This is a genomic window from Pseudomonas sp. HR1 (assembly GCF_030175875.1).
In the GTDB taxonomy this organism is placed as follows: Bacteria; Pseudomonadota; Gammaproteobacteria; order Pseudomonadales; family Pseudomonadaceae; genus Chryseomonas; species Chryseomonas oryzihabitans.
The window spans coordinates 112,533-169,131 of record NZ_JASNRF010000005.1 but is presented as its reverse complement, the minus strand read 5'-3'; the positions used below and the strand labels follow the sequence as shown (position 1 = coordinate 169,131).

Below are 56,599 nucleotides of genomic sequence, written 5' to 3'. Positions count from 1 at the left end.
CTTCTCAACGCGACGCGGAGTCTCCCATGTCCGACCTTACCGAACTGGTGCTCGCCAGCCACAACGCCGGCAAGCTCAAGGAACTCCAGGCCATGCTCGGCGACCGGGTGCGGGTGCGCTCGGTGGGTGAATTCAGCCAGGTGGAGCCCGAGGAAACCGGGCTGTCCTTTGTCGAGAACGCCATCCTCAAGGCACGCAACGCGGCGCGGCTGTCCGGTCTGCCGGCCCTGGCCGACGATTCGGGCCTGGCGGTGGACGCCCTCGGCGGCGCCCCCGGTATCTATTCCGCGCGCTACGCCGACGGCCAGGGCGATGCGGCCAACAACGCCAAGCTGCTCGAGGCCTTGAAAGAGGTGCCCGACGCCGAGCGCACTGGCCAATTCGTCTGCGTGCTGGCGCTGGTGCGTCACGCCGACGATCCGCTACCGGTCCTCTGCGAAGGCCTCTGGCCCGGGCGCATCCTGCATGCCGCCCAGGGCGAGCATGGCTTCGGCTACGATCCGCTGTTCCAGCCCGATGGCGAAGCGGTCTCCGCAGCCGAACTGGCGCCGGCGGAAAAGAACCAGCGCAGCCATCGCGCCCGCGCCATGGCCCAGCTCAAGCAACGGCTCGGCCTGTGACCCAGGTGTTCGCCCTGCCGCCACTGGCGCTCTACATCCACATCCCCTGGTGCGTGCGCAAGTGCCCCTATTGCGACTTCAACTCGCATGCGGCCGGTCCGACCCTGCCGGAAGCGGAGTACGTCGACGCCTTGCTGGCGGATCTGGACAGGGACCTGGTCCACGTCCATGGCCGCCCGCTGACCTCGATCTTCTTTGGCGGCGGCACGCCCAGCCTGTTTTCCGCCGAGGCCCTGGGGCGCCTGCTGGACGGCGTGGCCCGGCGCCTGAGCTTCGCGCCGGACATCGAGATCACCCTGGAAGCCAACCCCGGCACCTTCGAGCAGGCCAAGTTCGTCGCCTATCGCGGCCTGGGCATCAATCGGCTGTCGATCGGCATCCAGAGTTTCCAGGACGCCAAGCTCAAGGCCCTGGGGCGTATCCACGGGCGCGAGGAAGCCATCCGCGCCGCCGACCGGGCGCGCGCCGCCGGTTTCGACAACTTCAACCTGGACCTCATGCACGGCCTGCCCGAGCAAAGCGTGGCCGATGCCCTCGGTGATCTGGAGCAGGCCATCGCCCTGGCGCCCACGCACCTGTCCTGGTACCAGCTGACCATGGAGCCCAACACGGTGTTCTGGAGCCAGCCGCCGGAGCTGCCCGAAGACGACACCCTCTGGGACATCCAGGAAGCCGGCCAGGCGCGGCTGGCGGCCGCCGGCTACGGGCAATACGAGACCTCCGCCTATGCCCAGCCCGGGCGCCAGGCGCGGCACAATCTCAACTACTGGGGCTTCGGCGACTTCCTCGGCATCGGTGCCGGCGCCCACGCCAAGCTCAGCGCGCCGGACGGTACCCTGCTGCGCACCTGGAAGACCCGCCTGCCCAAGGACTACCTGGATCCGGCCAAGGCCTTCCAGGCCGGCGCGAAAGCTCTGGAGCCGGCCGATCTGCCCTTCGATTTCATGATGAACGCCCTGCGCCTGATCGACGGGGTGCCCGCCGCCTGGTATCCGCAGCGGACCGGCCAGTCACTGGACAGCCTGGCGCCGGCGCTGGCCGCGGCGCGCCGCGCCGGCCTGCTGGCCGAGGACGAGGAGCGCCTGCGCCCCACCGCCCGCGGCCAGCTGTTCCTGAACGACCTCTTGCAATCCTTTCTGCCTGACTGACGAGGAGCTCTGCCTTGGACTTCGTACTCGACCATATCGCCGACCTCTCCCGCTGGAGTCGCAGTCACCTGGACGAGGTGGCCCTGGCGGTCACCGCCACCCTGCTGGTGCTGTTCGGCAGCCAGGTCAACGCCTTCATCCAGGCGCGCCTGGGCAGCCTGCCGACCGCCGTCCGGGTCCCGGCCTTCGCCCTGGCCTGCCTGGCCATCTATGGCGCCGCCATGACCTTCCTGACCCCCTGGGTGGTCAAGGGCCTGGCGCAGTTCAACAACTACGCCCTGGCCCCGGTGCTGCTGATCGGCGTCTGTCTGCTGGGCGTGCTGGCCGAGCGGCGCGGCTAGCGGTCGGCGGCGCGGATAGCGTCCAGCAGGCACTCCAGGGATTGCGGGCGCCCCAGCAGGAAGCCCTGGAAGGTGTCCACGCCCAGGTCCTTGAGCAATTCGAACTGGGCCTGGGTTTCCACCCCTTCGGCGACGATCTGCATGTCCAGTGCGCGGCACAGGCTGACGATGCCGGCCAGCAACTGCCGGGATCTGTCGTCGGCGTCCACCGCCAGCAGAAAGCTGCGGTCGATCTTGATGGTGTCGAAGGGCAAGCGGTGCAGATAGCCCAGCGACGAATAGCCGGTGCCGAAGTCATCCATCGCCACCCGAAAGCCCTGCTCGCGCAACAGGGCCAGGCGCCGCTCCGGGGTGCCCTTCTGCAGGAACACCGACTCGGTCACCTCCAGCTCCAGGGCCCTGGGCGCGATAGCGAATTCGGCGCAGGCCGCCGCCAGGACTTCGACCAGTTCATCATCGGCCACCTGCAGCGGCGAGATGTTGACCGCCACCGGGATCTGCAGGCCGGCGTCCTGCAGGGCCCGGGCGCAACCGGCCGCGCGGCGGATGGCCAGGCGCCCGAGGGCCGAGGCCATGCCGTTCTGCTCGGCCAGGGCGACGAAGACATTGGGCGGCACGGCGCCGACGCCCGGACAATTCCAGCGCGCCAGCAACTCGGCGCTGATCATGCGCTGACGGGCATCGAACTTGGGCTGCAGCACAAAGGTGATCAGCTCGGCCTCGATGGCGCCATGCAGATGGGCCAGCAGGGTCACCTTGCTGCGCGCCTCGCTGGTCAGCTGCGGATCGTAGCAGCGCACCCGGCTCTTGCCGGCCGCCTTGGCCGCGTACATGGCGGCATCGGCGTTGCGCAACAGGGTCTCCACATCCAGCCCCTCTTCGGGCGCCAGACTCAGGCCGATGCTGGCCGATACGCGGATATCGTGGCCGGCGATGCATTGCTGGCGCCCCACCGCCTGCACCAGCTGCTCGGCCACCTGGCGGGCCTGGTCACGATCGCTCACGTCCAGCAGCGCAACGAATTCATCGCCACCCCAGCGCGCCAGTACCTCGCCGGCGCCCAGCACCTGGCGCAACTCCCGCACCAGGGCACAGAGCAACTCGTCACCGGCCGCATGGCCCAGGGAGTCGTTGACCTCCTTGAAGCCATCGACATCGATGAACAGCACCGCCAGGTTGCCGGTCTCCTCCAGCTTCTGCAGGCGCGTCTCGAAAGCCTGGTAGAAGGAGGTCCGGTTGGGCAGCTGGGTCAGGGCATCGCTCAGGGCCATGCGTTCCAGGGCCTGCTCGGCGCGCTTGCGCTCGGTGATGTCCCTCAGGCTGGCGACCACATAGCCTTCGCGATCCGCCTCGCCGGCAAAGCGACTCAGGCTGATCTCCACCGGCGTGACGCGCTTGGCGGAGACGTGGAACTGGGCTTCGCACAGGGCATAGCCGTCGCGCTCGAAGGTGCGGATAGCCGCCTCGGGCAACTTGATGTAGTGCGACAGGTACTGGCCGCTGACACTGCGCTCCGCGCTGAGCATCAGGGCGCGCAGGGCGTCATTGGCTTCGATGATCTGACCGCTTTCGGTCAGCACGGCCATGGCGTCGCGGCAGAGGGCGAAGGCCGAGGCGATGAGGTGCAGCGAGCGTTCGGTGCGCTGCCGGGCGCTGCGTTCGACTTCGAGCCAACGCCGTACGGCGTGCAATTCGGCCGCCGGCGAGTCGGGGCGTACCAGGTCCGTCATCGGATCCGGCCTGCACGAAGGGCGGCGCGGAGCCGGTTGGCTTTCTCGGGAAGGGCTGACATCCAGATGTCTCTGTGAATTCGACTGCAACCGCCATCACAGCAGGGCAATTGGCCATCATGCCAATTGCCCTTCGGCAGCTCAAGCTCGATTCGTCAGAGATACACGGTCAGCTCTGGCGTTCGAACTTGAGATCCCAGACCCCATGCCCCAGGCGTTCGCCACGGCGCTCGAACTTGGTGATGGGTCTTTCCTCGGGGCGCGGCACATAGCCCGAGGCGTCGCCGAGATTACGGTAACCCGGGGCGGCGTTCATGATCTCGAGCATGTGTTCGGCATAGGCCTGCCAATCGGTGGCCATGTGCAGCACCCCGCCGACCTTGAGCTTCTGCCTGACCAGCTCGGCGAAGGCCGGCTGGACGATCCGCCGCTTGTGGTGGCGGCTCTTGTGCCAGGGATCGGGAAAGAACAGCAGCACCCGGTCCAGGCTGGCATCGGCCACGCACTGGCGCAGCACCTCCAGGGCATCGCAGCTGTAGACCCGCAGATTGGTCAGTCCCTGGGTCATGGCACCGTTGAGCAGCGCTCCCACGCCCGGGCGATGCACCTCGACGCCGATGAAATCCTGCTCCGGCGCAGCAGCGGCCATTTCCAGGGTGGAATGGCCCATGCCGAAGCCGATCTCGAAGGTGCGCGGCGCCTGGCGCCCGAACACCTGGTCGAAATCCCGCAGGCCGTCGGTCAGCTCCAGACCGAAGCGCGGCCAACCCTGGTCGAGACCGCGTTGCTGGCCTTCAGTCATGCGGCCGGCGCGCATCACGAAGCTCTTGATGGTGCGCCGGGGGCGGTCGGGGGTCTGGTCGTCTTGATGATCGGTCATGGCGTTATCGATAGTGGGAAAAAGAGACGCCCGGCAGAGGCCGGGCGCGTGACGGAGGGCGCCAGGTCCTAGTTGACCAGGCCATCCAGCGGCGAAGACGCCGTGGCATAGAGCTTGCGCGGCATGCGCCCGGCCAGATAGGCCAGGCGACCGGCGACGATGGCGTGCTTCATGGCTTCGGCCATCAGCACCGGCTCGCGGGCATGGGCGATGGCGCTGTTCATCAGCACCGCTTCGCAGCCCAGCTCCATGGCGATGGTGGCGTCGGAGGCGGTACCCACCCCGGCATCCACCAGCACCGGCACCTTGGCCTCTTCGAGGATGATGCGCAGGTTGTAGGGATTGCAGATGCCCAGACCCGAGCCGATCAGACCGGCCAGCGGCATGACGGCGATGCAGCCGATGGCTTCCAGCTGGCGGGCGACGATGGGGTCGTCGCTGGTGTAGACCATGACGTCGAAGCCGTCGGCGACCAGGGTTTCGGCGGCCTTGAGGGTCTCGATGACATTGGGGAACAGGGTCTTCTGGTCGGCCAGAACTTCCAGCTTGACCAGGTTGTGGCCGTCGAGCAGCTCACGCGCCAGGCGGCAGGTGCGCACCGCTTCCACCGCGTCGTAGCAGCCGGCGGTGTTGGGCAGGATGGTGTAGCGCTCGGGCGAGATCACGTCGAGCAGGTTGGGCTCGCCGGGCGTCTGGCCGATGTTGGTGCGGCGCACCGCCACGGTGACGATCTCGGCGCCGGAGGCCTCGATGGCCACGCGGGTCTCTTCGAGGTCACGATACTTGCCGGTACCGACCAGCAGGCGCGAGGCATAGGTACGCCCGGCCAGGGTGAAGGGAGTGTCTTTCATCTGGATTCCTCTTTCGCGGCTAGCCGCCGCCGATGGCGTGGACCACTTCCAGCCGGTCGCCGTCCGCCAGGGCGGTGGTGGCGTGCTGGCTGCGCGGCACGATGTCGAGGTTGCGTTCCACCGCCACTCGCCGTCCGGTCAGGTCGAGACGCACGAGCAGGTCGGCGACGGTGGCACCGTCCGGCAATTCAAGGGATTCGCCGTTCAACAGGATCTGCATGGCAAAGGCATCGTCACGGGGTGAGCCGGCATTCTACGCCGGTCGGGCGTTCATTGCAGCGGCGCCGGGCCGGGAACGACGGCCAGTGCGCGCTCAGAGGCTGCTCAGACGCCAGGCGAGGATGGCCAGGCAGGCCCAGCCGGCGAGAAAGCACAGGCCGCCGAAGGGAGTGATGATGCCCAGCCGCGAGAAGCCGGTCAGCGTCAGCAGATAGAGGCTGCCGGAAAACAGCAGGATGCCGGCGATGAAGAAGCCACCGGCCCAGGCCACCAGGCGCCCCTGGAAGTGCAGCGACAGCAGGGCGATGCCAAACAGCGCCAGGGCGTGGATGAGCTGATAGAGCACGCCGGTCTGGAACACCGCGAGGTAGTCGGCGGTGAGCCGGCCCTTGAGTCCGTGGGCGGCGAAGGCGCCGAGTCCGACACCGGTGAAGCCGGCCAGGGCCGCGAACAGCAGGAAGAGACGCAACATGGGTTTTACCGGGCGATGGGAGAGAAGCGCTGGTTATAATGGCCCGCTAACCGCCAAAGACCAAGCCGATGCTGCTCACCCTCCTCCGCCGTCTCCTGCGTATCGCCCTCTGGTTCGCCGCCCTCAGCGCCGCCCTGGTGCTGATCCTGCGCTGGGTCCCGCCGCCGGGCAGCATGCTGATGGTGGAGCGCAAGGTCGAATCCTGGATCGACGGCAAGCCCATCGATCTGCAGCGCGACTGGCGGCCCTGGAAGGAACTGCCGGACGATCTCAAGATGGCGGTGATCGCCGGTGAAGACCAGCACTTCGCCGAGCACTGGGGCTTCGACATGGCGGCGATCCGCCAGGCCTTCAGCCACAACGAAGCCGGCGGCTCCCTGCGCGGCGCCAGCACCATCAGCCAGCAGACCGCCAAGAATCTCTTTCTCTGGAGCGGCCGCAGCTATCTACGCAAGGCCTTCGAAGCCTGGTTCACCGTGCTGCTGGAAACCTTCTGGTCCAAGCAGCGCATTCTCGAGGTCTATCTCAACAGCGTGGAATGGGACGACGGCGTGTTCGGCGCCGAGGCCGCGGCCCGCCACCATTTCGGCATAGGTGCGCCCTATCTCTCCGACCGCCAGGCCAGTCTGCTGGCCGCGGTGCTGCCCAATCCTCGCGAATGGAGCCCGAGCCGCCCCAGCGCCTACGTCGCCGAACGCGCCGCCTGGATCCGCCAGCAGGAACGCCAGCTGGGCGGCAGCGACTACCTGCGACGGATGACCGGGCAGTAGGGTGGAAAACGGCGCAGCCTTTTCCACGGGATACCCGACGCACTGCCTACAGGACGCTAACGCTAACGCGTGGAAAACACTGCGCGGTTTTCCACCCTACCCGCGTTTGATCGCGGCCATGGGCCGCTCCTACGGACTACCGGCATTTCTAGCAGCGGCCGCATGGAGAGCACCTATGTCGCCGAACCTGCCGCCTGGGTTCGCCAGTTTGGCAGCAGCAACTATCTGCAGCGGGTGACCGGGCAGTAGCGTGGAAAACGCTGCACGGTTTTCCACGCTACCGACTCAATCGCAGCCATGTGCCGCTCCTACAGAATATCCGGCTGCTGTAGGAGCGGCCCATGGCCGCGATAGCGCTGGACCGGCCTGTACTTTGGGTCACAACAGGCGACTTCGCAGGCAAAAAAAACCGCACCCCAGGGTGCGGTTCTTCGAGCAGAGCCCGGATCAGGCGGCGATGTTGCCCTTGAGCTTGTTCATCGCGTTCTTCTCCAGCTGACGGATACGTTCCGCCGAGACGTTGTACTTGGCCGCCAGCTCATGCAGCGTCGCCTTTTCCTCGGCCAGCCAGCGCTGGTAGAGGATGTCGCGGCTGCGGTCGTCCAGGCGCTCCAGAGCCTCGTGCAGATTGGCCGTGGAACTGTCGGTCCAGTCGGCTTCTTCCAGCTGACGCGCCGGATCGTAACGGCTGTCTTCCAGGTACTGGGCCGGCGACTGATAGGCCGCGTCGTCATCGGCATCGCTGGCCGGGTCGAAGGCCATGTCATGGCCGGTCAGACGGCTTTCCATCTCACGCACTTCCCGGGGCTCGACACCCAGGGTTTCGGCCACGCGATGGACCTCGTCGTTGTTCAGCCAGGCCAGTCGCTTCTTCTGGCTGCGCAGGTTGAAGAACAGCTTGCGCTGCGCCTTGGTCGTGGCGACCTTGACGATCCGCCAGTTGCGCAGGATGAATTCGTGGATTTCGGCCTTGATCCAGTGCACGGCAAAGGACACCAGGCGTACGCCCATTTCGGGATTGAAGCGCTTCACGGCCTTCATCAGGCCGACGTTGCCTTCCTGGATCAGGTCGGCCTGGGCCAGACCATAGCCGGAATAGCTCTTGGCGATATGCACCACGAAACGCAGATGCGCGAGCACCAACTGCCGGGCGGCCTCGACGTCTTCCTTGTAGAAGAGGCGCTCGGCCAGTTCACGCTCCCGCTCCGGAGTGAGCAGCGGAATGCTGTTCACCGAATGCACATAGGCTTCCAGGCTGGCGCCGGGAACCAATGTAGGAACAGGTTGCAACGAAGTGGTCATGCGAATCCTCCGATTCACTAAGCACTGGGCAGTCTAACACTGATTTTTTGGACAGCGCCAGACTAGCCGAGGTTCCCTTAACCCCAGCTGAAAACCACCGTGAAAGCCATGTGCCATAAGGGGATTAGACCGTTTCCGGAGGTGTCGGAAACGGCCGTTCGTCAGCGCGGGGCGAGTTCGCGCAAATGACGGGCAACCGCCAGCCAGGCGCCGATGTAGCCGAGCAGCACGGCGCCGATCAGCAGCTGCAGCCCGTCCTCGAGGGCGACGCTGCCCAGGGCGAAATCGCTGCCGTAGAGGCCGGCCAGATCCAGCACCGCGGCGTTCAGCCAGTTCAGGCCGAACACCAGCAGGGCCCAGGCGGCGATGCCGGCGCCCAGGCCGAACAGCGCCCCCATGTAGAGGAAGGGCCGACGCACGTAGCCGTCGGTACCGCCCACCAGCTTGACCACCTCGATCTCGGTGCGGCGATTCTCGATGGCCAGGCGAATGGTGTTCCCGATCACCAGCAGCAGGGCGATCACCAGCACCACGGTCAGGCCGAAGACGAAGCGCTCGCCGAGCTTGAGGATGGCGGTGAGGCGCTCGACCCACTGCATGTCCAGCTGCACCTGCTGCACGCCGTTCATCTCGGCCAGCTGGCTGCGCAGCATGTCGAGGCGACTCTTGTCGATTTCCTTGGGGGTCACGGCGATCACGCCGGGCAGCGGATTCTGCGGCAATTCGCGCAGCGCCTCACCGAGGCCGGCGTCCTGTTGCAATTCCTTCAGGGCGTCGTCCGGGCTGATCCAGCGTGCCTCGGCCACATCGGGCAGGACCTTGATCTGGCTCATCAGCACCTCGGCCTGGTCCTGACCGGTGCGCAGGTCGAGGAACACCGAGATCTGCGCCGCACGCTGCCAGGAGCCACCCAGGCGCTCGACGTTCTTCAGCAGCAGCGACACGCCCATGGGCAGCGCCAGGGCGATGCCCATCACCAGACAGGTGAGGAAGGTGCCTATGGGCTGCTGCACCATGCGCCTGAGGCTGTCCCTCAGACCGGTGCGGTGGGCTTCGAGGTAGGCATGCAGCGGGCTGCGCCAGTCGCTCTTGGGTTTCTTCGGGGCCTGGCGCTGCGGACGCTGGGGCTTGCCGCCCTGTTCCTGGCCACGGGGCAGTTCGGTGGCGCTCATGGCTGGCTCTCCTCTTCGTCGCCGATCAGGCGGCCGCGCTGCAGGGTCAGCATGCGATGGTGCAGCCGGGCGATGAGGGCATGGTCGTGACTGGCGATCAGCACCGTGGTGCCGAGGCTGTTGATGTCCTCGAAGACGCCCATGATCTCCGAGGCCAGGCGCGGATCGAGGTTGCCGGTGGGTTCGTCGGCGAGCAGCAGGGCCGGCCGATGCACCACGGCGCGGGCGATGCCGACCCGCTGCTGCTGGCCGGTGGAGAGCTCGGCCGGATAGTCGTCGAGCTTGTCCTTGAGGCTGACCCGCTCCAGCGCCGCGGCCACGCGCTTGGCGATCTCGGGCTTGGACAGGCCGAGGATCTGCAGCGGCAGGGCGACGTTGTCGAACACGGTGCGGTCATAGAGCAGCTGGTGGTTCTGGAAGACCACGCCGATCTGCCGGCGCAGGAAGGGAATCTGCGCATTGGTAATGCGCGAGATGTCCTGGCCGGCCAGGGTCAGCTTGCCGCCGGTGGGCCTTTCCATGGCCAGGATCAGCCGCATCAGGGTGCTCTTGCCGGCGCCGGAATGCCCGGTGACGAAGAGGATCTCGCCGCGTTCGGCACGGAAGCTCAGTTCCTGCAGGCCGACGTGACCGTTGGGATAGCGCTTGGAGACGCGGTCGAACTGGATCATGAGACGCCCCGCTCCGCGAACAGGGCCTGGACGAAGGGCCGCGCCTCGAAGGGCCGCAGGTCGTCGATACTCTCGCCGACGCCGACATAGCGGATCGGCAGGGCGCTCTGCTTGGCCAGGGCGAAGATCACCCCGCCCTTGGCGGTGCCGTCGAGCTTGGTCAGCGCCAGGCCGGTCAGGGGCACCGCGTTGTGGAATTGCTTGGCCTGGTTGAGGGCGTTCTGGCCGGTACCGGCGTCCAGCACCAGCAGGGTCTCGTGGGGCGCCGCCTCGTCCAGCTTGCCGATCACTCGGCGCACCTTGCGCAGCTCTTCCATGAGGTTGTCCTTGGTGTGCAGCCGGCCGGCAGTGTCAGCGATCAGCACATCGATGCCGCGGGCCTTGGCCGCCTGGACGGCGTCGAAGATCACCGAGGCGGAATCGGCGCCGGTGTGCTGGGCGATCACCGGGATGCGGTTGCGCTCGCCCCAGACCTGCAGCTGCTCGACCGCTGCGGCACGGAAGGTGTCGCCGGCCGCCAGCATGACCTTCTTGCCTTCGTTCTGCAGCCGCTTGGCCAGCTTGCCGATGGTGGTGGTCTTGCCGGCGCCGTTCACGCCGACAACCAGGATGACATAGGGCTTGTGCGAGGTATCGATCACCAGGGGCTGTTCCACCGGCAGCAGCATCTCGGTGAGCTCCTGCTGCAGCGCCTGATAGAGCGCCTCGCTGTCGGCCAGCTGCTTGCGCGCCACCTTCTGGGTCAGGTTGCGCATGATGACGCCGGTGGCCTCGACGCCGACGTCGGCGGTCAGCAGGCGGGTCTCCAGCTCTTCGAGCAGGTCGTCGTCGATGGCTTTCTTGCCGAGGAACAGACTGGCCATACCTTCGCCGAGACTGGCGCTGGTCTTGGACAGGCCCTGGCGCAAGCGGGCGAAGAAGCCCAGCTTGGCCGGTTCGGCCGGGGTGGCGGCGACAGCGGGTGGAGCGGGTTCGGGTTCGGGCGCAACCACCTCGGGCTCAGGACGGACCGGGGCGACGGGCGCAACGGGTACGACCGGGGCGGGAGCAGGCTCAGGCACCGGCATAACCGGAGGCAGCGGCGCGACCGGCACAGCCACTGGTTCGGGCTCGGGCTCCGGCTCGGGCGCCCTAGCCGGCTCGACCTCGACCGGAGGCACGATGGGATCGGCCACCAGCGGCTCGACCAGCGCCGTGAGCGCCACCGGCGACGGCGCCTCCTCTTCGGCGACCGGCACCGGGGTCAGCGAGGGAATCGCCTCCGGCGGTTCGGGCACCGGCTCCGGGTGCTGCACCGGCTCGCTGGCCAGCGGCTCGGGCAGGCGCTCCTCGGCTTCAGGCGCGGGGGCTTCGGCAGGCGTCTCTACGGGTTCGGCAGTCTTCTTGCGGAACCAGCCGAACAGGCCTTTCTTCTCCGTGGGGGGAGACTTCTTGTCGTCGGATCCAAACATGCGGGGCTCTGTATCGAACGGACGAACCGGCTGCGGGAGCTCCGCCAGGCGGGGCTCGACCGTCAGGCATGGCCGTCGGGAAAAGGGATGCGTATCCTAGCAGCCTGCCGGGCGGAAGACCTCCCCGTCGGCGAAAAACGCGCGACCGTCCCCAGGACGCAGCCGCTTCGTCCCCTACCGCGCTACAAGGCCTGCTCTCGCGATGCCCGCCTCCCGCTCCCGTCGGACCGCCCTGGTCGTCCTGCTCAGCCTGCTCCCCGCCTTCGCCCTGGCCACGGCCAGCCGGCAGAACACCGAGGAATTCACCCTCGACAACGGCCTCAAGCTGGTGGTCCGCGAAGATCACCGGGCGCCGGTCGCCGTGGTGCAACTCTGGTACCGCGTGGGTTCGAGCCTGGAGGCGCCCGGGGCGACCGGCCTGTCCCATGCTCTGGAACACCTGATGTTCAAGGGCAGCCGCAAGCTCGGTGCCGGCGAGGCCTCGCACCTGCTGCGCGACCTGGGCGCCGAGGAAAACGCCTTCACCACCGACGACTACACCGTCTATTACCAGCTGCTCGCCCGCGATCGCCTGCCCGTGGCCCTGGAGCTGGAAGCCGATCGCATGCAGCACCTGCGCCTGGAACCGGACGAAGTCAGCCGCGAGCTGGAAGTCATCAAGGAAGAGCGCCGGCTGCGCACCGATGACCGGCCCGAGGCGCTGTCCTTCGAGCGCTTCAAGGCCGCCGCCTACCCGGCCAGCGGCTACCGCAACCCCACTATCGGCTGGCCCCAGGACCTGCAGCGCCTCGGCGTGGACGACCTGCGTCGCTGGTACCAGACCTGGTACGCACCCAACAACGCCACCCTGGTGGTGGTCGGCGATGTCGAACCCCAGGCAATCCGCGCCGAGGTGCAGCGCTGGTTCGGCGGCATTCCCCGCAGCGACCTGCCCGCGCCGCGGCGGCCGCTGGAACTGCCGGCGCCGGGCGAGCGGCGCCTGGCCCTGCAGGCCCGCGAACTGCCCAGCCTGCTGATGGGCTTCAACGTGCCCAGCCTGGCCACCGCTGCCCAGCCGCGCGATGCCTATGCGCTGCAATTGCTGGCCGCCCTGCTCAGCGGCGGTTCGGGGGCGCGCCTGCCCAGCCGTCTCGAACGCGGCGCGGAAGTGGCCAGCAGCGTGCGCGCCGCCTATGGCGCCTACACCCGTGGCGACAGCCTCTTCCTGCTCAGCGGCACCCCCAACACCCCGCGCGGCAAGACCCTCGACCAGCTGGAAGCGGCCTTCTGGGCGCAACTGGAGCTGCTCAAGCGCGAGCCGCCCAGCACCGAGGAACTGGCCCGCGTCCGCGCCCTGCTGGTGGCCGGGCTGGTCTATGGCCGCGACTCCATCACTGCCCAGGCCAGCAGCATCGGCCAGCTGGAAAGCGTCGGCCTCGGCTGGCGCCAGGGGGATCGGCTGCTCGACGAACTGGGCCGGGTCACCCCCGACGACCTGCGCCGGGTGGCCCGCACCTACTTCATCCGCGAGCGCCTGACCCTGGCCCAGCTCGAGCCCGCAGCCACCGCGGAGAATCGTCCATGAAGCCGCTGCTCTGGCTGTCGCTGTGCCTGCTCGCGGGCTGCCAGTCCCCTACCCCGGTCGGCGATCTGGCGCGCGCCTATCCGGCTGTAGACAGTCTCAAGACGCTCAAGGACGCGCCGCCCCTGGGGCGCCAGCTGGACATCCAGCGCTGGCGCACCGCCGAGGGCGCCCAGGTGCTGTTCGTGCCGGCGCCGGAATTGCCGATGTTCGACGTGCGCCTGATCTTTGCCGCCGGCAGCAGCCAGGATGGCGCCACCCCGGGCCTGGCCATGCTGACCAACGGCCTGCTCAACGAAGGCACCCCGGGACGCGATGCCGGCGCCATCGCCGATGGCTTCGAGCGCCTGGGCGCCGACTTCAGCAACGGCGCCTATCGTGACCAGGCGGTGGCCGGCCTGCGCACCCTCGCCGATCCGGCCCACAGCGAACCGGCCCTGGCGCTGCTGGCCGACGTGGTAGGTCGCCCGACCTTTCCCGCCGAGGCCATCCAGCGCATCCGCGACCAGCTGCTGACGCTGATCGCCGCCAGCCGTCGCGAACCGGCGAACCTGGCGGGTGAGGCGCTGCAGGAACGTCTCTACGGCAACCACCCCTATGCCCATTCGCCGCGGGGCACGGCCGCTGGCCTGGCCCGCCTGGACGCGGCCAGCCTCCGGGCCTTCCATGCCCGCGCCTATGCCGCCGGCAATGCCGTGATCGCCCTTACCGGCGATCTGGATCGGACCCGCGCCGAGCAGATCGCCGCCCAGCTGTCGCGCGCCCTGCCCCGCGGTCCGGCCCTGCCGCCGCTGCCCGTGCCGGCTCCCGCCGCGCCGGCGCGGGTGCAACTGGAGGTCCCGGCCCAGCAGACCCGCCTGCTGCTCGGTCAGCTCGGCATCACCCGCCGCGATCCCGACTATGCCGCCCTCTTCGTCGGCAACCAGATCCTCGGCGGTGGCGGTTTCGGCAGTCGCCTGATGACCGAATTGCGCGAACGCCGCGGCCTCACCTACGGTGTCAGCTCGGGCTTCACCCCCATGCGTCAGCCGGGTCCCTTCACCATCGGCCTGCAGACCCGCGCCGAACTGGGCGATGCCACCCTGGCGCTGGTCCGCGACCTGCTGCGCGACTACCTGGCCCAGGGTCCCACCCAGGCCGAACTGGACCGCGCCAAGCGACAGATCGAAGGCAGCTTCCCGCTGGCCAACGCCAGCAACGGCGCCATCGTCGCCCAGCTGGGCAACATCGGCTTCTACGACCTGCCCAGCAGCTACCTGGACGACTTCCTTCAGCAAGTCCGCCGCCTGACGGTGGAACAGGTGCATGCGGCCCTGCAGCGCCACCTCGATCCCGAGCGCTTCGTCGTGGTCAGCGCCGGCCCGCGGGTCGCCCAGCAGCCGCTGCCGCCCCCCCGCCCTCTTCCCAACCTGCCGCCCAGCGGCGTTCCGGAGCACTAGCATGGCCCAGAAGACCGCCAACCAACTGCGCATCATCGGTGGCGAATGGCGCAGCCGGCGCTTCGTCTTTCCCGATGCCCTGGGCCTGAGGCCCACCCCGGACCGGGTCCGCGAGACCCTGTTCAACTGGCTGGCCGCCGTCACCCCAGGCGCGCGGGTGCTGGACCCCTTCGCCGGCAGCGGCGCGCTGCTGCTGGAAGCCCTCTCCCGCGGCGCCGGCCAGGCGCTGGCCTTCGACCTCAATGCCCAGGCCGCCACTGCCCTGCGCGGCCATCTGCAGACCCTGGGCTGTGCCCAGGCCGAGGTGCGCCAGACCGACGCCCTGCAGGCCCTGGTTAAGCCGGCGGAAGCGCCCTTCGACCTGGTGTTTCTCGATCCGCCCTTTGGCAAAAACCTGCTGGAACCGGCCTGCGCGGCCCTGGAAGCCCAGGGCTGGCTGGCTGCGGACGCCTGGATCTACACTGAGAGCGAGACCCAGCCCTCGCGCCTGACGCTGCCCGCGACCTGGCAACTGCACCGCGAGAAGAAGACCGGCAACGTCCACTACGCCCTCTGGCACCGCCAGGCGTGACCAGCACGCCCTTCAAGCCGGCGCGCTGGCTGCCCGGCCCGCACCTGCAGACCCTCTGGGGCTCACTGTGGCGCCGCCTGCCGCCCATCACCCGGCCGCGGGAACGACTGTGGCTGGAGGACGGCGACTTCCTCGATCTGGACTGGTACAACGCCGAGGATCCGCGGGCACCACTGGTGCTGATCGCCCACGGCCTGACCGGCAGCTCCGGCTCCCACTATGTGCTCGGCCTGCAATTCGCCCTGGCCGCCCGCGGCTGGGCCAGCGTCGGCCTCAACTGGCGCGGCTGCTCCGGCGAACCCAACCGCCTGCCACGTGGCTATCACTCCGGCGTCAGCGAAGACCTGGCCGCGGTGGTGCGCCACCTGCAAACCAGTCGTCCGGACGCGCTACTGTATGGCGTGGGCTTTTCCTTGGGCGGTAACGTGCTGCTCAAGTACCTGGGCGAGCGGGGCGAGCACAGCGGCCTGCAGGCGGCCGCTGCGGTCTCGGTACCCTTTCGCCTGGACCTCTGCGCCGATCGCATCGGCATCGGCTTCTCGCGCATCTATCAGCGGCACTTCATCCGCGAACTGGCGCGCTATGTGCGCGACAAGCAGGCGCTGTTCGACCGCGACCTTCACCCCGAACAGCACGAGATCCTCGCGCGCCTGGGGCCGCCCGAGGGACTCAAGACCTTCTGGGACTTCGACGATCGCTACACCGCGCCCCTGCACGGCTTTCGCGATGCCCGGGACTACTACCGCCAGGCCTCCAGCCGCTACTACCTGGGGGGTATCCGCATCCCCACGCTGCTGATCCAGGCCGAGGACGACCCCTTCATCGGCACCGACGCCCTGCCCGCCCGCGCCGAACTGGCGCCCGACACCCTGTTCGAGCGCCTGCCCCATGGCGGCCATGTCGGCTTCGTCGGCGGCCCCTTCCACGATCCGGACTACTACCTGGAAAGACGCATCCCCGACTGGCTGGTCAGCCAGCGGGCAGCGCCATCCGGCCGATAAACGCCCACGGGTCGGCGATCCCGGCGGCTGTCGCCTTGGCCTCACTCCGCCCCTGAGCTACCATCCAAGCCCCAACAGCTTCGCCCCCAGGACAGCGTCATGAACCGAGTGCTATACCCCGGCACCTTCGACCCCATCACCAAGGGCCATGGCGACCTGGTGGAGCGCGCCTCGCGGCTGTTCGACGAAGTCGTGGTGGCGGTGGCGGCCAGCCCCAAGAAGAATCCGCTGTTTCCGCTGGAGCGCCGGGTCGAGCTGGCCAAGGCGGTGACCGCGCACCTGCCCAATGTCGAGGTGATCGGCTTCAGCTGCCTGCTGGCCACCCTGGTGGAGCAGCAGAAGGCGACCATCATCCTGCGCGGCCTGCGCGCGGTGTCGGATTTCGAATTCGAATTCCAGCTGGCCAACATGAACCGGGTGCTGGCGCCCCAGGCGGAAAGCATGTTCCTGACCCCGTCGGAACACTACTCCTACCTGTCTTCCACCCTGGTGCGGGAGATCGCGGCGCTCGGCGGCGACGTGACCAAGTTCGTCCATCCCACCGTGCATCAGGCGCTGCTGGAGCGTTTTGCCCCGGCCAGCTGATTAACCCCAAGGACTGTCGGGTGCAGCCGGCGCGCGGATGGGGCAAAATGCGCGCCTGACTTTTGGATCGCTGCGCGTTCGCGCAGCGTGGAGCCGACGATGTCCCTCATCATTACCGACGATTGCATCAACTGCGACGTGTGCGAGCCCGAGTGCCCGAACGGCGCCATCTCCCAGGGTGCGGAGATCTACGTGATCGATCCGAACTTGTGCACCGAGTGCGTGGGCCACTACGACGAACCCCAGTGCCAGCAGGTCTGCCCGGTGGACTGCATCCCCCTCGACGAGAACCATGTCGAGACCAAGGAGCAGCTGCACGACAAGTATCTGAAGATCAGCGGCCAGGCCTGAGCGGTCAGGTCCGGCGCCAGGGCCTATTCGGTACGCCCGTACCCGCTCTGGGTACAGCCCAGGCAGCGCACGAAGGCCGCCTTGCCCGGCTCGACCACCAACGCCTTGCCGGCCTTGCCGATGTTACCGCCGGCGGCGGTGAACGGCAGACTGACCACGAAAGCCCCCGCACCGATCACGGTCGCGGCGATCAGCAGCGGCCGCGCGATCAGCAGGTCGCCGATCATGGAAAAGGCAGCGGGTGCCTGGGCTTCACCGAACGCCTGGTCGGCGGTCTGATATTCGGTGACTTCACCCTGAGCCTGCTGCGCCTGCGCCGGCAAGACCTGCATCGTCAGGGCCAGCGCCAGCACGGCAGCCAGGCTACGGAACGGATTCATACGGCTGATCCCTTGCGCGGTTGTGATGGTGGTCCCTGAACTATAACAGGCCGCCCGCACTTGTCATGCGGGCGGGCCTCAGACGTCATTCGGCGCGGACGACCGGCTGCGGCGCGCGGCGATGGGCATAGACCATCAGCGCGATGCCGCCGAGCACCATGGGCACGCAGAGCACCTGCCCCATGGTCAGCCAGCCCCAGGCCAGATAGCCGAGCTGGGCGTCGGGCACCCGCACGAATTCGACGATGAAGCGGAAGATGCCGTAGCAGAGCACGAACAGGCCGGACACGGCCATGGTCGGCCGCGGCTTGCGCGAGTAGAGCCAGAGGATCACGAACAGCGCCACCCCTTCCAGGGCGAACTGATAGAGCTGCGAGGGATGGCGCGGCAGCTGGGCCGGATCGCTGTAGGGCGGAAAGATCATCGCCCAGGGCACGTCGGTGGGCTTGCCCCAGAGTTCGGCGTTGATGAAGTTGCCGATGCGGCCGGCACCGAGACCGATGGGGACCAGCGGCGCGATGAAGTCCATCAGTTCGAAAAAGCCCTTGTTGTGGCGCTTGCCGAACCACCAGACCGCCAGGATCACCCCGAGCAGGCCGCCGTGGAAGGACATGCCGCCCTTCCAGACCTCGAAGATCAGCGTCGGATTGGCGATGTATTCCGCCAGGTTGTAGAACAGCACGTAGCCGAGTCGCCCGCCGGCGATGACCCCCAGCGCCACCCAGAACACCAGATCGGACAGGGTCTCGCTGGTCCAGCGCGGATCGAAGCGATTGAGTCGCCGCTTGGCCAGCCACCAGGCGCCACCGATCCCCACCAGGTACATGAGGCCGTACCAGTGGATCTTCAGCGGCCCCAGCGACAGGGCCACCGGGTCTATTTGCGGATACGGCAGCATGGTGCCTCCTTGAAAGGGATCAGAGTAAGAAGTTGAGTCCGACGCCGAACAGCAACAGGGCAAACAGGCGCTTGAGCAGCCGGGGCGACAGGCGATGGGCCAGCCGCGCACCGAAACGGGCCGAGAACATGCTGGTCAGGGCGATACCCAGCAAGGCCGGCAGATAGACATAGCCCAGACTCCAGGCGGGCAGGCCCGGCTCCTGCCAGCCGACCAGGATGAAGGACAGCGCCCCGGACAGGGCGATGGGCAGGCCGCAGGCCGCCGAGGTGGCCACCGCCTGCTGCATGCTCAGGCTGCGCCAGATCAGGAAGGGTACGGTGAGCGAGCCGCCGCCGATGCCGAAGATGGCCGAGGCACAGCCGATCACCACCCCGGCCACCGTCAGCGCCGGCTTGCCGGGTTCGCCGGCCTGGGCCTTGGGGCGCAGGTCCAGCGCCAGCTGGATGGCGATGAGGATGGCGAAGGTGCCGATGATCTTCTGCAGCAGCGGGCCATGGATGGCGGCGGCGGTCAGGGCGCCCAGGGCGCTGCCGAAAACGATGCCCAGGGCCATCCAGGCGAACAGCCGCCAGCGCACGGCGCCGAGTCGGTGGTGGGCCCAGACGGAATTGAGCGAGGTGAAGACGATGGTGGCCAGCGAGGTCCCCACCGCCAGGTGGGTGAGGATGTCCGGATCGAGGCCCTGGGCGGTAAAGCTGTAGACCAGCACCGGCACGATGATCAGGCCGCCGCCGACCCCGAACAGACCGGCCAGCAGCCCGGCGCAGACGCCGAGCACCAGGAAGAGCAAGAGATCCATCATCACCTCGGGCGCAGGAGGCGGCATGGTACGCCGCTGCCTGCCCGGCGGGAAGCGGCCTTCCCGCCGGGCACGCTCAGCTCTGGACGCTGGCCGCCGGGTTGATCACCCGACCCAGTCCGAGATTGCGCAAGGCCAGATGCAGGGCGCTGTGGATGACCTGGGGGTTGTCGATCTGGCGCATCTGCTGCACCAGCTCGCGGGCCTTTTCCAGGGTGACCTGGCGCAGCAGCCACTTCACCTTGGGCAGGTTGGTGGCGTTCATCGACAGGGTGTCGAAGCCCATGCCCATGAGCAGCACCGCCGCCGCCGGATCCCCGGCCATCTCGCCGCAGATGCTCACCGGCACCCCTTCGGCGTGGGCGCCATCGACCACCTGTTGCAGCGCCTGCAGCACCGCCGGGTGGAAGTAGTCGTAGAGATCGGCCACCCGCGGGTTGTTGCGATCCACCGCCAGCAGGTACTGGGTCAGGTCGTTGGAGCCCACCGAGATGAAGTCCACCTGGCGCGCCAGGTCGCGGGCTTGGTAGACCGCCGAGGGTACCTCGACCATGACACCCACCGGCGGCATGGGAATGTCGACGCCTTCGTCCCGCACCTCGCACCAGGCGCGGTGCAGGAGATGCTGGGACTCCTCCACCTCGTGCACGCCGGAAATCATCGGCAGCATGATGCGCAGGTTGTTCAGGCCTTCGCTGGCCTTGAGCATGGCGCGGGTCTGCACCAGGAAGATTTCCGGATGATCCAGGGTGACGCGGATGCCGCGCCAGCCCAGGAAGGGGTTGTCTTCCTTGATCGGGAAATAGGACAGCGCCTTGTCGCCACCGACGTCCAGGGTGCGCATGGTCACCGGTGCCGGATGGAAGGCGGCCAGCTGCTCGCGATAGATGGAGAGCTGTTCCTTCTCGCTGGGAAAGCGCTCGTTGACCATGAAGGGCACTTCGGTGCGATACAGACCGACCCCTTCGGCGCCGCGCTGCTGGGCGCGGGCCACATCGGCCATCAGGCCGGTGTTGACCCACAGCGGCATGCGGTGACCATCGAGGGTCTCGCAGGGCAGGCTGCGCAGGGCGTCTAGGCCCTGGGTCAGCTGGCGCTCCTCCTCCACCACGTCGCCATACTGCTTGATCAGCGTCGGCGACGGATTGGTGAAGATCTCGCCGTGGTAGCCGTCGACGATGAGGTCGATGCCGTCCACCTTGGAATACGGCAGGTCCACCGCGCCCATCACGGTCGGCACGCCCATGGCGCGTGCCAGGATGGCGACGTGGGAGTTGCCCGAGCCGAGTACCGAGATCAGGCCGACCAGGCGCCCCTCGGGCACCTCGCCGAGCATGGCCGGCGAGAGCTCCTCGCTGACCAGAATGGTGTTTTCCGGATAGATCAGGCAGGCCTGGTGGGCCTGCTGCAGATAGGCCAGCAAGCGGCGCCCGAGGTCACGCACGTCGGCGGCGCGCTCGCGCAGATAGGCGTCGTCCATGAGTTCGAAGCGCTGGACGTGCTCCATCACCACCTGGCGCAGGGCGCCCTGGGCCCACTGGCCGCTCTTGATGATGGTGGTCACCTCGTTACCGAGGGCGGCGTCGTCGAGCATCATCAGGTAGACGTCGAACAGCGCCTGCTCTTCCTTGCGCAGCTGGGTGGACAGCCGCTTGGATAGCGCCTTCATGTCCGCCCGCACGCCTTCGAGCGCCGAGCGGAACAGTTGCAGCTCGGCGTCGATGTCGGTCACGGTCTTGTCCGGGACCACCTCCAGATCGGCGGGCGGCAGGACCACCACCGCCTTGCCGACGCCGACCCCGGGCGAACCGGGGATGCCGACGAAACGGGCCTCCTGGATGCCGCGGCCCTGCCGGTCCAGACCACGGATGGTCCCGGTGGCCTCGGCATGGGCGATCACCCCGGCGAGCTGGGCGCTCATGGTGACCAGGAAGGCTTCCTCGCCTTCGTCGAACTGACGGCGTTCCTTCTGCTGCACCACCAGCACGCCCATGACCCGGCGGTGGTGGATGATGGGTGCACCGAGGAAAGACGCATAGCGCTCCTCACCGGTCTCGGCAAAATAGCGAAAGCGCGGGTGGCTGGCGGCGTCTTCGAGATTGAGCGGCTCTTCACGGGTGCCGACCAGGCCGACCAGGCCCTCGTTGGGGGCCATGCTGACCCGGCCGATGGACCTCTTGTTGAGGCCTTCGGTGGCCATGAGCACGAAACGGTTGGTGTCGGGATCCAGCAGATAGACGGAGCAGACCTGCGACTGCATGGCCGCGCGGACACGTTGCACGATGATGGACAGTGCCGACCCCAGATCCTTGGCGGCATTGACCTCCTGGACGATCTTGCGCAGAACTGCAAGCATCTAGCGCCTCCGCAGCCGACGTCCGGCGGAGCCGCCGGCGTGCATCACGTGTCGTTCATCCTGCATGACCACAGCTTCTCCTCACCTCTTTCGCACCGGCCGAACCGGTAATCAGGCCAGCAAGCGGGGTGCCAACTCCTTGAGCGCCCGCCGATAGACCTCTCGCTTGAAGGTCACCACCTGGCCCAGCGGATACCAGTAGCTTACCCAGCGCCAGCCATCGAATTCCGGCTTGCCGGTCACATCCATCCGCACCCGCTGCTCTTCCGCGGTCAGCCGCAGCAGAAACCACTTCTGCTTCTGGCCGATGCACAGCGGACGGCTGTGGGTACGCACCATGCGCTGCGGCAGACGGTAGCGCAACCAGCCCCGGGTACAGGCCAGGATACGGACGTCATCGGGGCTCAGCCCCACTTCTTCGTTCAGCTCCCGGTACAGCGCCTCTTCGGGCGTTTCCCGGTCGTCTATCCCACCCTGGGGGAACTGCCAGGCATCCTGATTGATGCGGCGAGCCCACAGTACCTGGCCGGCATCGTTGGCGAGAATGATGCCGACATTGGGGCGAAAACCATCAGCGTCGATCACGGCTGCCACCCTTGAAAAATGTCGTTGCCCGCATTGTTCCACAAAGCCCGACAGCCCAGCAATGCAAGCTCCGGACCGACTGGGGCGCGGCCGACCGGCGCAGGCGTCCGGCACCTGCCGCCGCCTGCAAAAGCCCGCATTATGGTGGTCGCTAGCTGAACGTCGGCTTAAGGGCCGGCAAACGTCGCGCCCTAGCGAAAATGCCGTTGCACGGCCATGTAGAGGGCCAGCGCCAGACCGATCCAGCCGACCAGCCAGAAATAGTCGAGATAGCCCAGCACCTGGCTCTGGCGGGTGACCAGACTGGAGATCTGCGCCAGGGCGCTGTCGGCACCGGTGGCCAGCCGATAACGCTCGCCATAGGCCTGGTAGGTCTGGGCATAGGGAGTGACCGCGGCGCTGAGCACCGAGGCATGGAAGGCGTCGCGCCACTGCAGGAAGACGTTGGACAGCACGATGCCCATGGGCATGACCAGTTGCTGGGTCATGTTCTTGATCTGGTAGGCCTGGCTGAAATAGGCCGGCTCGACGCGCATGAAGGTGTACATGATGATCACCGCGAAGGTGCCGATCAGGTAGGTGCCATGCATCATCAGCCCAGGCACCAGCTGCTGGTAGAGGGGCACGTCGGCGTGCTGCCGCACCATCCAGAAGCCGTAGCCGGCCAGCAGCAGGTAACCCGCTACCAGGTACTTGCGAAAGCCGCCCCAGGGAAAGCGCTCGCGCAACCGCACCGAGGTGATCATCAGCAGCGGCGCCAGGCCGCACAGCCAGCCCAGCGCCATGACCCCCCCGGCGGTATAGACCGGCAGTTGCAGGCCGTTGACCACGTACTGGGGGATGATGAAGTTGTAGGCGCCGAGCAGGAAGTAGTTGAGCATCATGAACAGCATGCCGGCGAGAAAGCCCGGGGTGATGGCGTGCTTGAAGTCCAGGGTCGGCCGCGCCAGGCCGCGCTCGTAGTAGACATAGAGTCCGAGGATGACCGCTCCCACCAGCAGTTCCACGGCCAGCCACGGACCATCGCTGAAGAAGTCGAAGGCCAGGCGCTGGGTGGTGGTGGTCAGCAGCAGACTGCCCACCGTCAGCAGCACCATGGACAGCAGCGACGGCGCCCCGGAATTCTGCAGCGGATGGGAGCGCCGCGGCAGCGACAGCCAGACGCAGACGGCCACCAGCGCGCAGGCCAGCGCCGGCACCATGAAGATGGCGCGCCACTGGTGACCTTCCAGCAGCTCCGCGGTGGTGAAGGAGGCCAGCGCCCCACCCAGGGGCACGCCCGAGGCGAAGGCGCGAATCCCGGTCGGCAGCTGGGGGCCGGAAAAATACATCTGCACCAGCACCCGCGCCCCGGCAAAGAAGGTGGCGGCACCGGCGCCCATCAGCGCCCGCCCGACGATGAAGGTCGGCAGATCGGTAGCCACCAGGCAGCACACCTGGCCGACCAGGTGGATGCCGACGGCGGCGAAGATCAGGTTGCGATAGCCCAGGCGCTGGGCAAACCACTGGTGCGGGGCGCTGGTGACGATGACCGCGGCGCTGTAGCAGGCGGTGGCCAGGGTGTAGCTGCGCTGGTCGATACCCAGGCCGCCATATACGTAGCGGTTGGCCAGGGCGATGGAAAGATTGTCGAGAAAGTACACCAGCACCATCAGGGTGATGCTCAGCAGCAACAGGCCGCGATGATGGGGGCGATCGGTGTCGTCGGCGTACATGAAGACCCAGGCTGGCACTAAGGGGGCCAGTCGTGGACCCTGCGTCCGGGGCGGGGTTCAGAGACTGCGTTGGCGCAGCCTCTTCGAAGTGATGCGGATCGCGTCCTGGCTCAGCCGGGCAGCAGCGCCCGGACGTCGGCCAGGAGTTCGTCGGGCACCTCCAACCAGCCACGGGTGGTATTGCGTTCTCGTGCCTGGTAACGACGCTGCGACGGCAGGCGGGCGCCCTGGGCTTCGATGCCGGCGAACAGCTGCTCGGCGCGCTGCTGGTAGTCGGCTACCGCGGTACCGAGAAAGCGCTGGGGATCGAAGGCCAGGATGAGTTCGCCGTGATAGGGCAGCCCGCCGGCACCGGCGTCGACCGCGGAAGACTCCGGACTGGTGAGATCGCCGATCAGCGGGCCGGCGAGCAATTCGATCATGGCCGACAGCGCCGAGCCCTTGTGACCGCCAAAGGTGAGCATGGCGCCCTCCTCCAGCACGGTGCGGGCATCGTTGCTGGGCGCGCCCTCGGCATCCACTCCCCAGCCCTCGGGCAGGGCTTTGCCTGCGCGACGATGCAATTCGATTTCGCCGCGGGCCACGGCGCTGGTGGCGAAATCGAAGACGAAGGGCGGACCCTCGGGCCGCGGCCAGCCGAAGGCCAGGGGATTGGTACCGAACAGCGGGCGACGACCACCGGCCGGGGCGACATAGGCCTGGGTCGGATTGCAGGCCAGGGCCACCAGGCCCCTGGCGGTAAGGGCTTCCATCTCCACCCAGAGCGCCGAGAAGTGCACACAGTTGTTGATCGCCAGGGCTGCCAGGCCACAGCTGCGCGCCTTGGCGTCGAGCAGGGGCAGCCCCGTCTCGAAGGCCAGCGGGGAGAAGCCGCCACCCGCATCGACCCGGACGATGGCCGGAGCCACGTCCTCTACCGTCGGCTCGGCATCGGGCACCACCTTGCCGGCCTTGAGCGTCTTGACGATGCCCAGCAGCCGATAGATGCCGTGGGAGGCGCAGTCGTCACGCTGGCCGGCGACCATCATGGCGGCGATGGCCGCGCCCTGCGGCTGACTGAAACCTTGGGCCGCGAGCACCTCTTCGGCCAGGTGCTGCAGGTCTTCCGGGGTCATCTGGGCCATGGCGGCGCTCCGTTGGGAAAACCCCGACTATGCCGCAACCGGCCACGACCCGCTCGCTCGACTTGGGATCGGTCGTGCCGATCCCGGCACAGTCAGCCCTGGTGGTAGCGCCCCGACAACTCGTGCACGGCTTCGATGAAGGCACCGGCATGGGCCGGATCTACCTCGGGGGTGATGCCGTGGCCGAGGTTGAAGACGTGGCCGCTGCCCTGGCCATAGCTTTCCAGGATGCGCCCCACCTCGGCGCGGATGGCCGCCGGCTTGGCGTAGAGCACGCTGGGGTCCATGTTGCCCTGCAGGGCGACCTTGCTGCCGACCCGCCGACGGGCTTCGCCGATGTCGCAGGTCCAGTCCAGGCCCAGGGCCTCGGCGCCGCTGTCGGCCAGGCTTTCCAGCCAGAGACCGCCATTCTTGGTGAAGAGGATCACCGGCACCCGGCGTCCTTCATGCTCGCGGATCAGCCCGGCGACGATCTTGCGCATGTAGGCCAGGGAAAATTCCTGGTAGGCCGCGGCGGACAGGTTGCCTCCCCAGGTATCGAAGATCTGCACCGCCTGGGCACCGGCGCGGATCTGGCCGTTGAGGTAGGCGGTGACCGCCTGGGCCAGCTTGTCCAGCAGCAGGTGCAGGGCCTCGGGGGTGTCGTAGAGCATGGCCTTGGCCTTGCGGAAATCCTTGCTGGAGCCGCCTTCGATCATGTAGGTGGCCAGGGTCCAGGGGCTGCCGGAAAAGCCGATCAGGGGTACCCGCCCGTCCAGCGCCGTGCGGATGGTGCGCACGGCGTCCATGACGTAGCCCAGGTCGGATTCGGCATCGGGTATCGGCAGCGCCTCGATGTCGGCCGGGGTGTCGATCACCTTGCGAAAGCGCGGACCCTCGCCGGTCTCGAAGTAGAGGCCCTGCCCCATGGCGTCGGGAATGGTGAGGATGTCGGAAAAGAGGATGGCGGCATCCAGCGGATAGCGCTCCAGCGGCTGCAGGGTCACCTCGCAGGCGAATTGCGGGTTCTTGCACAGACTCATGAAGTCCCCGGCACGCGCCCGGCTGGCGCGGTACTCGGGCAGATAGCGTCCGGCCTGGCGCATCATCCACACCGGGGTGACATCCACCGGCTGCTTGAGCAGGGCACGCAGGAAACGGTCGTTCTTCAGGGCAGTCATGGCGACATCCGGCAGCAAAAGTGCCGGCATTGTCGCAAAGCGGCTGGCAAAAGGCACGGCACCGGGGCGTGCCTTTTGTCTATCGCACCGATCGGCTTACCAGCTCTTGTAGGGCAGGAACTTGCCGTTGAGCACGATCTGCACCCGGTCGCCCTTGGGATCGGCCACCCGCGAGATGTCCATGCTGAAGTCGATGGCACTCATGATGCCGTCGCCGAACTCTTCATGGATCAGGGTTTTGATGGTATCGCCGTAGACATTGATCATCTCGTAGAAACGATAGATCAGCGGATCGGTGGGCACGGCCTTGTCCCACTGCTTGTGCGGACAGGCTTGCAGCGCCAGGGACACCTCGGCCGGCAATTCCAGCACCTGGCACAGGCGTTCCGCCACCGCCGGCGCCATGCTGTTCATGCCCAGGCAGGCAGAGGTGGTCCAGACCGGCGACATTTCCAGGCTGGCGGCGATCGCCGCCCAGCTCAGGCCCAGGCGCTGCTTGGCGGCGAGAATGGCGGCGGTCATTTCGGGCTTGTTCATGGCAGTACCTCGCAGGAGAGAACCGGGATCTTTGCAGACCCTGTGCCAGACACAGAAAGCGCTCTGGCAAGGCCTCCGCAGCGCCCTGCCCGCCTCTCGCTGCACCAGAAAGCAGCCCTGTCACCGCATGGCGCCCAAGAAAAAAGCCGACCGGCTTGGCGCCGGTCGGCTCTTGTCCAGCCGCAGTGGCTTAGACGCCCAGGTAGTCGAGGATGCCCTCGGCGGCGTTGCGACCTTCGAAGATGGCGGTCACCACCAGGTCGGAGCCGCGCACCATGTCGCCACCAGCAAAGATCTTCGGGTTGCTGGTCTGGTGCTTGAACTCGTGCAGCCCCGGCGCGACCACGCGGCCCTGGCTGTCGAGGTCGATGCCGAATTGCTCGAACCAGGGCGCCGGGCTCGGCCGGAAACCGAAGGCGATGACCACCGCATCGGCCGGCAGGATCTCCTCGGAACCGGGGATCGGCTCGGGACTGCGGCGACCGCGGGCATCGGGCTCGCCCAGGCGGGTCTCCACCACCTTGACGCCTTCCACCCGGTCTTCGCCGATGATGGCGATGGGCTGGCGGTTGAAGAGGAACTTCACGCCCTCTTCCTTGGCATTCTTCACTTCCTTGCGCGAGCCCGGCATGTTGGCGGCGTCGCGACGGTAGGCGCAGGTCACGCTCTTGGCGCCCTGGCGAATGGAGGTGCGGTTGCAGTCCATGGCGGTGTCACCACCCCCCAGGACCACCACGCGCTTGCCCTTCATGTCGACGAAGTCGGCCGCATCCTTTTCGAAGCCCAGGTTGCGATTGACGTTGGCCACCAGGAAATCCAGGGCGTCATGCACGCCCGGCAGGTCTTCGCCGGGGAAGCCGCCCTTCATGTAGGTGTAGGTGCCCATGCCCAGGAAGACCGCATCGAATTCCTCGAGCAGTTGGTCCATGGTCACGTCCTTGCCCACCTCGGTATTGAGGCGGAACTCCACGCCCATCCCGCCGAAGACCTCGCGACGGCGGCTGAGCACGGTCTTTTCCAGCTTGAACTCGGGAATGCCGAAGGTCAGCAGGCCGCCGATCTCGGGGTGCTTGTCGAACACCACCGGGGTCACGCCATTGCGCACCAGGATGTCGGCACAACCCAGGCCGGCCGGACCGGCACCGATGACGGCGACGCGCTTGCCGGTCGGCTTGACCTTGGACATGTCCGGGCGCCAGCCCATGGCGAAGGCGGTGTCGGTGATGTACTTCTCCACCGAACCGATGGTCACCGCGCCGAAGCCGTCGTTGAGGGTACAGGCACCCTCACAGAGGCGATCCTGCGGGCAGACCCGGCCACAGACCTCGGGCAGGGTGTTGGTCTGGTGCGACAGCTCCGCCGCCGCCAGGATGTTGCCTTCGGATACCAGCTTGAGCCAGTTGGGAATGAAGTTGTGCACCGGGCACTTCCATTCGCAATAGGGGTTGCCGCAACCCAGGCAGCGGTGCGCCTGCTCGGCAGCCTGCTGCGGCTTGAAGGGATCGTGGATCTCGACGAATTCCTTCTTGCGCTGGCGCAGCAGCTTTTTCTTCGGATCCTTGCGACCGACCTCGATGAACTGGAAGTCGTTGTTCAGACGTTCAGCCATTTCCAAACCTCTTGAAGCGACGCCCTTTTCTGCCGGGCGCCACGAGCTATCACGGTGAAACCGGCGCCCTGGGGAGCCGGCATCGAAGTCGTTATTCCGGACGGGCGCGGGTGCTGACCAGCAGCGACGCCAGGCTTGCGGCCTTGGGCTTCACCAGCCAGAACTTGCGCAGGTAGTCGTCCAGGTTTTCATGGAGATGGCTGCCCCAGGCACTGCCGGTCTCGCGCACGTATTCGGCCAGCACCCCTTCCAGGTGGCTGCGATAGGCTTCCATGGCTTCGCTGTTGATGCGCTGGATTTCCACCAGCTCGTGGTTGACCCGGTCATAGAAGCCGTTATCCAGGTCCAGCACATAGGCGAAGCCGCCGGTCATGCCCGAGCCGAAGTTGTAGCCGGTCTTGCCCAGGACGCAGACGAAGCCGCCGGTCATGTATTCGCAGCAGTGGTCGCCGGTGCCTTCCACCACGGTGTGGGCCCCGGAGTTGCGCACCCCGAAGCGCTCACCGGCGGTGCCGGCGGCGAACAGCTTGCCACCGGTGGCGCCATAGAGGCAGGTGTTGCCGATGATGGCCGATTCCTGGCTCTTGAAGCCCGCGCCCTGCGGCGGGGTGATGACCAGCTTGCCGCCGGTCATGCCCTTGCCCACGTAGTCGTTGGCGTCGCCTTCCAGATACAGATGCAGGCCGCCGGCGTTCCAGACGCCAAAGCTCTGGCCGGCGGTGCCCTTGAAGCGGAAGGTCAGCGGCGCCTTGACCATGCCCTGGTTGCCGTGGCGTCGGGCGATCTCGCCGGAGACCCGGGCGCCGATGGAGCGGTCGCAGTTGCCGATGCTCAGGCTGAACTCACCGCCTTCGAGCTTTTCGATCCCTGGCAGCGACAGACGCACCATTTCCTCGGCCAGCAGACCCTGGTCGAACGGCGGGTTCTTTTCCACCTGGCAGTATTGCGGCTTCTCGGCCGGAATGTGATCGCTTCCCAGCAGCGGGGTGAGATCCAGGTGCTGCTGCTTGGCGGTCTCGCCCGGCAGGATTTCCAGCAGGTCGGTACGGCCGATCAGCTCGCCCAGGCTGCGCACGCCCAGCCTGGCCAGCCACTCGCGGGTTTCCTCGGCGATGAAGGTGAAGAAATTCATCACCATCTCCACCGTGCCGATGAAGTGTTCCTTGCGCAGCCGGTCGTTCTGGGTGGCGACGCCAGTAGCGCAGTTGTTCAGGTGGCAGATACGCAGGTACTTGCAGCCCAGGGCGATCATCGGCGCGGTGCCGAAGCCGAAGCTCTCGGCGCCGAGGATGGCCGCCTTGATCACGTCCAGACCGGTCTTCAGGCCGCCGTCGGTCTGCACCCGCACCTTGCCGCGCAGATCGTTGCCGCGCAACGTCTGGTGCGCCTCGGCCAGGCCCAGCTCCCAGGGCGAGCCGGCGTACTTGATGGAGGTTACCGGCGAAGCGCCGGTACCGCCGTCGTAGCCGGAGATGGTGATGAGGTCGGCATAGGCCTTGGCCACACCGGCGGCCACCGTACCCACCCCGGGCTCGGAGACCAGCTTGACCGACACCAGCGCCTTGGGGTTGACCTGCTTGAGGTCGAAGATCAGCTGCGACAGGTCTTCGATGGAATAGATGTCGTGGTGCGGCGGCGGCGAGATCAGGGTCACGCCGGGCACCGCATAGCGCAGCTTGGCGATCAGGCCGTTGACCTTCCCGCCCGGCAGCTGGCCGCCCTCGCCCGGCTTGGCGCCCTGCGCCACCTTGATCTGCAAGACCTCGGCGTTGACCAGGTACTCGGGGGTGACGCCGAAGCGGCCGGTGGCCACCTGCTTGATCTTGGAGCTCTTGATAGTGCCGTAGCGCGCCGGATCCTCGCCACCCTCGCCGGAGTTGGAGCGCCCGCCCAGGCGGTTCATGGCCTCGGCCAGGGCCTCGTGGGCCTCCGGCGACAGGGCGCCCAGGGAGATGCCGGCGGCGTCGAAGCGGGTAAAGATATTGGCCAGCGGCTCGACCTCTTCCAGGGCCAGGGGCTGGTCGCTGGTCTTGACCTTGAGCAGGTCGCGGATCATGGCCACCGGACGCTGGTCCACCAGCGCGGTGTATTCGCGGAACTTGGCGTAGTCGCCCTGTTGCACGGCGGCCTGCAGCAGATTGACCACGTCCGGGTTGTAGGCGTGGTACTCGCCGCCATAGACGAACTTGAGCAGGCCACCCGGCTGGATCGGCTTGCGGTTGTTCCAGGCTTCGCCGGCCAGCAGCTTCTGCTCGGCTTCCAGGTCGACGAAGCGCGCACCCTTGATGCGGCTGGTGACGCCGGGGAAGCAGAGGTCGGTGACCTCGTCCGCCAGCCCCACGGCCTCGAACAGCTGGGCGCCGCGATAGGAGGCGACGGTGGAGATGCCCATCTTGGAGATCACCTTGAGCAGGCCCTTGGTGATGCCCTTGCGGTAGTACTTGAACACCTCGTAGAGATCGCCCAGCACCTCGCCGGTGCGGATCAGATCGCCCAGCACCTCGTAGGCCAGGAACGGATAGACCGCGGTCGCACCAAAGCCCAGCAGCACGGCAAAGTGGTGCGGATCGCGGGCGGTGGCGGTCTCCACCAGGATGTTGCTGCTGGTGCGCAGGCCCAGGTTGACCAGGTGGTGGTGCACGGCGCCGGTGGCCAGCACCGCGTGTACCGGCAGCTTGCCCGGCTCGATGTGGCGGTCGGTCAGCACCAGCAATACCTTGCCGGCGCGCACGGCCTCCTCGGCCTGCTCGACGATGTTGCGCAGCGCCGCCTCGAGGCCCATGGACTCGGGGTAGTTGAGGTCGATCTTGACATGCTCGAAGCCGGGCTTGGGCATGTTGAGAATGGTCCGCCACTTGGCCGGCGAGACCACCGGGCTGCTCAGGATGGCGCGATCGGCGTGCTCGGCGGTTTCCTCGAAGACGTTGCGCTCGGCGCCCAGGCAGGTCTCCAGGGACATGACGATGGACTCGCGCAGCGGGTCGATCGGCGGGTTGGTGACCTGGGCGAATTGCTGGCGGAAATAGTCGTAGGGCGAACGGATGCGCCGCGACAGCACCGCCATGGGCGTGTCGTCGCCCATCGAGCCCACGGCTTCCTGGCCCTGCTCGCCCAGCGGGCGCAAGACCTGGTCACGCTCCTCGAAGGTGACCTGGAACATCTTCATGTACTGGCGCAGCTGATCCTGGTCGTAGAAGGCCGAACCGTGATCGTTGTCGTCCAGGGTCGCCTGGATACGCATGGCGTTCTTGCGCAGCCACTGCTTGTAGGGATGGCGCGCCTTGAGGCGATTGTCGATGTCGTCGGTCTGCAGCACCTCGCCGGTCTCGGTGTCCACGGCAAGGATCTGGCCCGGGCCGACCCGGCCCTTTGCGATGACGTCGTCGGGCTGGTAGTTCCAGACGCCGACTTCCGAAGCCAGGGTGATGTAGCCGTTCTTGGTGGTCACCCAGCGCGCCGGGCGCAGGCCGTTGCGGTCGAGCAGGCAGACCGCGTAGCGGCCTTCGGTCAGCACCACGCCGGCCGGACCGTCCCAAGGCTCCATGTGCATGGAGTTGAATTCATAGAATGCACGCAGATCGGCGTCCATGGTCTCGACGTTCTGCCAGGCCGGCGGAATGATCATGCGCACGGCGCGGAACAGGTCCATGCCGCCGGTCACCAGCAGCTCCAGCATGTTGTCCATGCTGGAGGAATCGGAGCCGACGCGGTTGACCAGCGGACCAAGCTGGTCGAGATCCGGAATCAGTTCGTTGACGAACTTGGTGCGCCGCGCCTGGGCCCAGTTGCGGTTGCCGGTGATTGTGTTGATCTCGCCGTTGTGGGCGAGGTAGCGGAAGGGCTGCGCCAGCGGCCACTTCGGCAGGGTGTTGGTGGAGAAGCGCTGGTGGAACACGCAGATGGCGGTCGCCAAGCGCGGATCGCCGAGGTCCGGATAGAAGGCGGCGAGATCCGCCGGCATCATCAGGCCCTTGTAGACGATGACCCGCGACGACAGGCTGCAGATGTAGTGCTCGGCGTCCTCGGCATTGCGCACCGAGGAGCGGCGGCGCGCGGAGAACAACTTGACCCCGAACTGCTGGTCGTCGAGACCCGGACCGGCGACGAATACCTGCTCGATGCGCGGCAGGCGGGCCAGGGCCAGTTCGCCCAGCACCGAGGTGTCGATGGGCACCTTGCGCCAGCCGACCAGGGTCAGGCCGGCGGCCTCGATCTCCAGGTTCATGTTGGCGCGGGCCTGTTCGGCGCGGGCCTCGTCCTGGTTGAAGAACACCACGCCCGCGGCGTACTGCTCGGGCAACTCGGCGCCGAATTGCTCCTGGGCGATGGCGCGCAGGAAGGCGTCCGGCTTCTGCATGAGCAGACCGCAACCGTCACCGGTCTTGCCGTCCGCGTTGATACCGCCCCGGTGGGTCATGCAGGTCAGGGCTTCGATGGCCGTTTCCAGCAGGTCGTGGCTGGGCTCGCCCTGCATATGGGCGATCAGGCCGAAGCCGCAGTTGTCCTTGAAGCTATCGGGATTGAACAGGCCTGCTTTCATAGCGCTCTCACCGGCAATCAGGTTATTGCGAAGGCATCACAAAACGGTCCGCTTATTTGAACTTTTTTCGGACAGTCAAAGGCTGACCAGTGTAGCGAAAAAATCGCTTACGACAAACACTGATGACACCTGATGAAAATTCGATGACGCAAAACAGAAAGCCCCGGCGTCACTCTCGTGATAGCGCCGGGGCTTTCTTTTCGTGCCAGGCAAGAATCAGCGACTGGTGGCGATGTCCTGCTGGATGCTGGCGAAGGTCCGCGGCCAGGGCTTGCTGGCCTGTACCTTGGCCGGCAGCTGCTTGACCGCCGCCTCGGCCGCCGCCCGATTGGCGAAGTTGCCGTAGGTCACCACATAGAGCGCCTTGCCCTGGTAGCTCTTCTTGAAATAGCGGAAGTTGCCACTGTCGGCCTGGGCGGCGATGAAGTCCTGCGCCGCCTTTTCGGTGCTGGTGCCCACCACCTGCAAGGCGTACTTGCTGCCCGCCTGACTGCCGTACCAGCCCGCCGCAGTGCCACCGGCGTGCGCAGGGGCAGCAGCCGGGGCCGGCTTGGCCGGTGCCGGCGCGGGGGTCGGCGCAGGTGCGGTATGCCGGGGCGCCGGAGCGGCCACTGCTGGCGCGCTGGGCGCCGGCGTGCGTGCCGGCGTCCGGCTGGGCAGTTCGTCCTCGTCACTGATGGGCGGGGCGTCGGTGGTCACGGTGGGCGGTACGCCACCCGCACCCATGTCGTTGCCTGCAGCGGTACCAGCCTGACGCCCACCCGCCGCTTCCGCCAGGGGTTCGCGGATGACCGGCTGCGACTCGCCCACCAGCGGCAGGGGAAGCGGCTTGGAAGAGCCATCGAACTGGATGGGCGCCCCCTGGGCGTCCTTGCCGGCGGACGCGGTGTTCTGGCCGCCCATGGGCAGGTCCTGCCCGGCCGTGCCGGTCGCCGGGGTTTCGCTCTTGCCGCCCTTGAGCGACAGAGCCGCAGCGCCTACTGCCAGCACCACTACCCCGAGAATGACCAGATGCTTGCGCGGCAGCGCCGCCAGCAGATTGCGCGAGCCCTTCGCCGGAGCGGCGGCCTTCTTGCGCCGGGCGGTCATGCCGGCCACCAGGACATCCCGGGCTTCTTCGTTGAGCCGACCGGGCCAGCCACCGGAGCGCTGGTGAATGGTCGCGAGTTGCTCGTCGGTAAAGATCTCCAGACCCTGACCGGCACCCTCCAGGCGCTGGGCGAGATATTCCTCGGCCTCGCTTTCGCTGTAGGGCAGCAATTCGATGGCGTGATAGCGCTCTTCGCCCTGGGCGATGTCCTCCAGGCGCATCACCACTTCCGCCTCGCCGAACAGGAAGACGTGCAGACGCTCCTTTTCGCCGCCACCGGCCAGCTCCAGCAGGGCTTCCAGGGCGGGGGTGGCCAGCGCCTCGGCGTCATCCACCAGGATGTAGACCTCCTGCCCCGCCAGGCGCACTTCCGCCGCCTGCGCGAGAATGGCCGCCGGCGTCTGGCTGTCGGCGCCCACGCCCTTGGCGACCTGGGCCAGCACGGTGCGGGCGTCGCCGCCGTTCTGCGCGGAAATCACCACGCAGTGCACCGCTTCCTTCTTGGTGCTGGCCGCCAGCGCCTGACGCAGCAGCGTCTTGCCGCTGCCCTCGGGACCGCTGACCACCAGCAACAACTGGCTGTAGCGGGCCAGGTGATGCAACTGACCCAGCACCGGCTTGCGCTGCGCCGGAAAGAATTTGAAACCGGGAACGCGGGCGGCGAACGGGTCGTGAGTGAACTGATAGTGACCGAGGAAGGCTTCGTCGGCGTGCAGATTGGACATGGGACTCTCTTGTTCTCCTTACTGGGCGGTCAGCGCTTGGTAATCGGTACGCAGCGTCTGCTCGAGAATGTCGCGGGCGAAGTCGGCGGTCACCACGGCCTGGCCCAGGTCACTGAGCAGTACCAGCCGGAGTTGTCCATCCAGGACCTTCTTGTCCACCGCCATGAGGCGTTCGAAATCGGCCGGCTGCATGTCGGCCGGCGGTACCACGGGAAGCCCGGCCCGGACCAGCAGGCGCAGGGCGCGGTCGCGCTGGGCGGCCGTGAGCCAGCCCAGCAGCAGGGACATCTGCAGCGCCATGACCATGCCGGCGGAAACCGCTTCGCCGTGCAGCCAGACGCCATAGCCCTGGTGGGTCTCGATGGCGTGGCCGAAGGTATGCCCCAGGTTGAGGATCGCCCGCAGGCCCGACTCGCGCTCGTCGCTGCCGACCACCTGGGCCTTGGCCGCGCAGGAACGCTCGATGGCTTCGGTAAGCGCCTGCTGGTCCAGCGCCAAGAGCGCCTCGACATGCTCCTCGAGCCAGCCGAGGAAGGGCTCATCGCAGATCAGGCCGTACTTGATGACCTCGGCCAGACCCGCCGACAGCTCCCGCGCCGGCAGGGTCGCCAGGCTGGCGGTGTCGATGACCACGGCCTTGGGCTGGTAGAAGGCGCCGATCATGTTCTTGCCCAGCGGGTGGTTGATGCCGGTCTTGCCGCCCACCGAGGAATCGACTTGGGACAGCAGCGTGGTCGGCACCTGGATGAAGTCCACCCCGCGCTGATAGCAGGCCGCGGCGAAGCCGCCCATGTCGCCGACCACCCCGCCACCGAGGGCGATGAGGGTGGTCTTGCGATCATGACGATCCTGCAGCAGACCGTCGAAGATCAGCTGCAGGGTTTCCCAGTTCTTGTGCGCCTCGCCATCGGGTAGCACGATCGAGCTGACCTGGCGATCGCCCAGGGTGCGCAGCAGGCGCTCCAGATAGAGCGGCGCGATGGTTTCGTTGGTGACGATCGCCACCTTGCGCCCGGCGAGATGGGGCAGGAAGCATTCCGGCTGATCCAGAAGGCCCTGGCCGATGTAGATCGGGTAGCTGCGCTCACCGAGCTCGACGTGAAGAGTCCGCATGCCGTCACCTTGATTCAAAGGGCGCCTAGCATAGCGCAGAACGCCTGCGGCTTTAATGCGGTGCCAGGGCTTTCAGACGGTCGAGTATCTGCAGCACGACCAGCCGGGGCGGCCGCTCGTCGGTCTCGATGATGATGTCGGCGATTTCGCGGTACAGCGGATCGCGCATGGCCATGAGAGTGCGCAGCACCGCCGCGGGATCGGCGGTCTGCAGGAGCGGGCGATTGCGATCGCGGGAGGTGCGCTCGATCTGCTGCTCGATGGAGGCATGCAGATAGATGACCCGCCCACCGCGCTTGAGCGCCTGGCGATTGTCCTCACGCAGCACGGCGCCACCGCCAGTGGCCATCACCAGGCCGTTTTCCGCGCACAGCTCGGCGATCGCGGCGCGTTCGCGCTCGCGAAAGCCCTGCTCGCCTTCCACATCGAAGATCCAGGGGATGTCGGCACCGGTACGTTCTTCGATTACCTTGTCGGAATCCTTGAACGGCAGCCGCAATTCCTTCGCCAGGAGCCGGCCGATGGTGCTCTTGCCCGAGCCCATCGGTCCTACGAGAAACAGATTACGCACTTATGTCATCGACCAACCGCTATCGCCTGGTTGTTCATGATACGCGGCGTGAGGAAGATCAGCAGCTCGACTTTGCTGTCGGTGACCGAATCCCGGCGGAACAGTCGGCCGACATAGGGGATGTCGCCCAACATCGGCACCTTGGTGGTGGACTTGGTCTGGGTGTTGGAGAACACCCCGCCCAGCACGATGGTCTCGCCATCGCTCACCAGTACCTTGGCATTGACCTCGTTCTTGCTGATCGGCGGCACGCCATTGAGGGCGTTCTGGTAGTCAGGGGCATCCTTGTTGACCTTGACCTCCATGATGATGCGGTTGTCCGGGGTGATCTGCGGCGTGACCTCCAGCGACAGGGCGGCCTGCTTGAAGCTGGTGCTGGTGGCACCGCTGGAACTGGCTTCCTGGTAGGGGATCTCGGTACCGCGCAGGATCTTGGCGGTCTCCTTGTCCGAGGTCACCACCTTGGGCTGGGAGATGATCTCGCCATTGCCGCTGGACTGCAGGGCGGACAGCTGCAGGTCGAGCATCTTGCCGCCGACCATGAAGCCGATGCCGATACCCGAGGTGCTGCCGGAAACGCCCATGTCGACGAAAGGCGTAGGCGCGACGCCGTTGGTAGAGGTGAAGTTACCCACGGTACTGGTACCCGGCAGGAAGGCCTGACCGGTAGTGGGGTCGACCGTGGTGGCGCCGTCCTTGCCATAGACCGCGAAGTTGCCCGAACTGGCGTTACCGCCCCAGCGCACGCCCAGCTGCTTGCTGTAGTCGACGTTGGCCTCCACCAGCCGCGCCTCGATCATCACCTGGCGCACCGGGATGTCCAGCTGCGAGACGATGCGGCGGAGTTCGTCCAGGCGATTCTGGGTCTGGTAGGCGATGATGCTGTTGGTGCGCTCGTCCACCGAGATGGAGCCGCGCTCGTCGGCGGTCTTGTCGGCACTGGTCACCGACTGGAACAGCTTGGCGATGTCGGCGGCCTTGGCGTAGTTGACCTGGATCAGGTCGCGACGCAAGGGTGCCAGTTGCTGGATCTGCTTCTGGGACTCCAGCTCCTGACGCTCGCGGGCGGCGATCTCGTCGGCCGGGGCCACCAGCAGCACGTTGCCGATCTGGCGCTTGTCGAGGCCCTTGGTCTTGAGGATCAGATCCAGCGCCTGATCCCAGGGCACGTTCTGCAGGCGCAGGGTGATGTTGCCCTGCACGGTGTCGCTCGCCACCAGGTTGAGATTGGTGAAGTCGGCGATCAGCTGCAGCACCGAGCGGACATCGATGTCCTGGAAGTTCAGCGACAGCTTCTCGCCGGTATAGGTGAAGCGATCGGCTGCGCGCTTTTCCTTTTCCTCGGTGGTGAGCGGCTTGACGCTCAGGGTCAGACGGTTGTTGGTCTGGTAGGCCAGGTAGTCGTAGGTACCGGTCGGCTCGATGACGATGGACGCCCCGCCGCTGTCAGCGGAGGCGTTGACGAACTGCACCGGGGTGGCGAAATCCTTGACGTCCAGCCGTACCCGCAGCTCTTCGGGCAGCTGGGTACCGGCAAAGGTCAGGCGAATCTTGCCGCCCTGCTCCTGGATGTCCGGATTGATGCCGGTCTCGCTCAGGTCGATGACCACGTTGCCCTCGCCCTGGGGCCCACGCTGGAAATCGATATGGCGGATCGCCTTGCCGCGCAATTGCGGCCGCGGCGCGGTCATGGCCGCCACGGTAGAGGTGGCCTGGGTCGGCGGCAGCGGCGTGCGGGCGATCGCGCCGGGCAAGGGAGCGGACGACGGCGCGGTCACGGTGGTCGGCGCAGCGGCGCGCGGCAGGTTGGGCGTCAGGTTGGCCTGGGCGCTGGCCGTCTGGCGGCCGGCGGTGCCCCCGATGGTGACGAACAGGTTGCGACCGTCGGCCCGGGTGTCGTAGCTGGCCAGATTGGTGAGGTTGATGATCAGGCGGGTGCGGTTGCCCGCCTCGACCACCGTCACGCTGCGGGCATTGCCATTGCCCAGCTCACGGCTCTTGGTACCGAGCTTGTTGGCAACGCCGGGCAGGTCCAGGGCGATGCGCGCCGGCTGCTCGATGGTGTAGCCCTTGGGCACCGGCACCGGCTGATCGAAGGTCAGCTTGAGTTCGATGCGATCCCCGGGCAGGGAGGCGACGTTCAAGGCCTGCAGATCGGCTGCCAGAGCCTGGCCGGCCAGGCTGCTCAGCAGCAGGGCCAGGCCCAGCCCCAGTCGTCCCGCGATAGTAGTGTTCACAGTGCTCGCCCCGCCCATTTAAGTCTTTTCCTTCAAGGTGATGGTGCGCGGCCGTTCCAGCCAGCCACCCTCGCCATCCGGGACGATTTCGATCACGTCGATCTCGCCATCGGTAATCTTGGTGATGCGCCCGTCATTGCGTCCCAGGTAGTCGCCCACCTTGACGCGATGCACGCCCCCGGCGCCGTTGACCAGCGCATAGCGGCCACTGGCATTAGCCAGGATGCCGACCATGCTGAAGGTCTCGATGTTGAAGCCTTCGAGAAACTGCTTGGGCCGATTCACGTCCGGCTTGATGTTGCCGGTTCCGCGCTGGCGCACCGTGGGATCGATGCGTACCGGTGCCTGGAAGGGGCTGCGCAGGGCCGAAGCCGCATAGGTGAAGGGTTCGTAGGCGCGAAACTGCGGCAGCGGCTCGATGGAACCACGCGGCTTGGCGCGGGTTTCGTCCATGAAGGCCTGCAGATCGCTGGTATCGCTGGAACCGCAGCCGACCAGCACGCCGGTCAGCAGGCATAACAACAGGGGCGTCCTCATTTGCCGAGCCCCTTGTCGTTGTAGCGATAGGTCTTGGCCAGGACATTCATGCGCAACTTGCCGCCGCCTCCGGAGACCGTGCCGCCGCCATTGGCGTTTCTGTCGTCCACCGGCTTGAGGTCGAAGTCGTGCAGGGTGACGATGCGCGGCAGGCTGGACACGCTACTGACGAAGGTGGCCAGGTCATGATAGCTGCCCACCACGGTGATCTGGATCGGCAACTCGACATAGAACTGCTGGGTGACCTCGGGCAACAGCTTGATCTGCTCGAATTCCAGGCCACTGCCAAGACCGGTGCGGGTGATGTCCTCCAGCAGCGCCGGCACCTCGGTGTCGCCGGGCAGTTGCCGCAGCAGGGCACCGAAGGATTCTTCCATCTCCACCATCTGCTGCTTGTAGGCATCCAGATTGGCCGCCTGGAAGGCCTTGCTGGCGTATTGCTGCTTGAGGGTCTCTTCCTGGTTGCGCTGGCTATCCAGCTGGGCCTGCATGTCGCTCAGGTGGAACTGATAGCCGAGCAGCAGCACCACCAGCACGATCAGCAGGCAGGCGATGACCTTGACCGGCTTGGGCCAGGAACCCAGATTCTCGAGATTGAGGTCGTTGATGTCGACCTTGCGCAGGCTGGCCAGGGAATCGGCGAGACTCATGGTTTGCCTCCCTGGGCGAGCGGGGCCGGTGTCGCAGGGGCGCCGGGCTGGGTCTGCTTGACGGTGAGCTGGAAGGTATTGGCCTGGTCCACCGCACCCGCGGTGGTGGCCTTCACCTCGATCAGCGTAGGCGAGGCGAACCAGTCCGAGGCATCCAGGTTACGCATCAGGTTGGAGACCCGGTTGTTGGATTCCGCCTCGCCGCTGATCGACAGGGTGTCACCCTGCATCTTCAGCTCGCGGAAGTAGACGCCGTCCGGCAGCGTCCGCACCAGTTGATCGAAGACATGGCCGATGACCGGGCGGTTGCCCTGCAGGTCCTGGATGATCTTCATCCGCGCCAGCAGTTGCTGACGGCGGGTCTTGAGTTCGCTGATCTCCTTGATGCGCACATCCAGCTGGGCGATGTTCTGCTGGATGAAGGCATTGCGCGCCTCCTGGCGGGCGATCTCGCCGGACAGGTACTGGTCGCCGAGAAACACGGCGCCACAGGAGAGCACGAAGATGCCACCCAGGATCACCAGGAACTGCTTGCGCCTTTCTTCGCGCAGCTGCTCCCGCCAGGGCAAGAGGTTGATGCGGGCCATCTAGTCGAAACTCCTCATGGCCAGGCCGCAGGCGATCATCAGCGCCGGGGCGTCACCCGCCAGGGCCGCCGCGTTGACCTTGTTGCTGACGGTCATGTCGGCGAAGGGATTGGCCAGGACCGTGGGGGTGCCGATTTTCTGCTGGATCAAGCGGTCGAGTCCGGAAATTGACGCGGTTCCTCCAGCAAGCAAGATGTAGTCCACATCATTGTATTGCCCGGCGGCGAAAAAGAACTGCAGCGAACGCGCCACCTGTTGCACCACCGCCTCGCGGAAGGGCGTCAGCACCTCGCTCTGGTAGTCGTCCGGCAGCCCGCCCTGCTTCTTGGCCAGACCGGCCTCTTCCACCGACAGGCCATAGCGACGCTGGATCTCTTCGGTGAGCTGGCGACCGCCAAACAGCTGTTCGCGGGTGTAGATGGTCTTGCCGTTGTGCAGCACGCTCAGGGTGGTCATGGTGGCGCCGATGTCGACCACCGCCACGGTCAGGTCGTCGACGTGGCCACCGAGCTGATTGGCCAGCAGCTGATAGGCGCGCTCCAGGGCATAGGCCTCGACGTCGACCACCTTGGCCGAGACGCCGGCCAGCGCCAGGGCCGCTTCGCGGACCTCGACGTTTTCCTTCCGGCAGGCGGCCAGCAGCACCTCGACGCGCTCGGCGTTGCGCGGCGACGGCCCCTGCACCTCGAAATCGATGGCGACCTCGTCCAGCGGATAGGGAATGTACTGGTCGGCTTCCAGCTTGATCTGGTTTTCCAGCTCGTCGTCGGTCAGACCGGCGTCCATCTCGATGGTCTTGGCGATCACCGCCGAGCCGGAGACGGCCACGGCAGCGCTGCGCGCGGAGGTGCGCGCCTTGACCAGCACCCGGCCGATGGCCAGGCCCACGCCTTCGAGTTCGGCGATGTTCTTCTCGACCACGGCATTGGCCGGCAGGGGTTCGACCGCATAGGCCTCCACCCGGTAGCGCCCGCCTGCACGGCTCAACTCGATGAGTTTCACGGATGTCGAACTGACGTCGATACCCAGCAGCGTATTCGCCTTCTTTCTGAATAGCCCTAGCACATCAGTTCCCTATGAGCGACGGTGGTCTTCCGCGGACGGGCATTAGATAACAGACTTGACACCCGAGCAAATAGCGGCCAACCGCCAAACGCGCCTATAATGGCGACGCCGTGTAGGCTGACCCTCACCTGTCGCCCTTTCCTTCTTTCCATTCGAAAAGTCTCTTGATGCGTCTTCTGAAATTTTTCTGGTGGTCGTTGGTCGCCCTGGTCTGCAGCCTTTTGCTGGGTCTCAGCGGTGCCTTCCTCTACCTCAGCCCCAGCCTGCCCTCCATCGACGCCCTGCGAAACGTGCAACTGCAGATCCCTCTGCGGGTGTACAGCGCGGACGGCAAACTCATCGCCGAATTCGGTGAAATGCGCCGCTCGCCGCTGCGGTTCAACGAGATACCGCCCGATTTCATCCATGCCCTGCTCTCCGCCGAGGATGACAACTTCGCCAATCACTATGGCGTGGATGTGAAAAGCCTGGCGCGAGCGGTGAGCCAGCTGGTCAAGACCGGACACATCCAGACCGGCGGCAGCACCATCACCATGCAGGTCGCCAAGAACTACTTCCTGACCAGCGAACGCAGCTTCTCGCGCAAATTCACCGAGATCCTCCTGGCGCTGCAAATCGAGCGCCAACTGACCAAGGACGAGATCCTCGAGCTCTACGTCAACAAGATCTACCTGGGCAACCGCGCCTACGGCATCGAGGCCGCCGCCCAGGTCTACTATGGCAAGTCCATCAAGGACCTGACCGTTGCCCAGATGGCGATGATCGCTGGTCTGCCCAAGGCGCCGTCGCGTTACAACCCGGTCGCTAATCCTGAGCGTAGCCTGGAAAGACGCAATTGGATTCTCGAACGCATGTTCAAGCTCGGTTATATCGATCAGGCGGCCTACCAGGCCGGCATCGCCGAGCCGCTTGAGGCCTATCACCACGTCGCCATTCCCGAGCTCAACGCCCCCTACATCGCCGAGATGGCGCGGGCGGAAATGGTCGGCCGCTATGGCGGTGACGCCTATACCGATGGCTACCAGGTCTATACCACCATCGACAGCCGGCTGCAGACGGACGCCTTCGAGGCCGTGCGCGACGGCCTGACCGACTACGACCGCCGCCATGGCTACCGCGGGCCCGAGGCCCAGTGGCCCAACCGCAGCCGGGCCGAGTGGACCGCACTGATCCAGAAGCAGCGCATCGTCGGCGGCCAGGATCCGGCCATCGTCACCCAGGTGGAAAAGAGCGGGATCATGGTCCTGACCCGCGAGGGCAAGGAAGAGGCAGTCTCCTGGGATTCGATGAAGTGGGCCCGCCCCTACCTCAGCGCCAACAGCCTGGGGCCGCGGCCGAACGGTCCGGCCGACGTGGTCAAGGTCGGCGACCTGATCCGGGTGCAGCGCCAGGACGATGGCAGCCTGAAGTTCTCGCAGATCCCCAAGGCGCAGAGCGCCCTGGTCTCCCTCGACCCCCAGGATGGCGCCATCCGTGCTCTGATCGGTGGCTTCTCCTTCGAGCAGAGCAACTACAACCGCGCGACCCAGGCCCGCCGCCAGCCCGGCTCCAGCTTCAAGCCGTTCATCTACAGCGCGGCCCTGGAAAAGGGCTTCACCGCCGCCAGCCTGGTCAACGATGCGCCCATCGTCTTCATGGACGAGAATCCCGACGAAGCCTGGCGACCAAAGAACGACAACAACACCTTCCTCGGCCCCATCCGCCTGCGCGAGGCGCTGTATCGCTCGCGCAACCTGGTGTCCATCCGGGTGCTGCAGGCCATCGGCATCGACTATGCGCTGGACTACGTCAGTCGCTTCGGCTTCGAGCGCGACCAGTTGCCGCGCAACCTGTCCCTGGCCCTCGGTACCCCGGGCCTGACGCCGCTGGAAGTCGCCACCGGCTGGTCGGTGTTCGCCAACGAGGGTTACAAGGTGACCCCCTACGTGGTCGATCACGTGACCGATCGCGACGGCAAGGTGGTCTATCGCACTGCCGCGCCGCGGGTGCCCCAGCAGGTGCAGGCCAAGGCCGCACCCGGCGTCGAGGTCACGCCAGCGGCCGATACCGCCGCCGCCGATCCGGCCAATCCGGCGCCGGTGTTCGCGCCCCAGGTCATCGACCCGCGCAATGCCTTCATCATGAACAGCATGCTGCAGGACGTGATCAAGCGCGGCACTGGGCGCAAGGCGCTGGAACTGGGTCGCAACGACCTGGCCGGCAAGACCGGTACCACCAACGAATCCAAGGACACCTGGTTCTCCGGCTACAACGGCGACTACGTGACCACGGTCTGGGCCGGCTTCGATCAGCCCGAGACCCTGGGTCGCCAGGAATTCGGTGGCACCGTGGCCCTGCCGATCTGGATGAGCTACATGGGCGCGGCGCTCAAGGACAAGCCGCCGCATCAGCTCAAGGAACCGGAAGGCATCGTTTCCATCCGCGTGGACCCCACCACCGGTCGCGCCGCGCCGCCCGGCACGCCCAACGCCTACTTCGAGCTGTTCAAGAGCGAGGACACCCCGCCGAGCCTGGACGAGCTGCCGCCTGGCGTGGCGCCCGGCACGCCGCTGCCCTCCAGCGAAACCGTGCCCATGGACATCTTCTGATCTCCAGCCAATAAAAAACCCCGCCGCGGCGGGGTTTTTTATTGCTTCAGGCCTTACTTGGCGAAGACGTCATCCACCGACTTCAGCGGATAGTTCGCCGGATAGGGCAGCGTGGCCACGCCGGTCTCGATGGCGGCCTTGGCCACGGCATCGGATACCAAGGTGATCAGGCGCGCATCCATCGGCTTGGGAATGATGTACTCGCGGCCGAAGCTCAGGCTGTCGACCTTGTAGGCTTCGCAGACTTCCTTGGGCACCGGCAGCTTGGCCAGGTCACGCAGGGCCAGGGCGGCGGCGATCTTCATCTCTTCGTTGATGACCCGGGCGCGGACGTCCAGGGCACCGCGGAAGATGAAGGGGAAGCCGAGGACGTTGTTGACCTGGTTCGGGTAGTCGGAACGACCGGTGGCCATGATCACGTCGTCGCGGGTGGCGTGGGCCAGCTCGGGGGTGATTTCCGGATCCGGGTTGGAGCAGGCGAAGACGATGGGGTTGGCCGCCATGCGCTTGAGGCCTTCGGCCGACAGCAGATTCGGGCCGGACAGACCGACGAAGACGTCGGCACCCTCGAGGGCATCGTCCAGGGTGCGCTTGCTGGTCTCGGTGGCGAAGGCCGCCTTGTACTGGTTCAGGTCGTTGCGGCCGCTGTGGACCACGCCCTGACGGTCGATCATGTAGATGTTCTCGACCTTGGCGCCCATGCTGGCCAGGAGGCGCATGCAGGAGATGGCGGCGGCACCGGCACCCAGACAGACGATCTTGGCGTCTTCCAGGCGCTTGCCGGCGATTTCCAGGGCGTTGAGCATGCCTGCAGCGGTGACGATGGCGGTGCCGTGCTGGTCATCGTGGAACACCGGGATGTCGCACTGCTCGATCAGGGCGCGCTCGATCTCGAAGCACTCGGGCGCCTTGATGTCTTCCAGGTTGATGCCACCGAAGGTGATGGAGATGCGCTTGACGGTGTCGATGAAGGCCTGGGGGCTCTCGGCGTCCACCTCGATGTCGAAGACGTCCACACCGGCGAAGCGCTTGAACAGCACACCCTTGCCTTCCATCACCGGCTTGGAGGCCAGCGGGCCGAGGTTGCCCAGGCCGAGGATGGCGGTACCGTCGGAGATCACGGCGACCAGGTTGCCCTTGCCGGTGTAGCGGTAGGCCATTTCGGGATCGCGACCGATCTCGCGGACCGGTTCGGCGACGCCGGGGCTGTAGGCCAGGGACAGGTCGCGGGCGGTCGCGGTGGGCTTGGTCAGCTCGACGCTGAGTTTGCCGGGGCGCGGCTGGGCGTGGTATTCGAGGGCAGCGGTTTTGAGATCAGACATTATTGGTATATCCGCGTGGTGTGGGTCTTGGGTCGGGCGAGAATACGCAAAGACTCAAGGTGCCACAAGCAATCGGCCATATGCCTGAAATCAATCGCAATACGACTTTCGGCTAAAACGATTCAACCTGCAAACCCAGCATGTGCGGATCGCTCAAGGTCATCTGCCAGCGGGCGCGCCCCGCTTCCTGGCGCCGGCTGCGATCGGAAATCCAGCCCCGCGCCTCGAGCTGGCGGCCGATCCATTGATGCAGCGGCACGCCGTCGAAGGCCTCGACGAAGCGCTCGGGGACATGGACCACCAGATCGCCTTCGAACTGCAGCCAGAGGCCGCCGCGATTGCGTTCGACGTCCAGCAGACGCCCCTGCACCACGGCGAAACCGCCTTCCGCGATCCGGGTGGCGGGGGTCGGCTCCTGCTTCCAGACCCCGAGACGCGCCCGGCGCGCCTGGCTTTGCGCGGCGGCCTGACAATCGGCCAGCCGGATATTGGGCGCGATGGCGACGGCATAGCCGAGACCCTCGGCGATCAACCGGGCTTCAAGATTGTCGCCCTCGCGATCATAGAGATGTGCCAGGGTGCGGCCGTAATGGTCGGTCGCCTCGCTACCCGGCACCAGCCGCAGGCGCTCGTCGCTGGCCGCGACCAGTTCCTGCAGGCGCCGGCGCGCCGCCTCGGCATAGGGCTGGGCGGTACCGCCGGACTTGCCCAGCTCGGGCGCATTGACGCCTATCAGCCGGACCGAGCGGCCGTCGACCAGGCGCAGGGTATCGCCATCCACCACCTGCCGGACCATCACCTCCTGGCTACCAGGCAGCAGCGGGCACGCCGCCGCCAGGGCCGCGGGCGCGCCGGTCAGGCCAGAAACGAAAAAGGCGCCCCAGAGGGACGCCTTCTTCAGTGTCGAACCATGCGGAGATGGTCGACGGCAGCGCATTACTTGCTGCTGCCGAACACGCCGAAGCGCTGCTTGAAGCGGTCGATACGGCCGCCAGCGTCCAGGACCTTCTGCTTGCCGGTGTAGAACGGGTGGCATTCGGAGCAGACGTCCAGGTGAATGTTCTTGCTCAGGGTCGAGCGGGTCTTGATGACGTTGCCGCAGCTGCAGGTGGCTTCGATGGCATCGTACTGCGGATGGATATCAGCTTTCATGGGGCTATCCTCGGGGTCTAGCTGTGCCGCCACCCGGCGCCATTGCCGGATACCGCACAGATTTGGGCTGCAAATCATACCAGAGCAGCTAAGAGGTGCAAGCAGCCCCCACACCGCCCGTCTGCTACCATCGGGCTTTCCTCCTGCGAGCCCTGCCGTGCCCCTGATCCTGCGCCTGGCGCTGCCCTCCCCGCTGCGCCGCCTGTTCGACTATCTGCCGCCCAAGGGAGCGGTCGAGGAGCAGTTGCGCCCGGGCGTGCGGCTGCGGGTGCCCTTTGGCCGCCGCGAGGTGATCGGGGTCCTGATCGAGGTCGCCCAGGAGACCGAGGTGCCGGCGGACAAGCTGCGCAAGGCGCTGCAATTGCTCGACGAGCGTCCGCCACTGCCGAGCGCGCTGTTCGAACTCTGCCAGTGGTCCGCCCAGTACTATCAGCACAGCCTCGGCGACACCCTGAGCTGGGCACTTCCTGCCCTTTTGCGTCAGGGAGAACCGGCGGAGCGACGGCTGCAGCGCTTCTGGATCGCCCAACCCGACGCCCGCCCGGAAGATCCGCGCCTGGCCCGGGCGCCGCGCCAGCGCGAGGCGCTCAAGACCCTGCGCCAGCACCCCCATGGCGTGCTGCACGAATTGCTCGGCCAGCTCGGCCTGGTCAAGGACAGTCTGGACCTCCTGCAGGCCAAGGGCCTGGTCAAGGTGGAGACCCGCTATCACCAGCCGCATCGGCACCAGGGCGCCTGGCTCGCCCAGGCCGAGCTGCCGCTCAACGGCGAGCAGCGCCTGGCCTACGAAGCGGTCCGCGCCGGCAGCGGCTTCCACTGCTATCTGCTGGAAGGGGTGACCGGCAGCGGCAAGACCGAGGTCTATCTGCAGCTGATCCGCGCCACCCTGGAAGCGGGACGTCAGGCCCTGCTGCTGATCCCCGAAATCAACCTGGGGCCCCAGACCCTGGGTCGCTTCGAACAGCGCTTCAATGCGCGCATCGCCCTGCTGCATTCGGCGCTGACCGATCGCGAGCGCATGGACATCTGGCTGGCCGCCCGCGATGGCGAACTGGACATCGTGGTGGGCACCCGCTCGGCGCTGTTCACCCCACTCAAGCACCCCGGGCTGATCATCGTCGACGAAGAACATGACGCCTCCTATAAACAGCAGGAAGGCCTGAGGTACCACGCCCGCGACCTGGCGGTGGTCCGCGCGCGCTTCGAGAATCTGCCGGTGGTGCTGGGTTCGGCCACGCCCTCGCTGGAAAGCCTGCACAACGCCGAGCAGGGGCGCTACGCCCATCTGCGTCTGTCGCTCCGCGCCGGTGGCGCCCAGCCGCCGCGCTTCGAGCGCCTGGACGTGCGCAGTCGCCCCCTGGACAGCGGCCTGTCCCAACCGCTGCTCAAGGCCATGGGCGCGACCCTGGAACGCGGCCAGCAGGTGCTGGTGTTCCTCAATCGCCGCGGCTTCGCCCCTACCCTGCTCTGCCACGATTGCGGCTGGCTGGCCCAGTGCCCGCGCTGCGATGCCCGCATGACCTATCACCGCGGCTCCGGCGAGTTGCGCTGCCACCATTGCGATCAGCGCCAGACGCCCCCGCGCCACTGCCCCTCCTGCGGCAAGCTCGACCTGCGCCCGGTGGGTGCCGGCACCGAACGCGCCGAGGAACGCCTGCAGCTGCTGTTCCCGGACGTCCCGGTGCTGCGCATCGACCGCGACACCACGGCGCGCAAGGACGCCCTGGGCAAGCTGCTCAGAACCATCCACAGCGGCGCGCCCTGCATCCTGGTCGGCACCCAGATGCTCGCCAAAGGCCACCACTTTCCCAAGGTGACCCTGGTCGCCGTGCTGGACGCCGACAGCGGGCTGTTTTCCGCCGACTTCCGCGCCAGCGAGCGCATGGCCCAGCAGATCGTTCAGGTGGCCGGCCGTGCCGGGCGCGCCGAGGAACCGGGCCAGGTGCTGATCCAGACCCATCTGGCCGATCATCCGCTCATGGTGCAGCTGGCCGAGGAAGGCTATCCGGCCTTTGCCCGCCAGGCCCTGCAGGAGCGCCGCGCCGCCGGCCTGCCGCCCTTCGCCTATCTGGCGCTGCTGCGTGCCGATGCCCATCGCCAGGATCAGGTGGAGAGTTTTCTCGAGGCGGCCTATCACGTCGCCGAGGGCCTGGCGGTCAATCTCGCCCTGCCCCAGGTGGAGTTGCTTGGTCCGGTACCGGCGCCAATGGAAAGACGCGCCGGTCGCCATCGGGCCCAGTTGCTGCTGCAGAGCAGCAGTCGCGCGCCCCTGCACCGGCTGCTGGGCATCTGGGTCGTCCAGCTGGAAAGCCTGCCCGAAGCCCGCCAGGTGCGCTGGTCGCTGGATGTGGATCCCATCGATCTCTTCTAGTGGCATAGGCTTACCATTGGCAAGGCCGGGCTCGCCACGGATAATGCCGGGTTTTCATCGCAGTGCGCGCTCGGCGCACGCCGAAGGCCAAAGACCATGAAAGACAGCATCCGCCAGCTCATCCAGCACGCCCTCGACCGCCTGATCGCCGACGGCACCCTGCCGGCCGACGTGGCCCCGGCCATCCAGGTCGAGAACACCAAGGACAAGAGCCACGGCGATTTCGCCAGCAACGTCGCCCTGCTGCTGGCCAAACCGGCTCGGGCCAAGCCCCGTGACCTGGCCGAGAAGCTGCTGGCCGCCCTGCCCGCCGATCCGGCGGTGAGCAAGGTGGAGATCGCCGGCCCCGGCTTTCTCAACTTCTTCCAGAATCATGCGCAACTGGCCGCGCGGCTGGATGCGGCCTTCGCCGATCCGCACCTGGGCGTGCCCAGCCACGAGCCGCGTCAGCGCGTGGTGGTGGACCTCTCCTCGCCGAACCTGGCCAAGGAGATGCACGTCGGTCACCTGAGATCCACCATCATTGGTGATGCCGTGGCGCGGGTGCTGGAATTCCTCGGCGACGAGGTGATCCGCCAGAACCACGTGGGTGACTGGGGTACCCAGTTCGGCATGCTGCTGGCCTACATGGAAGAGCAGCCCCAGGCCGCCGAAGGCGAGCTGGCCGATCTCGAGGTGTTCTATCGCGCCGCCAAGGGCCGCTTCGACGCCTCGCCGGAATTCGCCGCTCGCGCCCGCGAACTGGTGGTGGCGCTGCAGGCGGGTGATGCCCACTGCCTGCGGCTCTGGGAGCGATTCAATGCCGTCTCCCTGTCCCACTGCCAGGAGGTCTACGATCGCCTCAACGTCAAGCTGACCCCGGCCGACGTCAAGGGCGAGAGCGCCTACAACGACGATCTGGCGCAAGTGGTGGCCGATCTGGACGCCGCCGGTTTGCTCACCGAGAGCGACGGCGCCCGCTGCGTCTTCCTCGACGAATTCAAGAACGCCGAGGGCAATCCGCTGCCGGTGATCGTGCAGAAGGCCGGCGGTGGCTATCTCTATTCCACCACCGACCTGGCCGCCATGCGCTATCGCAGCCGCCAGCTGCACGCCGATCGCACGCTCTACTTCGTCGATCAGCGTCAGGCCCTGCACTTCCAGATGGCCTTCGAGGTGGCGCGCCGCGCCGGTTTCGTCGATGCGGCCATGGACCTCGAGCACATGGGCTTCGGCACCATGAACGGCGCCGACGGCCGTCCGTTCAAGACCCGCGACGGTGGCACCGTCAAGCTGGTCGACCTGCTCGACGAAGCAGAGGAACGTGCCTACCAGTTGGTCAAGGAGCGCAATGCCGGTCGCGCCGAGCGTGGCGAAGCGCCCTTCAGCGAGGACGAATTGCGCCACATCGGCCGCGTGGTGGGCATCGCCTCGGTCAAGTACGCCGACCTGTCCAAGCACCGTACCAGCGACTACAGCTTCAACTTCGAACAGATGCTCAGCTTCGAGGGCAACACCGCGCCCTATCTGCTGTATGCCTACACCCGCGTCGCCAGCGTGCTGCGCAAGGCCGAGCAGAACGACCCCGCCGGCAGCATCCGCCTGGACGCGCCCCAGGAGCAGGACCTCGGCGGACGTCTGGCGCAATTCGGCGAGATCCTCGCCAGCGTTGCCGACAAGGGCACCCCGCACCTGCTGTGCAGCTACCTCTATGACCTGGCCGGCCTGTTCTCCAGCTTCTACGAGAATTGCCCGATCCTGACCGCCGAGGACGCCGCCCTGCGCCAGAGCCGCCTGCGGCTGGCCGCCCTGACCGGGCGCACCCTCAAGCAGGGTCTGGAACTGCTCGGTCTGCACACCCTGGAACGCATGTAAGAGACGGATCACCGCCTGATGGCCACCAAGAAAGCCCCACCCAAGCGCGGCGCCAGTCGCAACACCTCGGCTCCCAAGAAACAGCCCCTGCCCGGCTGGGTCTGGCTCGCGTCGGGTCTGGCCATCGGGGCCTTCGTGGTGTTCCTGATGAAGCTCGAACCGGGCAACAAGGCGGTGCAGCGCGCCAAGCCGGAAGAGGGTCGCCCGGCCGCCGCGGCGGGCAACGGCAAGCCGGCCGCGACCGCCGCCGGCAAGACCGAGGGCACGCCGCCCACGCCGATCAAGCCCAAGTACGATTTCTATACCCTGCTGCCGGAATCCGAGGTGATCGTGCCGCCGGATGCCGTGCCGCGCAATCCGGCCGCCAAGCCGGCCACCCCGGCCAAGCCGGATGCCGCCGCGACCCCGGCGCAACCTGGCCAGGCGGCCACGGCGACACCGGCCACGCCCGCGACTACGCCGGGCCAGCCGGCCGCCACGCCGCCCAAGGAAGCCACCACCAAGGCCCAGCCGCCGGTGACGCTGTTCTTCCTCCAAGCCGGGTCCTTCCGCACCCAGGCCGATGCCGACCGGGTCCGCGCCCAGATCATCATGCTTGGCCAGGACGTGCGGGTGGAGTCGGGCAAGGTCAAGGACGACACCTGGTACCGGGTACTGGTCGGTCCCTACAGCGATCGCGACCAGCTGACCCAGGCGCAGAAACAGCTCGCCGGCAGCGGCTTCAAGAATCTGTTGCTGCAACAGCGACGCGGTCACTGATCGGAGCAATCCCTCGCCGCGGCGCTTGAAGGGCGTCGCGGCCATCCCCATATCTCCGCGTAACCGGGGCTGACTGCCCCAAGCAACGCGGAGAGATTCCCTTGACCACCATCGTTTCTGTACGCCGCAACGGCAAGGTCGTGATCGGCGGCGACGGCCAGGTTTCCCTGGGCAATACCGTCATGAAAGGCAACGCCAAGAAAGTCCGGCGGCTGTACCGGGGCGAGGTGCTGGCCGGTTTCGCCGGCGGTACCGCCGACGCCTTTACCCTCTTCGAGCGCTTCGAGGCGCAACTCGAGAAGCACCAGGGCCACCTGGTCCGGGCCGCCGTCGAGCTGGCCAAGGACTGGCGCACCGACCGCGCCCTGCGCCGCCTGGAAGCCATGCTGGCGGTCGCCAACAAGGACGCTTCCCTGATCATCACCGGCAATGGCGACGTGGTGGAGCCCGAAGAAGGCCTGATCGCCATGGGTTCCGGTGGCGCCTATGCCCAGGCCGCCGCCCGCGCCCTGCTCATGCACACCGACCTGGGTGCCCGCGAGATTGCCGAGACCGCCCTGAATATCGCCGGTGACATCTGCGTGTTCACCAACCGCAACCTGACCATCGAGGAGCTGGACGCGCCCCAGGCGTGATCCGGTTTAGAGACTGCCCATGTCCATGACCCCCCGCGAGATCGTCCACGAACTCAATCGCCACATCATCGGCCAGGACGACGCCAAGCGCGCTGTGGCCATCGCCCTGCGCAACCGCTGGCGGCGCATGCAGCTGCCGGTCGAGCTGCGCCCCGAGGTCACGCCCAAGAACATCCTGATGATTGGCCCGACGGGTGTGGGCAAGACCGAAATCGCCCGCCGTCTGGCCAAGCTGGCCAATGCGCCCTTCCTCAAGGTGGAAGCCACCAAGTTCACCGAGGTCGGCTATGTCGGCCGCGACGTCGAGTCCATCATCCGTGACCTCGCCGATGCCGCGGTGAAGATGCTGCGCGAGCAGGAGATGGTGCGTAACCGCCATCGCGCCGAAGACGCCGCCGAAGAGCGCATCCTCGATGCCCTGCTGCCGCCGGCGCGTCCCTCGGTAGGCTTCAGCAACGAACCCCAGCCGGCGTCGACCGATAGCAACACCCGCCAGCTGTTCCGCAAGCGCCTGCGTGAAGGCCAGCTGGACGACAAGGAAATCGACATCGAGGTGGCCGATGCCCCTGCCGGCGTCGAGATCATGACCCCGCCCGGCATGGAGGAGATGACCAGCCAGCTGCAGAATCTCTTCGCCGGCATGCACAAGGGCAAGACCAAGCAGCGCAAGCTCAAGGTCAAGGAAGCGCTCAAGCTGGTGCGTGACGAGGAAGCCGCCCGTCTGGTCAACGAAGAAGAACTCAAGGGCCGCGCCCTGGAAGCCGTCGAACAGCACGGCATCGTCTTCATCGACGAGATCGACAAGGTCGCCAAGCGCGGCAACACCAGCGGTGCCGATGTGTCCCGCGAAGGCGTGCAGCGCGACCTGCTGCCGCTGATCGAGGGCTGCACCGTCAACACCAAGCTGGGCATGGTCAAGACCGACCATATCCTGTTCATCGCCTCGGGCGCCTTCCACCTGTCCAAGCCCAGCGATCTGGTGCCGGAGCTGCAGGGTCGTCTGCCGATCCGCGTCGAGCTCAAGGCGCTGACCCCGCAGGACTTCGAGCGCATCCTCACCGAGCCGCACGCCTCGCTCACCGAGCAGTATCGCGAGCTGCTCAAGACCGAGGGGCTGCACGTGGACTTCGCCGCCGACGGCATCACCCGCATCGCCGAGATCGCCTGGCAGGTCAACGAGAAGACCGAGAACATCGGTGCCCGGCGCCTGCACACCCTGCTGGAGCGCCTGCTCGAAGAGGTGTCCTTCAGCGCCGCCGACCTCGCCGGCCAGCAGAATGGCGAGCCCATCGTCATCGACGCGGCCTATGTGAACGGCCACCTGGGCGAACTGGCCCAGGACGAAGACCTGTCGCGCTATATACTGTAACGGTAGGTTTGGTGCATTCGTGATCGCGGCCATCGGCCGCTCCTACAGGAGACATCGAACCCTGTAGGAGCGGCCGCATCGGCGGACCGCCATGGCCGCGATGGCCTCAGGCAAAGACTGCAAAACCGCTCAGAGAACCTCACCATGCGTACTCCCACCGCCATCCAGCTCCACAAGGCTTCGAAGACCCTCAGCGTCAGCTATGGCGCGGAAACCTTCGAGCTGCCCGCCGAATTCCTGCGCGTGCATTCGCCCTCGGCCGAGGTTCAGGGACACGGCAATCCGGTATTGCAGTGGGGCAAGCAGCAGGTCGGCATCAGCGCCGTCGAACCGGCCGGGCGCTATGCCATCAAGCTGACCTTCGACGACGGCCACGACAGCGGCCTGTTCAGCTGGGACTATCTCTATGAACTGGGCAGTCGCCGCGACGCGCTCTGGGCCGACTACCTGGAACAACTGGCCCGCGCCGGCAAGACGCGGGACCCGCATGTCAGCGCGGTCAAGCTGATGCTCTGAGCGGCCTCAGGCCGCCAGGGCCTTGTCCAGCTTGCGCTCGATTTCCTTCTCGATCTGGCCACTGAGCATCGAGAACATCATGCCCAGGGTCGCCAGCACCCGCACCCGGTCCTCACCGACCTCGATCCGCCCATCCACGCCGCTGCGCGTGAACTTCAGGGTATCGCCTTCCCAGGCGCAGGCCACCCCATAGTCGCGCGTGAGTTTTTCCGCCAGCTGGTCGGTCTTTTGGCGAACGCTTTCCAGGCCGAGCGAATGGCTGCGTTCGATGGTGATCTGGGACATCGGGGAACTCCGGATAAGGGGCCCTGACTATAGCGAGGGCCCGGCACCTCGCCAATCGCGAGAACCGAGCGGTCAGCCAGGTTTTAGCCAGGCAAGCCGGGCGATCCCCCTGCTAGAATGCCCTCTTGTCCCTGTCCCAGGTGTAGCCCCATGAGCGATCCGCGCAAAGGCCCCGAGGCCGAATCCCAGACCCACTTCGGCTACCAGAGCGTTCCGGAGAGCCAGAAGGCTTACAAGGTCGCGGAAGTCTTCCATTCGGTCGCGGCCAAGTACGATGTGATGAACGACCTGATGTCGGCGGGCATCCACCGGCTGTGGAAGAGATTCACCATCGAACTCTCCGGCGTGCGCCGCGGCAACCGAGTGTTGGACATCGCCGGCGGTACCGGCGACCTGACCAAGCAGTTCGCCCGCCTGGTCGGCCCCACCGGCGAGGTGGTCCTGGCCGACATCAACGATTCCATGCTCAGGGTCGGACGCGACCGCCTGCTCGACGAAGGCGTCGCCAGCAACGTGCGCTTCGTTCAGGCCGATGCCGAGAAGCTGCCCTTCCCCGACAACCACTTCGACTGCATCACCATCGCCTTCGGTCTGCGCAACGTCACCCACAAGGACCAGGCGCTGGCCTCCATGCTGCGCGTGCTCAAGCCCGGCGGCCGGCTGCTGGTGCTGGAATTCTCCAAGCCCACCAATCCGCTGGTGTCCAAGGCCTATGACGCCTATTCCTTCGGCTTCCTGCCGCTGATGGGCAAGCTGGTGGCCGGTGACGCCGACAGCTATCGCTACCTGGCCGAATCCATCCGCATGCACCCCGACCAGCAGACCCTCAAGGCCATGATGGAAGAGACCGGCTTCGCCCGGGTGACCTTCCACAACATGACCGGCGGCGTGGTCGCCCTGCACCGCGGCATCAAGCCCTGATGGCCCTCGTCACCCAGGCGTTGCTGGCCGCGCTAGAGCGTGGCCTGAATCCGCTGCTGGCGCTGGATCCGGTGGCGCTGCCGCGACTGGCCGGCCTGACCGGCCGGGTGATCGCGGTCCAGACCCGGCAACCGGCGTTGCGCCTCTACATCCTGCCCGCGGGTGACGGCCTGCACTTCGCCGCCCATCACGAGGGCGACATCGACTGCACCCTGAGCGCCCCGGCGACGCGCCTGGCCGAGCTGGCCCTGGCCCGCGACAAGCAGCGGGTGCTGCACCAGCCGGACGTCCGCCTGGAAGGCGACAGCACCCTGCTGATCGAGCTGTCCGACATCCTGCAGAAGCTCGAGCTGGACTGGCAGCACGAGGTCAGTCGCTGGCTCGGCCCGCTGCCCGCGGCCTTGCTCGGCGATCTGGCCCGGCGTGGCCAGGCCCTTGGCGAACAGAGTCGTGACAGTCTGCAGCTGACGCTGTCCAACTGGCTGAACGAAGAGAGTCGTCAGCTGGTCGGCCGCCTGGAAGGCGAGGCCCGCTTCGCCGAGATCGATGCCCTGCGCCTGGACGTGGATCGTCTCGACGCCCGTCTCGCCCGCCTGGGCACCGCCCGCAACGCCAGGGATAACCCCGACGAATGAAGCTGTTCGCTGCCCTCAACCGCCTGTTGCGGATCTTCTTCGTGGTGATCCGCTATCGGCTGGACGACATCGTCTACGCCCTGCCGCTGCCCTGGTACCTGCGCGCCACCCGTTATGTGCTGCCCTGGCGCTGGCTGCCGCGGCCGAGCAAGACCCTGCCGCGCGGCGCCCGCCTGCGCCTGGCGCTGGAAGGCCTGGGCCCGGTGTTCGTCAAGTTCGGCCAAATCCTCTCCACCCGCCGCGACCTCATGCCCGAGGATATCGCCGACGAACTGATGTTCCTGCAGGACAAGGTCCCGCCCTTTCCACCGGAAAAGGCCGTGGCGCTTATCGAGTCGCAACTCGGCGTCCCCATCAAGCAGGCCTTCGCCCGTTTCGACCACCAGCCGCTGGCCTCGGCCTCGGTGGCCCAGGTGCATGCCGCCCAGCTGCGCACCGGCGAAGAGGTGGTGGTCAAGGTGGTACGGCCAGGCCTGAAGGGCATCATCAGCCAGGACATCGCCTGGCTGTTCCTGCTGGCGCGCATGGCCGAGCGGCTGTCCGCCGAAGCCCGCCGCCTGCACCCGATGGACGTGGTCAGCGACTACGAGAAGACCATCTACGACGAACTGGACCTCCTGCGCGAAGCCGCCAACTCCAGCCAGCTCAGACGCAATTTCGACGGTTCCGAGCGCCTCTATGTGCCCCAGGTGTACTGGGACTGGTGCCGCGAGCGGGTGCTGGTCATGGAGCGCATCTACGGCATCCCGGTGACCGACCTGGCCGCGCTGCGCGAC

Annotated in this window: 52 protein-coding genes (1 of these 52 running past the window's edge); 20 read left to right on the top strand and 32 right to left on the bottom strand. The window is 66.7% G+C overall.

Translation table 11 applies throughout. The features are described 5' to 3' along the window. Positions 1 to 26: 26 nt before the first annotated feature. Genes rdgB through QKY98_RS18565 form a run of 3 tightly spaced genes read left to right on the top strand, consistent with a single transcriptional unit; the run spans position 27 to position 2,109 of the window. The gene (rdgB, locus tag QKY98_RS18575) at positions 27 to 620 is read left to right on the top strand and encodes an RdgB/HAM1 family non-canonical purine NTP pyrophosphatase (RefSeq protein ID WP_042136668.1); all 594 of its coding nucleotides are present in this window, start codon (positions 27 to 29) and stop codon (positions 618 to 620) included. Further along, the gene (gene hemW, locus QKY98_RS18570; RefSeq protein WP_284671373.1) at positions 617 to 1,768 is read left to right on the top strand and encodes a radical SAM family heme chaperone HemW; all 1,152 of its coding nucleotides are present in this window, start codon (positions 617 to 619) and stop codon (positions 1,766 to 1,768) included. The genes rdgB and hemW overlap by 4 nt, the downstream gene beginning before the upstream one ends. Positions 1,769 to 1,782: 14 nt before the next feature. Next, positions 1,783 to 2,109, top strand: coding sequence for a DUF3392 family protein (locus QKY98_RS18565; protein ID WP_007161657.1), 327 nt, complete (start codon positions 1,783 to 1,785; stop codon positions 2,107 to 2,109). Here the strand turns inward: QKY98_RS18565 and QKY98_RS18560 are convergent. The 5 genes from QKY98_RS18560 to QKY98_RS18540 form a co-directional block, all read right to left on the bottom strand. Next, the gene (locus tag QKY98_RS18560) at positions 2,106 to 3,839 is read right to left on the bottom strand and encodes a putative bifunctional diguanylate cyclase/phosphodiesterase (RefSeq protein ID WP_027598890.1); all 1,734 of its coding nucleotides are present in this window, start codon (positions 3,837 to 3,839) and stop codon (positions 2,106 to 2,108) included. The two genes, QKY98_RS18565 and QKY98_RS18560, sit on opposite strands and share 4 nt — an antisense overlap. A 169-nt stretch (positions 3,840 to 4,008) precedes the next feature. Continuing rightward, the gene (gene trmB / locus QKY98_RS18555; RefSeq protein WP_027598891.1) at positions 4,009 to 4,719 is read right to left on the bottom strand and encodes a tRNA (guanosine(46)-N7)-methyltransferase TrmB; all 711 of its coding nucleotides are present in this window, start codon (positions 4,717 to 4,719) and stop codon (positions 4,009 to 4,011) included. A 68-nt stretch (positions 4,720 to 4,787) separates the two neighbouring features. Next, positions 4,788 to 5,570, bottom strand: a complete 783-nt coding sequence (locus QKY98_RS18550) for a thiazole synthase (protein WP_007161654.1) — start codon at positions 5,568 to 5,570, stop codon at positions 4,788 to 4,790. A 19-nt stretch (positions 5,571 to 5,589) separates the two neighbouring features. Then, entirely contained in the window at positions 5,590 to 5,790 is a 201-nt protein-coding gene (gene thiS, locus QKY98_RS18545) for a sulfur carrier protein ThiS (RefSeq protein WP_007161653.1), read from the bottom strand. Between the two features lie 93 nt (positions 5,791 to 5,883). Beyond that, complete coding sequence (locus tag QKY98_RS18540) at positions 5,884 to 6,261, bottom strand: DUF423 domain-containing protein (RefSeq protein WP_144956219.1); 378 nt, start codon at positions 6,259 to 6,261, stop codon at positions 5,884 to 5,886. A gap of 68 nt (positions 6,262 to 6,329) precedes the next feature. Between QKY98_RS18540 and mtgA the strand changes: the two genes are divergently transcribed. Next, positions 6,330 to 7,031, top strand: coding sequence for a monofunctional biosynthetic peptidoglycan transglycosylase (gene mtgA, locus QKY98_RS18535; RefSeq protein WP_007161651.1), 702 nt, complete (start codon positions 6,330 to 6,332; stop codon positions 7,029 to 7,031). A gap of 447 nt (positions 7,032 to 7,478) precedes the next feature. Here the strand turns inward: mtgA and rpoH are convergent, their stop codons facing one another. From rpoH to ftsY, 4 genes are all read right to left on the bottom strand, one after another. Continuing rightward, positions 7,479 to 8,333, bottom strand: coding sequence for an RNA polymerase sigma factor RpoH (rpoH, locus tag QKY98_RS18530; RefSeq protein ID WP_007161649.1), 855 nt, complete (start codon positions 8,331 to 8,333; stop codon positions 7,479 to 7,481). Positions 8,334 to 8,494: 161 nt separating this feature from the next. Beyond that, entirely contained in the window at positions 8,495 to 9,505 is a 1,011-nt protein-coding gene (gene ftsX, locus QKY98_RS18525; RefSeq protein WP_007161648.1) for a permease-like cell division protein FtsX, read from the bottom strand. Continuing rightward, positions 9,502 to 10,176 carry a cell division ATP-binding protein FtsE gene (gene ftsE, locus QKY98_RS18520; protein ID WP_007161647.1) on the bottom strand — a complete coding sequence of 225 codons (675 nt, stop codon included), beginning with the start codon at positions 10,174 to 10,176 and terminating at the stop codon, positions 9,502 to 9,504. The genes ftsX and ftsE overlap by 4 nt, the downstream gene beginning before the upstream one ends. Further along, positions 10,173 to 11,627: a signal recognition particle-docking protein FtsY gene (gene ftsY / locus QKY98_RS18515; protein WP_042136657.1), complete on the bottom strand. Its 1,455-nt coding sequence runs from the start codon at positions 11,625 to 11,627 to the stop codon at positions 10,173 to 10,175. The genes ftsE and ftsY overlap by 4 nt, the downstream gene beginning before the upstream one ends. Before the next feature lie 202 nt (positions 11,628 to 11,829). Between ftsY and QKY98_RS18510 the strand changes: the two genes are divergently transcribed. The 6 genes from QKY98_RS18510 (at position 11,830) to QKY98_RS18485 (ending at position 17,135) form a co-directional block, all read left to right on the top strand. Next, a complete protein-coding gene (locus QKY98_RS18510) occupies positions 11,830 to 13,191 on the top strand; it encodes a M16 family metallopeptidase (protein WP_284671372.1) in 1,362 nt (453 codons plus the stop codon). Next, entirely contained in the window at positions 13,188 to 14,627 is a 1,440-nt protein-coding gene (locus QKY98_RS18505; RefSeq protein WP_074584078.1) for a M16 family metallopeptidase, read from the top strand. Before QKY98_RS18510 ends, QKY98_RS18505 begins: the two co-directional genes overlap by 4 nt. A gap of 1 nt (position 14,628) precedes the next feature. Further along, the gene (rsmD, locus tag QKY98_RS18500) at positions 14,629 to 15,198 is read left to right on the top strand and encodes a 16S rRNA (guanine(966)-N(2))-methyltransferase RsmD (protein WP_284671371.1); all 570 of its coding nucleotides are present in this window, start codon (positions 14,629 to 14,631) and stop codon (positions 15,196 to 15,198) included. Continuing rightward, the gene (locus QKY98_RS18495) at positions 15,195 to 16,199 is read left to right on the top strand and encodes a hydrolase (protein ID WP_284671370.1); all 1,005 of its coding nucleotides are present in this window, start codon (positions 15,195 to 15,197) and stop codon (positions 16,197 to 16,199) included. Before rsmD ends, QKY98_RS18495 begins: the two co-directional genes overlap by 4 nt. A 99-nt stretch (positions 16,200 to 16,298) precedes the next feature. Next, positions 16,299 to 16,784, top strand: a complete 486-nt coding sequence (gene coaD, locus QKY98_RS18490) for a pantetheine-phosphate adenylyltransferase (protein WP_007161641.1) — start codon at positions 16,299 to 16,301, stop codon at positions 16,782 to 16,784. 99 nt (positions 16,785 to 16,883) lie between these two features. Next, positions 16,884 to 17,135: a YfhL family 4Fe-4S dicluster ferredoxin gene (locus QKY98_RS18485; RefSeq protein ID WP_007161640.1), complete on the top strand. Its 252-nt coding sequence runs from the start codon at positions 16,884 to 16,886 to the stop codon at positions 17,133 to 17,135. 23 nt (positions 17,136 to 17,158) lie between these two features. On the opposite strand, the gene QKY98_RS18480 is transcribed toward QKY98_RS18485, so the two are convergent. The 19 genes from QKY98_RS18480 to QKY98_RS18390 form a co-directional block, all read right to left on the bottom strand. Then, positions 17,159 to 17,515, bottom strand: coding sequence for a hypothetical protein (locus tag QKY98_RS18480; protein ID WP_027598899.1), 357 nt, complete (start codon positions 17,513 to 17,515; stop codon positions 17,159 to 17,161). Between the two features lie 85 nt (positions 17,516 to 17,600). Next, positions 17,601 to 18,413, bottom strand: a complete 813-nt coding sequence (gene lgt / locus QKY98_RS18475) for a prolipoprotein diacylglyceryl transferase (RefSeq protein WP_017641011.1) — start codon at positions 18,411 to 18,413, stop codon at positions 17,601 to 17,603. 19 nt (positions 18,414 to 18,432) lie between these two features. Continuing rightward, entirely contained in the window at positions 18,433 to 19,215 is a 783-nt protein-coding gene (locus QKY98_RS18470; RefSeq protein WP_284671369.1) for a sulfite exporter TauE/SafE family protein, read from the bottom strand. A 76-nt stretch (positions 19,216 to 19,291) separates the two neighbouring features. Continuing rightward, positions 19,292 to 21,571: a phosphoenolpyruvate--protein phosphotransferase gene (gene ptsP / locus QKY98_RS18465; RefSeq protein ID WP_007161636.1), complete on the bottom strand. Its 2,280-nt coding sequence runs from the start codon at positions 21,569 to 21,571 to the stop codon at positions 19,292 to 19,294. Between the two features lie 111 nt (positions 21,572 to 21,682). Next, positions 21,683 to 22,156, bottom strand: coding sequence for an RNA pyrophosphohydrolase (locus tag QKY98_RS18460; RefSeq protein WP_007161635.1), 474 nt, complete (start codon positions 22,154 to 22,156; stop codon positions 21,683 to 21,685). 191 nt (positions 22,157 to 22,347) lie between these two features. Next, complete coding sequence (locus QKY98_RS18455) at positions 22,348 to 23,889, bottom strand: MFS transporter (protein WP_169854710.1); 1,542 nt, start codon at positions 23,887 to 23,889, stop codon at positions 22,348 to 22,350. 92 nt (positions 23,890 to 23,981) lie between these two features. Further along, positions 23,982 to 24,995 carry an Ldh family oxidoreductase gene (locus tag QKY98_RS18450; protein WP_115946670.1) on the bottom strand — a complete coding sequence of 338 codons (1,014 nt, stop codon included), beginning with the start codon at positions 24,993 to 24,995 and terminating at the stop codon, positions 23,982 to 23,984. A gap of 92 nt (positions 24,996 to 25,087) precedes the next feature. Next, positions 25,088 to 26,155 (bottom strand): uroporphyrinogen decarboxylase, encoded by a 1,068-nt coding sequence (hemE, locus tag QKY98_RS18445; RefSeq protein ID WP_042136641.1) that lies wholly within the window; start codon positions 26,153 to 26,155, stop codon positions 25,088 to 25,090. Between the two features lie 96 nt (positions 26,156 to 26,251). Then, complete coding sequence (gene cynS, locus QKY98_RS18440; protein ID WP_074584073.1) at positions 26,252 to 26,692, bottom strand: cyanase; 441 nt, start codon at positions 26,690 to 26,692, stop codon at positions 26,252 to 26,254. 190 nt (positions 26,693 to 26,882) lie between these two features. After that, complete coding sequence (locus tag QKY98_RS18435) at positions 26,883 to 28,301, bottom strand: glutamate synthase small subunit GltD family protein (RefSeq protein WP_027598906.1); 1,419 nt, start codon at positions 28,299 to 28,301, stop codon at positions 26,883 to 26,885. Positions 28,302 to 28,392: 91 nt separating this feature from the next. Continuing rightward, a complete protein-coding gene (gltB, locus tag QKY98_RS18430) occupies positions 28,393 to 32,841 on the bottom strand; it encodes a glutamate synthase large subunit (protein WP_027602910.1) in 4,449 nt (1,482 codons plus the stop codon). A 216-nt stretch (positions 32,842 to 33,057) separates the two neighbouring features. After that, on the bottom strand, positions 33,058 to 34,656 hold the full coding sequence (locus QKY98_RS18425; RefSeq protein WP_284671368.1) for an AAA family ATPase: 1,599 nt from the start codon (positions 34,654 to 34,656) through the stop codon (positions 33,058 to 33,060). Between the two features lie 18 nt (positions 34,657 to 34,674). Then, positions 34,675 to 35,769 carry a 3-dehydroquinate synthase gene (gene aroB, locus QKY98_RS18420; RefSeq protein WP_007161628.1) on the bottom strand — a complete coding sequence of 365 codons (1,095 nt, stop codon included), beginning with the start codon at positions 35,767 to 35,769 and terminating at the stop codon, positions 34,675 to 34,677. A 52-nt stretch (positions 35,770 to 35,821) separates the two neighbouring features. After that, entirely contained in the window at positions 35,822 to 36,340 is a 519-nt protein-coding gene (gene aroK, locus QKY98_RS18415; protein ID WP_007161627.1) for a shikimate kinase AroK, read from the bottom strand. A 5-nt stretch (positions 36,341 to 36,345) separates the two neighbouring features. Then, positions 36,346 to 38,595 carry a type IV pilus secretin PilQ gene (locus tag QKY98_RS18410; RefSeq protein WP_081875221.1) on the bottom strand — a complete coding sequence of 750 codons (2,250 nt, stop codon included), beginning with the start codon at positions 38,593 to 38,595 and terminating at the stop codon, positions 36,346 to 36,348. Then, positions 38,596 to 39,114, bottom strand: a complete 519-nt coding sequence (locus QKY98_RS18405) for a pilus assembly protein PilP (protein ID WP_027602907.1) — start codon at positions 39,112 to 39,114, stop codon at positions 38,596 to 38,598. Beyond that, on the bottom strand, positions 39,111 to 39,764 hold the full coding sequence (gene pilO / locus QKY98_RS18400) for a type 4a pilus biogenesis protein PilO (protein WP_007161624.1): 654 nt from the start codon (positions 39,762 to 39,764) through the stop codon (positions 39,111 to 39,113). The genes QKY98_RS18405 and pilO overlap by 4 nt, the downstream gene beginning before the upstream one ends. After that, positions 39,761 to 40,351 carry a PilN domain-containing protein gene (locus QKY98_RS18395; RefSeq protein WP_007161623.1) on the bottom strand — a complete coding sequence of 197 codons (591 nt, stop codon included), beginning with the start codon at positions 40,349 to 40,351 and terminating at the stop codon, positions 39,761 to 39,763. Before QKY98_RS18395 ends, pilO begins: the two co-directional genes overlap by 4 nt. Continuing rightward, on the bottom strand, positions 40,352 to 41,416 hold the full coding sequence (locus QKY98_RS18390; RefSeq protein ID WP_027598915.1) for a pilus assembly protein PilM: 1,065 nt from the start codon (positions 41,414 to 41,416) through the stop codon (positions 40,352 to 40,354). It abuts the gene before it with no gap. Positions 41,417 to 41,583: 167 nt separating this feature from the next. On the opposite strand from QKY98_RS18390, the gene QKY98_RS18385 reads away from it, so the two are divergent. Then, a complete protein-coding gene (locus QKY98_RS18385; RefSeq protein ID WP_284671367.1) occupies positions 41,584 to 44,004 on the top strand; it encodes a penicillin-binding protein 1A in 2,421 nt (806 codons plus the stop codon). A 53-nt stretch (positions 44,005 to 44,057) separates the two neighbouring features. Here the strand turns inward: QKY98_RS18385 and QKY98_RS18380 are convergent, their stop codons facing one another. From QKY98_RS18380 to rpmE, 3 genes are all read right to left on the bottom strand, one after another. Beyond that, a complete protein-coding gene (locus QKY98_RS18380) occupies positions 44,058 to 45,326 on the bottom strand; it encodes a malic enzyme-like NAD(P)-binding protein (protein ID WP_007161620.1) in 1,269 nt (422 codons plus the stop codon). 112 nt (positions 45,327 to 45,438) lie between these two features. Further along, complete coding sequence (locus QKY98_RS18375; protein ID WP_223855406.1) at positions 45,439 to 46,263, bottom strand: thermonuclease family protein; 825 nt, start codon at positions 46,261 to 46,263, stop codon at positions 45,439 to 45,441. Then, positions 46,263 to 46,478, bottom strand: coding sequence for a 50S ribosomal protein L31 (rpmE, locus tag QKY98_RS18370; RefSeq protein ID WP_007161618.1), 216 nt, complete (start codon positions 46,476 to 46,478; stop codon positions 46,263 to 46,265). The genes QKY98_RS18375 and rpmE overlap by 1 nt, the downstream gene beginning before the upstream one ends. Positions 46,479 to 46,635: 157 nt before the next feature. On the opposite strand from rpmE, the gene QKY98_RS18365 reads away from it, so the two are divergent. The 6 genes from QKY98_RS18365 (at position 46,636) to QKY98_RS18340 (ending at position 53,982) form a co-directional block, all read left to right on the top strand. Continuing rightward, a complete protein-coding gene (locus QKY98_RS18365) occupies positions 46,636 to 48,849 on the top strand; it encodes a primosomal protein N' (RefSeq protein ID WP_284671366.1) in 2,214 nt (737 codons plus the stop codon). Positions 48,850 to 48,945: 96 nt separating this feature from the next. Further along, the gene (gene argS, locus QKY98_RS18360; protein ID WP_284671365.1) at positions 48,946 to 50,703 is read left to right on the top strand and encodes an arginine--tRNA ligase; all 1,758 of its coding nucleotides are present in this window, start codon (positions 48,946 to 48,948) and stop codon (positions 50,701 to 50,703) included. 18 nt (positions 50,704 to 50,721) lie between these two features. After that, positions 50,722 to 51,462: an SPOR domain-containing protein gene (locus QKY98_RS18355; RefSeq protein ID WP_007161615.1), complete on the top strand. Its 741-nt coding sequence runs from the start codon at positions 50,722 to 50,724 to the stop codon at positions 51,460 to 51,462. 101 nt (positions 51,463 to 51,563) lie between these two features. After that, positions 51,564 to 52,097 carry an ATP-dependent protease subunit HslV gene (gene hslV, locus QKY98_RS18350; protein ID WP_007161614.1) on the top strand — a complete coding sequence of 178 codons (534 nt, stop codon included), beginning with the start codon at positions 51,564 to 51,566 and terminating at the stop codon, positions 52,095 to 52,097. Between the two features lie 19 nt (positions 52,098 to 52,116). Continuing rightward, positions 52,117 to 53,466, top strand: a complete 1,350-nt coding sequence (gene hslU, locus QKY98_RS18345) for an ATP-dependent protease ATPase subunit HslU (protein ID WP_007161613.1) — start codon at positions 52,117 to 52,119, stop codon at positions 53,464 to 53,466. 144 nt (positions 53,467 to 53,610) lie between these two features. Continuing rightward, positions 53,611 to 53,982 carry a gamma-butyrobetaine hydroxylase family protein gene (locus tag QKY98_RS18340; RefSeq protein ID WP_007161612.1) on the top strand — a complete coding sequence of 124 codons (372 nt, stop codon included), beginning with the start codon at positions 53,611 to 53,613 and terminating at the stop codon, positions 53,980 to 53,982. A 6-nt stretch (positions 53,983 to 53,988) separates the two neighbouring features. Here QKY98_RS18340 and QKY98_RS18335 read toward each other — a convergent pair whose 3' ends face one another. Beyond that, the gene (locus QKY98_RS18335) at positions 53,989 to 54,267 is read right to left on the bottom strand and encodes a polyhydroxyalkanoic acid system family protein (protein ID WP_027598922.1); all 279 of its coding nucleotides are present in this window, start codon (positions 54,265 to 54,267) and stop codon (positions 53,989 to 53,991) included. A gap of 150 nt (positions 54,268 to 54,417) precedes the next feature. On the opposite strand from QKY98_RS18335, the gene ubiE reads away from it, so the two are divergent. The 3 genes in view from ubiE to ubiB are tightly spaced (each overlapping or abutting the next) and all read left to right on the top strand, a layout consistent with a single transcriptional unit that may run on beyond the window. Then, positions 54,418 to 55,188, top strand: a complete 771-nt coding sequence (gene ubiE, locus QKY98_RS18330; protein ID WP_007161610.1) for a bifunctional demethylmenaquinone methyltransferase/2-methoxy-6-polyprenyl-1,4-benzoquinol methylase UbiE — start codon at positions 54,418 to 54,420, stop codon at positions 55,186 to 55,188. Continuing rightward, a complete protein-coding gene (locus tag QKY98_RS18325) occupies positions 55,188 to 55,823 on the top strand; it encodes a ubiquinone biosynthesis accessory factor UbiJ (protein ID WP_037007730.1) in 636 nt (211 codons plus the stop codon). Before ubiE ends, QKY98_RS18325 begins: the two co-directional genes overlap by 1 nt. Further along, positions 55,820 to 56,599 carry the beginning of a ubiquinone biosynthesis regulatory protein kinase UbiB gene (ubiB, locus tag QKY98_RS18320; RefSeq protein ID WP_007161608.1) on the top strand. Its footprint extends 819 nt past the window's final position, so 780 of the gene's 1,599 nt are visible here — the first part of the coding sequence; the start codon lies at positions 55,820 to 55,822; its stop codon lies off the right edge, out of view. Before QKY98_RS18325 ends, ubiB begins: the two co-directional genes overlap by 4 nt.

Coding starts and splice junctions, on each gene's coding strand:
- rdgB (WP_042136668.1), top strand. CDS start 27: ATGTCCGACCTTACCGAACTGGTGCTCGCCAGCCACAACGCCGGCAAG.
- QKY98_RS18560 (WP_027598890.1), bottom strand. CDS start 3,839: ATGACGGACCTGGTACGCCCCGACTCGCCGGCGGCCGAATTGCACGCC.
- trmB (WP_027598891.1), bottom strand. CDS start 4,719: ATGACCGATCATCAAGACGACCAGACCCCCGACCGCCCCCGGCGCACC.
- QKY98_RS18550 (WP_007161654.1), bottom strand. CDS start 5,570: ATGAAAGACACTCCCTTCACCCTGGCCGGGCGTACCTATGCCTCGCGC.
- thiS (WP_007161653.1), bottom strand. CDS start 5,790: ATGCAGATCCTGTTGAACGGCGAATCCCTTGAATTGCCGGACGGTGCC.
- QKY98_RS18540 (WP_144956219.1), bottom strand. CDS start 6,261: ATGTTGCGTCTCTTCCTGCTGTTCGCGGCCCTGGCCGGCTTCACCGGT.
- mtgA (WP_007161651.1), top strand. CDS start 6,330: ATGCTGCTCACCCTCCTCCGCCGTCTCCTGCGTATCGCCCTCTGGTTC.
- rpoH (WP_007161649.1), bottom strand. CDS start 8,333: ATGACCACTTCGTTGCAACCTGTTCCTACATTGGTTCCCGGCGCCAGC.
- ftsX (WP_007161648.1), bottom strand. CDS start 9,505: ATGAGCGCCACCGAACTGCCCCGTGGCCAGGAACAGGGCGGCAAGCCC.
- ftsE (WP_007161647.1), bottom strand. CDS start 10,176: ATGATCCAGTTCGACCGCGTCTCCAAGCGCTATCCCAACGGTCACGTC.
- ftsY (WP_042136657.1), bottom strand. CDS start 11,627: ATGTTTGGATCCGACGACAAGAAGTCTCCCCCCACGGAGAAGAAAGGC.
- QKY98_RS18510 (WP_284671372.1), top strand. CDS start 11,830: ATGCCCGCCTCCCGCTCCCGTCGGACCGCCCTGGTCGTCCTGCTCAGC.
- QKY98_RS18505 (WP_074584078.1), top strand. CDS start 13,188: ATGAAGCCGCTGCTCTGGCTGTCGCTGTGCCTGCTCGCGGGCTGCCAG.
- rsmD (WP_284671371.1), top strand. CDS start 14,629: ATGGCCCAGAAGACCGCCAACCAACTGCGCATCATCGGTGGCGAATGG.
- coaD (WP_007161641.1), top strand. CDS start 16,299: ATGAACCGAGTGCTATACCCCGGCACCTTCGACCCCATCACCAAGGGC.
- QKY98_RS18485 (WP_007161640.1), top strand. CDS start 16,884: ATGTCCCTCATCATTACCGACGATTGCATCAACTGCGACGTGTGCGAG.
- QKY98_RS18480 (WP_027598899.1), bottom strand. CDS start 17,515: ATGAATCCGTTCCGTAGCCTGGCTGCCGTGCTGGCGCTGGCCCTGACG.
- lgt (WP_017641011.1), bottom strand. CDS start 18,413: ATGCTGCCGTATCCGCAAATAGACCCGGTGGCCCTGTCGCTGGGGCCG.
- QKY98_RS18470 (WP_284671369.1), bottom strand. CDS start 19,215: ATGGATCTCTTGCTCTTCCTGGTGCTCGGCGTCTGCGCCGGGCTGCTG.
- ptsP (WP_007161636.1), bottom strand. CDS start 21,571: ATGCTTGCAGTTCTGCGCAAGATCGTCCAGGAGGTCAATGCCGCCAAG.
- QKY98_RS18450 (WP_115946670.1), bottom strand. CDS start 24,995: ATGGCCCAGATGACCCCGGAAGACCTGCAGCACCTGGCCGAAGAGGTG.
- hemE (WP_042136641.1), bottom strand. CDS start 26,155: ATGACTGCCCTGAAGAACGACCGTTTCCTGCGTGCCCTGCTCAAGCAG.
- cynS (WP_074584073.1), bottom strand. CDS start 26,692: ATGAACAAGCCCGAAATGACCGCCGCCATTCTCGCCGCCAAGCAGCGC.
- QKY98_RS18435 (WP_027598906.1), bottom strand. CDS start 28,301: ATGGCTGAACGTCTGAACAACGACTTCCAGTTCATCGAGGTCGGTCGC.
- gltB (WP_027602910.1), bottom strand. CDS start 32,841: ATGAAAGCAGGCCTGTTCAATCCCGATAGCTTCAAGGACAACTGCGGC.
- QKY98_RS18425 (WP_284671368.1), bottom strand. CDS start 34,656: ATGTCCAATCTGCACGCCGACGAAGCCTTCCTCGGTCACTATCAGTTC.
- aroB (WP_007161628.1), bottom strand. CDS start 35,769: ATGCGGACTCTTCACGTCGAGCTCGGTGAGCGCAGCTACCCGATCTAC.
- QKY98_RS18410 (WP_081875221.1), bottom strand. CDS start 38,595: ATGGGCGGGGCGAGCACTGTGAACACTACTATCGCGGGACGACTGGGG.
- QKY98_RS18405 (WP_027602907.1), bottom strand. CDS start 39,114: ATGAGGACGCCCCTGTTGTTATGCCTGCTGACCGGCGTGCTGGTCGGC.
- pilO (WP_007161624.1), bottom strand. CDS start 39,764: ATGAGTCTCGCCGATTCCCTGGCCAGCCTGCGCAAGGTCGACATCAAC.
- QKY98_RS18395 (WP_007161623.1), bottom strand. CDS start 40,351: ATGGCCCGCATCAACCTCTTGCCCTGGCGGGAGCAGCTGCGCGAAGAA.
- QKY98_RS18385 (WP_284671367.1), top strand. CDS start 41,584: ATGCGTCTTCTGAAATTTTTCTGGTGGTCGTTGGTCGCCCTGGTCTGC.
- QKY98_RS18380 (WP_007161620.1), bottom strand. CDS start 45,326: ATGTCTGATCTCAAAACCGCTGCCCTCGAATACCACGCCCAGCCGCGC.
- QKY98_RS18375 (WP_223855406.1), bottom strand. CDS start 46,263: ATGCGCTGCCGTCGACCATCTCCGCATGGTTCGACACTGAAGAAGGCG.
- rpmE (WP_007161618.1), bottom strand. CDS start 46,478: ATGAAAGCTGATATCCATCCGCAGTACGATGCCATCGAAGCCACCTGC.
- argS (WP_284671365.1), top strand. CDS start 48,946: ATGAAAGACAGCATCCGCCAGCTCATCCAGCACGCCCTCGACCGCCTG.
- QKY98_RS18355 (WP_007161615.1), top strand. CDS start 50,722: ATGGCCACCAAGAAAGCCCCACCCAAGCGCGGCGCCAGTCGCAACACC.
- hslU (WP_007161613.1), top strand. CDS start 52,117: ATGTCCATGACCCCCCGCGAGATCGTCCACGAACTCAATCGCCACATC.
- QKY98_RS18340 (WP_007161612.1), top strand. CDS start 53,611: ATGCGTACTCCCACCGCCATCCAGCTCCACAAGGCTTCGAAGACCCTC.
- QKY98_RS18335 (WP_027598922.1), bottom strand. CDS start 54,267: ATGTCCCAGATCACCATCGAACGCAGCCATTCGCTCGGCCTGGAAAGC.
- ubiE (WP_007161610.1), top strand. CDS start 54,418: ATGAGCGATCCGCGCAAAGGCCCCGAGGCCGAATCCCAGACCCACTTC.
- QKY98_RS18325 (WP_037007730.1), top strand. CDS start 55,188: ATGGCCCTCGTCACCCAGGCGTTGCTGGCCGCGCTAGAGCGTGGCCTG.